Source organism: Trichlorobacter sp. (assembly GCF_034008105.1).
Lineage (GTDB): Bacteria > Desulfobacterota > Desulfuromonadia > Geobacterales > Pseudopelobacteraceae > Trichlorobacter.
Map to the genome: position 1 here is coordinate 1 of NZ_JAVEPN010000011.1, position 57,671 is coordinate 57,671.

General features: G+C 59.9%; 45 protein-coding genes and 1 tRNA gene (1 of these 46 running past the window's edge). 25 read left to right on the forward strand and 21 right to left on the reverse strand.

The window, feature by feature from the left end; translation table 11 throughout:
• Positions 1-75: 75 nt before the first annotated feature.
• From RBQ93_RS07890 to RBQ93_RS07935, 12 genes are all read left to right on the forward strand, one after another.
• Positions 76-861 carry a nuclease-related domain-containing protein gene (locus RBQ93_RS07890; RefSeq protein WP_320371560.1) on the forward strand — a complete coding sequence of 262 codons (786 nt, stop codon included), beginning with the start codon at positions 76-78 and terminating at the stop codon, positions 859-861.
• Between the two features lie 319 nt (positions 862-1,180).
• Positions 1,181-2,440: a site-specific integrase gene (locus RBQ93_RS07895; RefSeq protein WP_320371561.1), complete on the forward strand. Its 1,260-nt coding sequence runs from the start codon at positions 1,181-1,183 to the stop codon at positions 2,438-2,440.
• Positions 2,441-2,533: 93 nt separating this feature from the next.
• The gene (locus tag RBQ93_RS07900) at positions 2,534-3,196 is read left to right on the forward strand and encodes a hypothetical protein (RefSeq protein WP_320371562.1); all 663 of its coding nucleotides are present in this window, start codon (positions 2,534-2,536) and stop codon (positions 3,194-3,196) included.
• Between the two features lie 82 nt (positions 3,197-3,278).
• Positions 3,279-3,464, forward strand: coding sequence for a helix-turn-helix transcriptional regulator (locus RBQ93_RS07905; protein ID WP_320371563.1), 186 nt, complete (start codon positions 3,279-3,281; stop codon positions 3,462-3,464).
• A 29-nt stretch (positions 3,465-3,493) separates the two neighbouring features.
• Positions 3,494-3,730 carry a hypothetical protein gene (locus RBQ93_RS07910; protein WP_320371564.1) on the forward strand — a complete coding sequence of 79 codons (237 nt, stop codon included), beginning with the start codon at positions 3,494-3,496 and terminating at the stop codon, positions 3,728-3,730.
• Positions 3,731-3,739: 9 nt separating this feature from the next.
• Positions 3,740-3,964, forward strand: a complete 225-nt coding sequence (locus RBQ93_RS07915) for a hypothetical protein (protein WP_320371565.1) — start codon at positions 3,740-3,742, stop codon at positions 3,962-3,964.
• Between the two features lie 70 nt (positions 3,965-4,034).
• Positions 4,035-4,268, forward strand: a complete 234-nt coding sequence (locus RBQ93_RS12435; protein WP_413818367.1) for a DUF5659 domain-containing protein — start codon at positions 4,035-4,037, stop codon at positions 4,266-4,268.
• A 3-nt stretch (positions 4,269-4,271) separates the two neighbouring features.
• Positions 4,272-5,558: an AAA family ATPase gene (locus tag RBQ93_RS07920; protein WP_320371566.1), complete on the forward strand. Its 1,287-nt coding sequence runs from the start codon at positions 4,272-4,274 to the stop codon at positions 5,556-5,558.
• A gap of 399 nt (positions 5,559-5,957) precedes the next feature.
• The gene (locus RBQ93_RS07925) at positions 5,958-6,182 is read left to right on the forward strand and encodes a hypothetical protein (protein ID WP_320371567.1); all 225 of its coding nucleotides are present in this window, start codon (positions 5,958-5,960) and stop codon (positions 6,180-6,182) included.
• A complete protein-coding gene (locus RBQ93_RS12440) occupies positions 6,167-6,349 on the forward strand; it encodes a helix-turn-helix domain-containing protein (RefSeq protein ID WP_413818368.1) in 183 nt (60 codons plus the stop codon). The genes RBQ93_RS07925 and RBQ93_RS12440 overlap by 16 nt, the downstream gene beginning before the upstream one ends.
• A 76-nt stretch (positions 6,350-6,425) precedes the next feature.
• Positions 6,426-6,878 carry a hypothetical protein gene (locus tag RBQ93_RS07930; RefSeq protein ID WP_320371568.1) on the forward strand — a complete coding sequence of 151 codons (453 nt, stop codon included), beginning with the start codon at positions 6,426-6,428 and terminating at the stop codon, positions 6,876-6,878.
• Between the two features lie 126 nt (positions 6,879-7,004).
• Positions 7,005-8,093, forward strand: a complete 1,089-nt coding sequence (locus RBQ93_RS07935) for a phage major capsid protein (RefSeq protein ID WP_320371569.1) — start codon at positions 7,005-7,007, stop codon at positions 8,091-8,093.
• 610 nt (positions 8,094-8,703) lie between these two features.
• Here RBQ93_RS07935 and RBQ93_RS07940 read toward each other — a convergent pair.
• Together RBQ93_RS07940 and nspC are read right to left on the reverse strand one after the other, a co-directional pair.
• A tRNA-Arg gene (locus tag RBQ93_RS07940) sits at positions 8,704-8,780 on the reverse strand.
• Positions 8,781-8,844: 64 nt separating this feature from the next.
• Positions 8,845-9,993, reverse strand: coding sequence for a carboxynorspermidine decarboxylase (nspC, locus tag RBQ93_RS07945; RefSeq protein ID WP_320371570.1), 1,149 nt, complete (start codon positions 9,991-9,993; stop codon positions 8,845-8,847).
• A gap of 256 nt (positions 9,994-10,249) precedes the next feature.
• Here nspC and RBQ93_RS07950 point away from each other — a divergent pair, with 256 nt between their 5' ends.
• Both RBQ93_RS07950 and RBQ93_RS07955 read left to right on the forward strand, forming a co-directional pair.
• Positions 10,250-11,536 (forward strand): Glu/Leu/Phe/Val dehydrogenase, encoded by a 1,287-nt coding sequence (locus tag RBQ93_RS07950; RefSeq protein ID WP_320371571.1) that lies wholly within the window; start codon positions 10,250-10,252, stop codon positions 11,534-11,536.
• 36 nt (positions 11,537-11,572) lie between these two features.
• Complete coding sequence (locus tag RBQ93_RS07955) at positions 11,573-14,350, forward strand: PEP/pyruvate-binding domain-containing protein (RefSeq protein ID WP_320371572.1); 2,778 nt, start codon at positions 11,573-11,575, stop codon at positions 14,348-14,350.
• Positions 14,351-14,477: 127 nt separating this feature from the next.
• Here RBQ93_RS07955 and RBQ93_RS07960 read toward each other — a convergent pair whose 3' ends face one another.
• From RBQ93_RS07960 to rimP, 11 genes are all read right to left on the reverse strand, one after another.
• Positions 14,478-15,671: a saccharopine dehydrogenase family protein gene (locus tag RBQ93_RS07960; RefSeq protein ID WP_320371573.1), complete on the reverse strand. Its 1,194-nt coding sequence runs from the start codon at positions 15,669-15,671 to the stop codon at positions 14,478-14,480.
• 3 nt (positions 15,672-15,674) lie between these two features.
• Positions 15,675-17,582: a biosynthetic arginine decarboxylase gene (gene speA, locus RBQ93_RS07965; RefSeq protein ID WP_320371574.1), complete on the reverse strand. Its 1,908-nt coding sequence runs from the start codon at positions 17,580-17,582 to the stop codon at positions 15,675-15,677.
• Positions 17,583-17,687: 105 nt separating this feature from the next.
• Complete coding sequence (gene pnp, locus RBQ93_RS07970; RefSeq protein WP_320371653.1) at positions 17,688-19,796, reverse strand: polyribonucleotide nucleotidyltransferase; 2,109 nt, start codon at positions 19,794-19,796, stop codon at positions 17,688-17,690.
• A 180-nt stretch (positions 19,797-19,976) separates the two neighbouring features.
• Positions 19,977-20,243, reverse strand: a complete 267-nt coding sequence (rpsO, locus tag RBQ93_RS07975; RefSeq protein ID WP_320371575.1) for a 30S ribosomal protein S15 — start codon at positions 20,241-20,243, stop codon at positions 19,977-19,979.
• 103 nt (positions 20,244-20,346) lie between these two features.
• Positions 20,347-21,234, reverse strand: coding sequence for a tRNA pseudouridine(55) synthase TruB (truB, locus tag RBQ93_RS07980; RefSeq protein ID WP_320371576.1), 888 nt, complete (start codon positions 21,232-21,234; stop codon positions 20,347-20,349).
• Positions 21,228-22,193, reverse strand: coding sequence for a bifunctional oligoribonuclease/PAP phosphatase NrnA (locus RBQ93_RS07985; RefSeq protein ID WP_320371577.1), 966 nt, complete (start codon positions 22,191-22,193; stop codon positions 21,228-21,230). Before RBQ93_RS07985 ends, truB begins: the two co-directional genes overlap by 7 nt.
• A complete protein-coding gene (locus RBQ93_RS07990) occupies positions 22,165-22,533 on the reverse strand; it encodes a ribosome-binding factor A (protein WP_320371578.1) in 369 nt (122 codons plus the stop codon). Before RBQ93_RS07990 ends, RBQ93_RS07985 begins: the two co-directional genes overlap by 29 nt.
• Before the next feature lie 85 nt (positions 22,534-22,618).
• The gene (gene infB / locus RBQ93_RS07995; RefSeq protein WP_320371579.1) at positions 22,619-25,375 is read right to left on the reverse strand and encodes a translation initiation factor IF-2; all 2,757 of its coding nucleotides are present in this window, start codon (positions 25,373-25,375) and stop codon (positions 22,619-22,621) included.
• Positions 25,372-25,983 carry a DUF448 domain-containing protein gene (locus tag RBQ93_RS08000; RefSeq protein ID WP_320371580.1) on the reverse strand — a complete coding sequence of 204 codons (612 nt, stop codon included), beginning with the start codon at positions 25,981-25,983 and terminating at the stop codon, positions 25,372-25,374. Before RBQ93_RS08000 ends, infB begins: the two co-directional genes overlap by 4 nt.
• A gap of 3 nt (positions 25,984-25,986) precedes the next feature.
• Positions 25,987-27,159, reverse strand: a complete 1,173-nt coding sequence (gene nusA / locus RBQ93_RS08005; protein WP_320371581.1) for a transcription termination factor NusA — start codon at positions 27,157-27,159, stop codon at positions 25,987-25,989.
• Between the two features lie 51 nt (positions 27,160-27,210).
• Complete coding sequence (rimP, locus tag RBQ93_RS08010; protein ID WP_320371582.1) at positions 27,211-27,693, reverse strand: ribosome maturation factor RimP; 483 nt, start codon at positions 27,691-27,693, stop codon at positions 27,211-27,213.
• Between the two features lie 242 nt (positions 27,694-27,935).
• Here rimP and RBQ93_RS08015 point away from each other — a divergent pair, with 242 nt between their 5' ends.
• Genes RBQ93_RS08015 through RBQ93_RS08025 form a run of 3 tightly spaced genes read left to right on the forward strand, consistent with a single transcriptional unit; the run spans position 27,936 to position 31,898 of the window.
• On the forward strand, positions 27,936-29,207 hold the full coding sequence (locus tag RBQ93_RS08015; protein ID WP_320371583.1) for a TolC family protein: 1,272 nt from the start codon (positions 27,936-27,938) through the stop codon (positions 29,205-29,207).
• Positions 29,208-29,223: 16 nt separating this feature from the next.
• Positions 29,224-30,339, forward strand: a complete 1,116-nt coding sequence (locus tag RBQ93_RS08020) for an HlyD family secretion protein (RefSeq protein WP_320371584.1) — start codon at positions 29,224-29,226, stop codon at positions 30,337-30,339.
• Positions 30,339-31,898, forward strand: coding sequence for a DHA2 family efflux MFS transporter permease subunit (locus tag RBQ93_RS08025; protein WP_320371585.1), 1,560 nt, complete (start codon positions 30,339-30,341; stop codon positions 31,896-31,898). The genes RBQ93_RS08020 and RBQ93_RS08025 overlap by 1 nt, the downstream gene beginning before the upstream one ends.
• A 3-nt stretch (positions 31,899-31,901) precedes the next feature.
• Here the strand turns inward: RBQ93_RS08025 and trpE are convergent, their stop codons facing one another.
• Positions 31,902-33,380: an anthranilate synthase component I gene (gene trpE, locus RBQ93_RS08030; RefSeq protein ID WP_320371586.1), complete on the reverse strand. Its 1,479-nt coding sequence runs from the start codon at positions 33,378-33,380 to the stop codon at positions 31,902-31,904.
• Between the two features lie 147 nt (positions 33,381-33,527).
• Between trpE and RBQ93_RS08035 the strand changes: the two genes are divergently transcribed.
• Positions 33,528-34,472, forward strand: a complete 945-nt coding sequence (locus RBQ93_RS08035; RefSeq protein WP_413818369.1) for a chemotaxis protein CheV — start codon at positions 33,528-33,530, stop codon at positions 34,470-34,472.
• A 67-nt stretch (positions 34,473-34,539) separates the two neighbouring features.
• Here the strand turns inward: RBQ93_RS08035 and RBQ93_RS08040 are convergent, their stop codons facing one another.
• Positions 34,540-35,475: a YeiH family protein gene (locus RBQ93_RS08040; protein ID WP_320371587.1), complete on the reverse strand. Its 936-nt coding sequence runs from the start codon at positions 35,473-35,475 to the stop codon at positions 34,540-34,542.
• 280 nt (positions 35,476-35,755) lie between these two features.
• On the opposite strand from RBQ93_RS08040, the gene RBQ93_RS08045 reads away from it, so the two are divergent.
• From RBQ93_RS08045 to RBQ93_RS08055, 3 genes are all read left to right on the forward strand, one after another.
• Positions 35,756-39,205, forward strand: coding sequence for a pyruvate carboxylase (locus RBQ93_RS08045; protein ID WP_320371588.1), 3,450 nt, complete (start codon positions 35,756-35,758; stop codon positions 39,203-39,205).
• 139 nt (positions 39,206-39,344) lie between these two features.
• Positions 39,345-39,866, forward strand: coding sequence for a hypothetical protein (locus RBQ93_RS08050; RefSeq protein ID WP_320371589.1), 522 nt, complete (start codon positions 39,345-39,347; stop codon positions 39,864-39,866).
• Positions 39,863-41,392: a helicase HerA-like domain-containing protein gene (locus RBQ93_RS08055; protein ID WP_320371590.1), complete on the forward strand. Its 1,530-nt coding sequence runs from the start codon at positions 39,863-39,865 to the stop codon at positions 41,390-41,392. Before RBQ93_RS08050 ends, RBQ93_RS08055 begins: the two co-directional genes overlap by 4 nt.
• An 87-nt stretch (positions 41,393-41,479) precedes the next feature.
• Here RBQ93_RS08055 and RBQ93_RS08060 read toward each other — a convergent pair whose 3' ends face one another.
• Positions 41,480-42,745, reverse strand: a complete 1,266-nt coding sequence (locus RBQ93_RS08060; protein WP_320371591.1) for a DEAD/DEAH box helicase — start codon at positions 42,743-42,745, stop codon at positions 41,480-41,482.
• A gap of 396 nt (positions 42,746-43,141) precedes the next feature.
• On the opposite strand from RBQ93_RS08060, the gene RBQ93_RS08065 reads away from it, so the two are divergent.
• Positions 43,142-44,590 (forward strand): glyceraldehyde-3-phosphate dehydrogenase, encoded by a 1,449-nt coding sequence (locus tag RBQ93_RS08065; protein ID WP_413818370.1) that lies wholly within the window; start codon positions 43,142-43,144, stop codon positions 44,588-44,590.
• A gap of 52 nt (positions 44,591-44,642) precedes the next feature.
• Here the strand turns inward: RBQ93_RS08065 and RBQ93_RS08070 are convergent, their stop codons facing one another.
• The 3 genes from RBQ93_RS08070 to RBQ93_RS08080 all read right to left on the reverse strand — a co-directional run bounded on the left by RBQ93_RS08070 (position 44,643) and on the right by RBQ93_RS08080 (position 49,050).
• The gene (locus tag RBQ93_RS08070) at positions 44,643-47,321 is read right to left on the reverse strand and encodes a cation-translocating P-type ATPase (protein WP_320371593.1); all 2,679 of its coding nucleotides are present in this window, start codon (positions 47,319-47,321) and stop codon (positions 44,643-44,645) included.
• A 4-nt stretch (positions 47,322-47,325) separates the two neighbouring features.
• Positions 47,326-48,402, reverse strand: coding sequence for a hypothetical protein (locus tag RBQ93_RS08075; protein WP_320371594.1), 1,077 nt, complete (start codon positions 48,400-48,402; stop codon positions 47,326-47,328).
• Between the two features lie 69 nt (positions 48,403-48,471).
• Entirely contained in the window at positions 48,472-49,050 is a 579-nt protein-coding gene (locus tag RBQ93_RS08080; protein ID WP_320371595.1) for a flavodoxin family protein, read from the reverse strand.
• A gap of 139 nt (positions 49,051-49,189) precedes the next feature.
• Between RBQ93_RS08080 and RBQ93_RS08085 the strand changes: the two genes are divergently transcribed.
• The gene (locus RBQ93_RS08085) at positions 49,190-51,871 is read left to right on the forward strand and encodes an MMPL family transporter (protein ID WP_320371596.1); all 2,682 of its coding nucleotides are present in this window, start codon (positions 49,190-49,192) and stop codon (positions 51,869-51,871) included.
• Here RBQ93_RS08085 and lptG read toward each other — a convergent pair.
• Positions 51,833-52,912 carry an LPS export ABC transporter permease LptG gene (gene lptG / locus RBQ93_RS08090; RefSeq protein ID WP_320371597.1) on the reverse strand — a complete coding sequence of 360 codons (1,080 nt, stop codon included), beginning with the start codon at positions 52,910-52,912 and terminating at the stop codon, positions 51,833-51,835. The two genes, RBQ93_RS08085 and lptG, sit on opposite strands and share 39 nt — an antisense overlap.
• Complete coding sequence (gene lptF, locus RBQ93_RS08095; protein ID WP_320371598.1) at positions 52,912-54,045, reverse strand: LPS export ABC transporter permease LptF; 1,134 nt, start codon at positions 54,043-54,045, stop codon at positions 52,912-52,914. The genes lptG and lptF overlap by 1 nt, the downstream gene beginning before the upstream one ends.
• Before the next feature lie 234 nt (positions 54,046-54,279).
• Here lptF and RBQ93_RS08100 point away from each other — a divergent pair, with 234 nt between their 5' ends.
• Both RBQ93_RS08100 and RBQ93_RS08105 read left to right on the forward strand, forming a co-directional pair.
• Positions 54,280-56,244: an ATP-binding protein gene (locus RBQ93_RS08100; protein WP_320371599.1), complete on the forward strand. Its 1,965-nt coding sequence runs from the start codon at positions 54,280-54,282 to the stop codon at positions 56,242-56,244.
• Positions 56,237-57,671 carry the 5' portion of a putative bifunctional diguanylate cyclase/phosphodiesterase gene (locus RBQ93_RS08105; protein WP_320371600.1) on the forward strand. 299 nt of this gene lie beyond the right edge of the window, so the window shows 1,435 of its 1,734 coding nt (coding positions 1-1,435); it begins with the start codon at positions 56,237-56,239; its stop codon lies off the right edge, out of view. The genes RBQ93_RS08100 and RBQ93_RS08105 overlap by 8 nt, the downstream gene beginning before the upstream one ends.

Sequence of the window (57,671 nt, forward strand, 5' to 3'; positions counted from 1 at the left end):
TCAGCATCTCCTTTCATGCTCCTCTCTCTGGACTAATTCCAGAGAGCATGGAGGAAGTGCTGGGGTGGGTCAATTTTGGATGCCGATTACCCCCGAAAGTGGGTCAATATTGCACGCCGATTCACACTTGAGTCCAAAAACTACTATTACGGCATTAAGGTTACGCCGGAAGGTGAGTTTTTGGCATGGAACGGCAAAACCTACCAGGCAATTGAATCCCCCATAGAACAGAACAATCGCCATATTCAGGTATTGCAAATGGCTGTTGCAGATCGAAACCTTGGCCCCCGTCGCCTGGGCTTTGCCATACCGATTAACTATCGCAATATTGTGCTGCTCTCGCCGACGTCAAAAATTATCAGACCAGATACCGCCCCGTTTGATCTTTCTGCTATTCAGAAAGCAGATGCCTTCTCATCGTTTGCCGAGAAAGAGGTGGATAAAAAGACTATCATTGAGGCACCCAAAATTATTGGGAGCGACACCTTACAGGAGTTTGGCGAGAGGCTGGTTTGGCTGCATAAGCCGGGAGCATTTGACTATGCTGCCAAGTTTGGCATAGAGGCAACCGCTCCCGTGCAGCCTAGCCCATCTGCTGCACCGGATCTATCAATGGCTCCCGTATCCGCCACCCAATCGGAACAACCTGTCTGCCGTGGGTGCAAGGGTGCCAACGTATCTATTCAGTACGGTAAATTTGGCTACTACTTCAGGTGTGGCGACTGTGATGTCAACACGCCGATCAAGATCAGTTGTGGCAAAGATGGTCACAAGGAGCGGATCAGGAAGGATGGCCTGAAATTCTATCGTGAGTGTGCGGATTGCGGCAGCAGCAGCCTGTATTTTACGAACAAGAGCTAATACCCAGCGGACAGGCCAGAGGTTACACGAGAGGTTACACGCAGCCGAAAAAAGCAAAATGGCTTACAGAATTTATCTGTAAGCCATTGTTTTTATTGGCGTCCCCTGCAGGATTCGAACCTGCGACCTACGGCTTAGAAGTCTGGAAATATGACCATTTCTGGACATTTCACACAACTTCTAATCGGTTCAAAATCCCATCTTTAAGCGTTGACATTACTGCATTTTATCCTGTATTTTACTTTCAAGGTATTGCTTCACATTTCACCCTAGCACAAACTTTTATTACACCACTACTACACCACGAGGCGGTGGAGCCATGAAAAAGACGCTCTTCACTGACAAGATGATTAAGGCACTCAAACCAGAGTCGACCGACTATTCCCGAAGCGAAGGAAACGGGTTCACGGTACGCGTCATGCCTTCCGGAGTCAAGACCTGGCTCTACGTGTACGCCTTCGATGGAAAACGCCGTAAAATGAACCTGGGGCAGTATCCTGCCATTTCCCTGGAAGATGCCCGATCCCGTTTTGAAGCCGCCCGGCGCCAAGTGAAAAATGGAGTCGATCCGCTGGCAGCAGCAGAACAGGCCAAAGTGGAGCGGATTAAGTCTCCCACCGTTGCTGATTTGATCGACGAATACATTGAGAAACACGCCAAGCCCCACAAACGAGGCTGGGCAGAGGATAAACGAATACTCGAGCGTGACGCCCTCCCCGCCTGGGGAAAACGCAAGGCCGCTGACATAACAAAGCGTGATGTTGTGCTGCTGTTGGAAAAGATCGTGGAGCGTGGCTCCCCAGGATCCGCAAACAACAATTTCAAGATCATTCGCAAAATGTTCTCGTTCGCTGTTGAGCGGGATATTTTGCAAATATCGCCCTGCATCGGCGTCAAGATGCCCTCCCCGCTGGTTATAAAAGACCGGGCTTTGTCTGAACAGGAAATCAGCACCTTATGGAGAGCCCTCGATACCTGCCACGCGTCCGACGAAATCAAGCGAGCACTTAAGCTGATTCTCGTTACCGGCCAACGCCCTGGCGAAGTCATAGGGATGCACCCGCGAGAGATCGACGGCCATTGGTGGACCATTCCGGCTGAGCGATCAAAAAACAAGCGTTCTCACCGCGTATACCTGACCAAGACGGCTTTGGAGCTGATAGGCCCGGAATGCAATGGATATGTTTTTCCATCGCCTAGAACCGCCTTGAAGCCTATCGAAGTAAACGCCTTGGCGCATGTGGTCCGGCGGAACCTCAAATCACCAGTAAAGATCAACGGCCAAGAGGTATTTGGCAAGGACGGGCAGCCGGTCACAGAAAACAAGCTGGGGGTTGCCAGCTTCACGCCTCACGACCTGCGCCGGACTGCCAATACCCTGATGGCGTCCTGCAAAATAATCAAGGAGCACCGCGAACGGGTGCTTAACCACACGCTCGAAAGGCTTGACGGCACCTACAACCTACACGATTACGACGATGAAAAGCAGATGGCGCTTGAGACGCTCGAACGGAAAATCCTGCAGATTATCAACGGGAGTGCTGCCGGAAAGGTTGTGCCTATCAAGCGGGCCGCTTGAGGATCAGGTTTCCAGGGATAGTCCGGCCAGACGACAAGGCGGGATACTCCACCCGCTTTCCCTGGATGTTTTGGAGCCGCAAGGAGTGCGGATATGACTAACAAATGGATGCCTCAAAGCACCTTTGATCAAGTTATTTTAAACATCAAAGAACTATCTGATATTTTTTTCAAAAAAACTCAAGACAGCAAAGTAAAGTCCATTCTTTTGGACGAAATAAGAATGATTGAATCAGATGTTTTTATATATTTAGAAAATGCTTTTAGTAATAGAACATCTGCTTTTATCTCGTCAGAATTTAATACAGCGCTTGAACAAATAATATTTTCTATAGATATAAAACCTGATGAACTTAAATTTAAAATGCATTTTGATGTGTTGATTTTAGAAGCAACTAAAATAAGACTAGAAGCGTTAAGTACAATACTTGATACAAAAGAAGCTGCGTCTTCTAAAGGTGGACAGCACTGCAAGGCGCCTATAGCCCTCTGCGCTGCTGTTGGGGAACTTGCCAGAAACAACCCAAAAATTACAGCGCTTGAAGCATGGAGAACACTTAAAAAACTGAACTGGCGAGGTGAAATAAACAATCGGTCATACAGCCTGGCATATGATTCTTACGACGATGTTTTGATTCAAAGTGAATACATAGCCGGAAATCCATTAAAAGAGCTGCGTATTACTCAAACCGGGGTGCGAGATCACCTATCAAAGGCAAAGAAATTTTACAGAAAAAAGCACACTAAACAAAAATAGTTTCGGAGGAAGTGCTTTCTCCGAAATGTCATCTGCTAGGCTCCCTTTCAAGAAGCAACATGAAACGAAAGGGGGCCTTTTTATGTCCGTAGCAATCTACCGTCAAAAAACCCTTCTACAGAAAGTCCAGCTCAGCGATACCACCATTTGGCGGCTTGAAAAGGCCGGTAAATTCCCGAAGCGCCGGCAGCTATCGCCGGGGCGCGTTGGCTGGCTTGCGTCAGAAGTTGACGCCTGGATTGAATCCCGCGAAACAGCGGCGGCCTGATGCCGTCACAGACCAGAGAGGAGACAACAATGAGCCAGCTCGAAGAACTCAAGACCTACAAGACATTCCCGTATGTGATCAGTAACACCATTAAGGAACTCCGGAACGCGGAGCTTGTCCTTGGCCACGTCACAAAGCAGTTGCGTGGTACTGACCCTGAAAACCTCTTGAGTCACACCGAATTGATCACCTTCGCGGCTATTCTGGAACAGCAAGGGTTCGCTTTGGCTGAGCGTGCCGACCTACTTTTTGAGACGGAAAACTAGGAGGACAGGATGGCCACACCCGACCACAAAACAGCACTTCTGGCGATCAAGGCCAGGGCCTACAGCCAGCACCTCGAATCGGTCGTTCAGAACCTGCACCGGATGGCAGAGGGCCCATGGAGAGACTTTCTGACGCTCAGCGAACAGGAACAAGCGGCCCTCAGTTGGATGTTGAACGATATCTCCGAGGCGCTCGAAAAGATCATCCCTGCGCTTGAAGAGGCCGACCACTGACCCCTAAACCGCCCCGGTCCGCCGGGGCTATTTACCGCGCGTCGAGAGACGCCCGAAGGAGACCTTGACCATGAAAACACCTGACCGAAACCTTACCGCCTATCTGCTTTGCCAGGGCTTTACCTGCAAATTTATTCCCCGCGCTGGTTACCCCGACTTTGTGGACGCCACGTTTGACGACTCTGATGACCTGGAACGATCGGTGTCAGACTATCACTCAAATAGAGGCGTCCCAGTCCAAAGCTTTGTAGCAGCCTGCAAGCACATTGCTGACCAGATCCGGCAGCATCGGAACAGGGGGTGAGTCATGGCCGCAACAGCCGTTGTAGAGCCTGCCTCCTGTAGTTCGTGTGGGCTCACTGGAGAAAGGCTTATCCCCCACAAAGACCAGATTTACTGTTTCGATTGCTGTCTCCGAGAGTTCACAAAAGAGCGCCGTCTCTTCCTGAGCGGCAACGAGCTTTTATCTTCCGCGGAGTCAACAATTCTGTGGGTAGTCCGTGGCCTGATTGAAGCAGATTCGACTGGCCAGCTCTTTGGACCGTCTGGCGGTGGCAAAAGCTTTCTGGCGTTGGACTTGGTGCTGTCAGTAGCAACAGGCCAACCATGGAACGGCAGAGAAACCAAACGAGGCCAGGTGCTTTACCTTGCTGGCGAGGGACACACCGGCATGAAGCGCCGTGTCCGGGCGTGGTGGTTCGAGCATGGCAAGCCCGACCTAAGGTCTTTTCATCTCAGTCAGCACACAGTCCCATTCGATGAACCGGCAGTGAAGCAGATCGTTCAGGCCGGCAGGGACATTGAGGAGATCGGGGCGCCGGTGTCTGTCTTTGTGGTAGACACCCTCGCTCGGCACATGACAGGTGATGAAAACTCCACCCGCGACATGGGGGCGTTCCTGCTCACGTGCGAGACCATCCGGTCACAGTTCCCTGGCAGCGTCTTATTGATCGTCCACCACACCGGGAATGCTGATGATGCCAAACACCGCAGCAGGGGGAGTTCCGCACTCAAGGCCGCTATGGATTTTGAGCTTCACTGCGACAAAGGCCTGCTGTCAGTCACGAAACTCAAAGACGGAGATCCGCCCGAACCGATAGCCTTCAAGCTGCGACCTGTTGCAGTAGGCAGCGACGAAGACGGAAACCCTATCACCAGCTGTGTTGTTGACTACGGCGAACGTTCGCAGCGGCATGTAATGGCTGACCTGACCCCGAATGAAAAATTGCTTTTGGGGCTGATCAGAGACAATCAGGGCGTTCTAATCGGCGACTTGAGACAGCATTTTTACACCAAGCGCCGGGAGTCAGACCCCGATGCAAAACACGGCACGCTTAAAAAGGCTTTTTCAAGGGCATGGGAAGGTGTTTCGGCTAAAGGTTTCGCAGGCTTAGACGGGAACGTGGTCACAGTGGGACAGGCGACAAATGGGGGACATTGTACAATGTCTCCGTATGAGGGAGACAGGGCGACATTGGGGGACACCCCTACGGGGTGGTGTCCCCATGTCGCCGTATCCCGTCCCCCAGACTTACCCCAACCTGACCACCTGGCAGTCCTTGACGAGTTTATTGAACGGGAGGTGTCAACATGATCGGATCAGCTAGAAAAATGATCGGCACCTTTGGGCGGCTAGACCCAGGCAAAGGATGCTGGCAGTTCATCCGACAGCAACGCTCGGACTTATGGCGCGAACACTGCCGGTCGATCATTGCCAACGACCTTAGCGGAGCGGCTGCCACCTTCAAGGCCATGCTAAACGCTTGGGAGAATCGGCACAGCCAGACACAGGAGGTCTTGTTTTGAACCGACCTGAGAAGTGCCCACGCTGCAAGGGCCGGATGATACGCAAACGCTACCGGCACAACTTCGACCAAGCTGACGGAGCTACCTGCATCGTGTGCGGCTGCATCGTCTGGGAGCCGTCCGGCGGCCGCTGCATCCTGCTGCCAGCAAAGCTGGCGCCACTGAAACCGAACACTTGGGGGACCAAATGACTGAAATCATCCTACCGCAGAAGCACGGCGGTGCACTGACCTACGACCTGGACCGGATCAGAAGCCCCCGCGCCCTTTTGGCGTTGGTGTACGAGGCGCTGCACCGGGGAGCACGACGACTGGAGCTGCTGGAATTCATCAAAAGCGAGGAACGCCGCCTGGGCCTTGAGCTTGGTGGCGTGACGCTCGACAAGAGGGCGAGACGATGCGCGAGACGCTGACCATAGGCCCGGTAACAAAGCTACTCGGCTGTAGCCGGTCATTCGCTTACCGGCTGGCCAGGGAGGGTAAAATCGAACACCTGAAGCTGGGAGACCGGCAAGGGATCAGGTTTTACAAGGCCTCGGTGCTTGAATACCTACAAAGCCGTGATTGGTCCAACATCTGAAAAAACTGTGCACAGTGTGAACCGGGTTCGGGAAATGCCGTGCTACGGTAGCACCATCAAAACAGGAGGAAGTCCCATGATTTCTACTTCGACAGCAATCAAACACCTTGCCGGCCAGGGCGGTAACCCGGTCAAAATGACCATCGCAGCCGATGCCCTGGCAGCCGCCGGGCTGGTCCCGACTGATGATCGTCAACCGCTGAACGCTGAGCAGGCCGTCGCCCTGCTGCTGGGCTGCTGCAGTCCCATCCCTGAGGATGCGGCACAGTTCGCCCTTGAGCGCGGCGCTCTGCACTGCGACAACGTGTCCCTACGGGCGGTCATGGTCGGGCACCTGTCCGACGCTAGCAACCCGCCGGCCGCCGTCCACATACTCCACCAGCAGCCGCACGTTGTTATCTACTCGATGACCGATGAAGTTCCGGCTGAATTCGGATCAGCCTTCAGCTGCGGCGGCTTCCGAACGGAGACCATCATTTCCGGCGGCCTGTTGTCGCTCATGGCAATGAAACTGAAAGACCAATCCTGACCCCTGCGGGATGCAGGGCGACGGAACCTGACACCCGGCGGGATGCCGGTTGCTGACAGGGGCTTGAGATACACCGCGACACCCAAAACAATCAGCGCCGGGAGGCGCAACGAAAGGATTTTTACCATGTCAATTGCAGACGAATTTATAGCGATTTTTGAACAGTTCAAGGCCGCCCACGAGGGGCGCTACGACAAATTGGTTTCCGACATTGCCAACCTGGAACAGGCCATAGGAAAGGGCCAGGCCGCTGGGCTCATGGGTAGCTCGGCAACAACTGCCGGCAGAAAATTTGTAAACGTGGCGGGCCGGATGGTCCCCATTCTGGCACGTGATGAAAAACTGCAGGCCTTCACGCCTGCAGCAGAGGGCGAAGATCGGTTTACGCTTAGCGACTTCGTCAAGGCAAACCTCGGCCTGCCCTACCAGGGCGCTGTAACCAGCGGACCGGCCACCGTTCCGACCTATGTTGGTTCAGAAATCATCGACCTGGTACGCGCACAGGCAACGGTGGTACGCGCAGGATCCGGCACTATCAATCTTGATGGCCCGACCAATCTGGCCCGCGTCACAGCAGACCCTACCGTGTACCAGCACACCGAAGGCGCTGCTGACGTCTCCGAAAGCGACGTGACGGTTGAGGCCGTTGCGTGTAACCCGAAAGCGCTCGTTGCCCTGGTGCCACTGAGCGCTGAAATTGTGGCAGACTCAGCGAACCTTGATGCAGTGCTGAACACATCCCTTGCCGCTGCTTTTGCGCAGAAGCTGGACGCCCTGTGTCTTGCAACCCTACTTGCGGACGCAAACATTCCGGCGAGCTCAGTCGCTCACGCTACGGCAACCTGGGCAGGTACCCTTCTTGCCATTGCTGCAGCGATGAATGCAGACCAGGGCATTCCGGCAAGCTACATCATGAACGCTGGCGACTTCGTAACCCGTTCCGGCCTGCTGGCCTCGACTGCCGGTAGCTGGCTGGGCAAACCGCCCTTCCTGGCTGGCATGCAGGAGCTGCCCACTACCAAACTTACCGCTGGGCTTGCAATCTTCGGAAACTTTGCTGACGCCTTCGCAATCACCGTCCGGCAAGACGTCAAGCTTGAAGTGGTTCGCTACGCCAAACCCGGCAGCTACAGCCACCTGTTAGTTGCACATGCCCGTATGGACGGCGTTGTCCTGCAGCCGGACCTGCTGTTCAATCAGAAGCTCGTACCGTAACGGATAGCAGTCACCGTGAGGGTTCCAATTCAATCCTCATACCTGCTGGGCGTGTCCTGAGTTGGCCCGGAACAAACACCGAATAGAACTCAGCAAAGCCACAGGCCCGACCTTCCATCGAGGCGGTGTGACCATGAACAGAGCCGCTGCCGAACACAACGGCGGCGGCTTTTCCATTCACTGCAGCAGACAGGGCTAGGATCGAAGAGGCAAAGCCGAAGCTCGCCGGCGGGGTATGGGGGGTTTAATCTCTACAGGGCCTATATCGAAGACCGCGCAGGCACCTACATTTTCACGCTGTCAAAATGAAACTTTTGCCAAATCCCATCAGAACAGATGTACTCAAATTGAGGTTATTCAATGATTACGGCTTGTTTGCCCTATGCCTACAAAACAGAGGCGGTAGTGCATCCGCTGAAAATGAAAGTTTTGAAATTGACGGCGCGTGAATGTGGCTGCCTGCGCGGTCTCATATTGTGAGGTGTCAGAGATTGCAGGGGCATAGGGGGGTGCATCCGATGCACACCCTCTGAGAAAAATCTATTACACCATTTACTACACCACGAAGCAAAAAGGGCCTACAGTCAAAACTGTAAGCCCTTTATTTTATTGGCGTCCCCTGCAGGATTCGAACCTGCGACCTACGGCTTAGAAGGCCGTTGCTCTATCCAGCTGAGCTAAGGGGACAAAGGTAAATTGGGTGCACTATACCCCAGAGCGGGGAACGGACGCAAGCCAGGCAACCTCTTTTTTAGGAAAGACGGCTCTTGAAGTCAGGATAGCCGAAGCTGCGCACCACCGTGAGCTGACCGGTTTCCGGCTCGTAGGTGCACAGGTGGGGATGCTGGATGCCATTGAAAGTGGTGGTCTTGACCATGGTGTAGTGGGCCATATCCTCGAACACCAGCCGATCACCAGCCTTTAACGGTTCTTCAAAAGACCAGTCGCCGATCACGTCGCCGGCCAGACAAGAGGGGCCGCCCAGGCGGTAGCTGTACGGCTGCTCACCGGCATCATAGCCGCCGGTGATGGCAGGCCGGTAGGGCATCTCCAGCACATCCGGCATATGGCAGGTGGCCGAGACGTCCAGGATGGCGATCTGCATGCCGTTGTCCACCACGTCCAGCACCTCGGCCACCAGCAGGCCGGTACCGATGGCGATCGCCTCACCCGGCTCCAGATAGACCTCAACGTCATATTTTGCTCGTAAATAGTTTACAAGCTTTACCAGGCCGTCGATGTCGTAGCCTTCGCGGGTGATATGGTGGCCGCCCCCCAGGTTGAGCCACTTCATCCCCTGCAGGTAGCGGCCGAACTTCTCCTCAAAGACCCGAACCGTCCGCTCCAGCGGCTCGAACAACTGCTCACACAAGGTATGGAAGTGCAGCCCCTCTACCCCGGCCAGCGAACGGCCGATAAACTCGGCTGCCGGGATGCCCAGCCGCGAGTTGGGGGCGCAGGGGTCGTAGATGGCGGTGTGCCCCTCGGAGTGCTCCGGGTTGACCCGCAGGCCGATGGAGACGCCGCTCTGCTCCCACAGCGGCCGGAAGCGCTCCAGCTGGTTGAAGGAGTTGAAGACCAGGTGATTGGAGATGCCGAGCAGCTCCACCACGTCGCTTTCTTTAAAGGCGGCGGCAAAGGAGTGCACCTCGCGGCCAAACTCCTCACGGCCCAGCCGCGCTTCCCAGGGTGAGCTGGCGCAGACCCCCTGCAGGGTCTCGCGGATCAGCGGGAAGGTGGACCACATGGCAAAGGCCTTCAGCGCCATCAGGATCTTGGCCCCGCTACGCGTTTGCACCTGGTCCAGGATGGCCAGATTATGACGCAGCCGCCCCAGATCAACCACGTAGGCCGGGGATGGGGCTTTGGCAACAATGTCGGCTATGGCAATACCAGTCATGGGAAGACCTCGCATAGAGCAAATAAGGGCTTAGAGCCTAGCAGGGTACTACCGTTCAGGTCAACAACAGAGGCAGGCCGAACGTGTCGTGTCACAAAATATATCAAACGGTTCAGTAAACTTGTGGTAAAAGATATCGTTACCGTCAGGAAATCTGCTTGCATGGCCCAGCCAGATATTCAGGCCCGCCAGCTGCATCGAAACAAAACCAACGAGTTATAGCTACACAAAAACACCTGCATGAAGGAGTGCACGCATGACGCATGGCACGTACAATCCGTACACAATCGCCCAATACCAATTCGACAAAGTGGCTGACCTGCTGGAGCTCGACGACGGAGTCAGACAGTTGCTCAGACAGCCGATGCGTGAATATCACTTTTCCATCCCGGTGCGCATGGACGACGGAACCGTACGGGTGTTTAACGGCTTTCGCGTGCAGCACAACGACGCGCGCGGTCCGGCCAAAGGCGGTATCCGCTTCCACCCGATGGAGACTATCGACACGGTGCGCGCGCTTTCGATGTGGATGACCTGGAAGTGCGCTGTTGTCGATATCCCCCTAGGAGGCGGCAAAGGCGGGGTTATCTGCGATCCCCACCAGTTGAGTCTGCGTGAGCAGGAGCAGATCTGCCGCGGCTGGGTTCGACAGATCGCAAAAAACGTCGGCCCGTGGAGTGACGTGCCCGCTCCGGATGTGATGACCAATGGCCAGCACATGCTGTGGATGCTGGATGAATTCGAGACGATCCACGGAGGCCGCTTCCCTGGCTTTATTACCGGCAAGCCGCTGGGCAGCGGCGGGTCACAGGGGCGTACTGAAGCCACCGGGTATGGCGTGGTGTATGTCCTGGCCACGGCGCTTGATGAAATGGGGATTGCCATCGACAAGACCACCGCCAGCATACAGGGATTCGGCAATGTGGCGCAATATGCGGCCCGGCTCTACACCCAGCTCGGTGGTAAGGTGCTGGCTATATCCTGCTGGGACCAACACGACATGACCAGCTATACCTATCGCAAAAAGAGCGGGGTCAATGTGATTGAACTGCAGGACATCGCCGACAAGTTCGGCAGTATCGACAAAAAACGGGCCAGCGATCTGGGCTATGAACTGCTGCCGGGTGACGCCTGGCTGGAGCAGGATGTGGACATCCTGATCCCGGCGGCGATCGAAAGCCAGATACACCTGGATAATGTGGACAACATTGCGCCTGGCGTAAAGGTGATTGCCGAGGGGGCCAACGGGCCGACCACACCGGAGGCCGACGAGGTGCTTCAACAGCGGAACATCCTTACTCTGCCCGACTTTTTGACCAACGCCGGTGGTGTGACCTGCAGCTACTTCGAACAGGTACAGTGCAACACCAATTATTTCTGGGATAAGAACGAGGTGCTGCAGAAGCTGGAAAAATCCATGACCTCGTCCTACATTGCCGTGGGTGACGTTGCGCGGCGGCAGAAGATCAGCATGCGTGACGCGGCCTATGTGATTGCCATCAATCGTGTGGCAAAGGCTGTCCAGGCGCGGGGCTGGGCATAATACGGGCTGCCGCAGCCGACGCCCCGCTGAGCGGATATGAACCATACACCTGCCGACGAACAACCGCCTGAACTGCTTCAGACCCTGCGTGAGCGGGAAAAGGAGCTGAACTGCCTGTACCGGGTCGAGGAGTTGCTGGCCAGCAGCAACTCCTCACTCGACGGGCTATTCCGCGAGATCGTTGCAGCCGTCCCCTCGGGCTGGCGCTTTCCCGAATTATGTCAGGCCCGTATCATGTATGACGGCGTGGTGTACGCATCGCCCGATTTCAAATCAACCCGCTGGACAGAATCAGCCCCCATACCTGCCGGCGAACGGGTGGTCGGTTCGCTTGAAATATCCTACCTGAGCGAGGTGCCGCCCTCTCACGAGGGGGTCTTCCTTGAAAAAGAGCGTAAACTGCTCCGCACCATCGCCGATCGGATCGGCCAGACGCTGCTGCACCGCACGCTGGAGAAGCGGCTCGGCCAGCAGCAGGCGTCTACCCCCGAATGGCTGGCGCTTGTTGACGCGCTGCGACGTACCGATGAACGGCTGTACCTGTATTGCTCCCGCAAGATGCTCTATCTGCTGTGCCGTAACGACATCAAAGAGGCCCGCCAGTACCTTGATACGTTTGCCGTCACCTTTGCCGCGCACCATCCGGAAACCGCTTCAGAGATCAATTGTCCGAGCCGACACCACCCCTGCAACGATATCCTCGCTATGAGCGAACAGGTGTTCGCGCTCGCCGCGCGCCACCTGTCCGACAGCGAGCTGCTTTCTTCGCTGCACCGCTGGATTCAGGAAAACAGGCTCAGCTTCCTGATCAAGACCATAGATTCTGCAACCGTATCACTGGACAAGGTCATCGACGTCCTGCTGCAGTATCGCGCTCAGCACGGCGACGGGGCGCTCCTGGAGCAATCCACTGAAAAATGGCTGCGCGTATCGCTGATCCGCCGTTTCTTTTCCGACACCATCGACTTTATCAATTTTGCCAAACACCACCTGCAGGTGGCTGATTTTTTCGAGCTGGTGACCCGCATTATCCATCCTGCTGAAAGTAACGGCCGTTTGGGAGGCAAAAGTACCGGACTGTTCATCGCCTGGCGCATCCTGGCACGGGCAGCGGAAAAGGAAGAGTTGCTTGCCAAGGTCAGCATGCCGAAGACCTGGTATCTGACCGCCGATTGCCTGACATCGTTTTTGCACCACAACGACCTGGAGGATGTAAACGAGCTTAAGTACAAGGATATCGAACAGATCCGCTTTGAGTATCCCAACATCATCCAGCTGTTCAAGCACGCGCGCTTCCCTGCCGACCTGTACCGGGGCCTGTCCCATGCGCTGGACGATTTCGGCGAATGTCCGATCATCGTGCGCAGCTCAAGTCTGTTGGAGGACCGGGCCGGCACCGCTTTTTCCGGCAAATACAAGAGCCTTTTTCTGCACAATCAGGGTGACAAGCGCACCAGACTGCATGCACTGCTCGATGCGATAGCCGAGATTTATGCCTCGGTATTCGGACCAGACCCGATCGTCTACCGCTCAGAACGCGGTCTGCTCGATTTTCGTGAAGAGATGGGCATCCTGATTCAGGAGGTTGTGGGCAGGCGTGTCGGCCCGTACCATATGCCGCTGTTTTCCGGTGTGGCGATGAGTTCCAACGAGTTTCGCTGGTCGCCGCGCTTACGGCGCGAAGACGGCCTGTGCCGACTGGTGCCTGGCCTTGGTACCCGGGCGGTGGATCGCATCAGCAACGACTATCCGTTGCTGCTTTCCCCCGGACAGCCCGGCCTGCGGGTTAATGTCACCCCTGACGAAATACGGCGCTATGCCCCCACCAGGGTCGACCTGATCAACCTGCAGGAACGAAGCTTTGAAACGGTTCCGTTCGACCGCGTTCTCCGGGAGCACGGCGAAGCTATACCGCACCTGTCCCACCTGGTGTCAGCCTACCGCGATGGCGAGATCTGCCACATCCCGTCCTTTGAACTGCAGCTGAACCGTGACGAAACGGTGGCCACCTTTGAAGGGCTGGTAAAACGCACCCCGTTCATCAGGCAGATCAGGACCATCCTGCAGACCCTGCAGCAGGCGATGGGCCTGCCGGTGGAGATAGAGTTTGCCAACGACGGCAACCAGCTGTACCTGTTGCAATGCCGCCCACAGAGCATTGAGAGCGATACGGCGCCCGCCGTTATACAGCAGGACATCCCCGACAGCGCCATCCTTTTCACGGCGCATCGCTTTATCTCAAACGGGCGTATTCCGGAGATCACCCATATCGTCTACGTCCCGCCGGAGCAGTATGCGGCGCAGGCGAGCCTCGAGACGCTCCTGGACATCGGGCGGGCGGTGGGGCTGTTGAACGCCCTGCTGCCTAAACGCCGCTTCATCCTGATGGGACCTGGCCGCTGGGGCAGCAGAGGGGAGATCAGACAGGGGGTGCATGTCTCCTATGCCGATATCTGCAATACGGCGGTGCTGATCGAGATCGCCTACCGGGCCGGCTCCCACGAGCCTGATCTCTCCTTTGGCACGCACTTCTTCCAGGATATGGTGGAGGCCGGCATCCGCTACATACCCCTCTACCCGGAGGATGGCGGCAACCTCTTCAACCGCCAGTTTCTGATGGGCGCGCAAAATCAGCTGGCAACCCTGCTGCCGGGATACGCGCATCTGTGCGACGTGTTGCGGGTGATTGACGTCGCGCAGGAGCGTGACGGAGAACTGCTGAAGATTGTGATGAATGCCGACCAGGTGGCTGCCATGGGCTATTTTAGCGAACCATCGGCCAGCAGCGTAGAGGATCAGCTCTTGTCTCGCTGAGATAGCCATCCCCGGCGTAACAGACAAAAAAGGGACACTACCCGTAAACAGGAAGTGCCCCTACAGATCACACTGGTTATTGTAAAGCCGTTACACTGCCTTCCTTTGCAGTGACCGGATGGTACTGCTACAGTTCCGGCCACTCCCCTTCGACGACGACTTCCGGCAACCCCATCGGCCCCAACTCCTTCAGGAACAGCTCTGGATCAAACTGCTCCATGTTCCAGACGCCGGGGGCATGCCACTGTTTGGTCAGCATCATGATCGCCCCCACCACGGCCGGTACGCCAGTGGTGTAACTGATGGCCTGGGACTGCACCTCTTTGTAGCAGGCCTCGTGATCGCAGATGTTATAGATGTAAACCTGTTTACGCTTGCCATCCTTGATACCCCGCGCAATCACGCCGATGCAGGTCTTGCCCTTGGTGAGCGGCCCCAGGGAACCGGGGTCGGGCAGCAGGGCCTTCAGAAACTGGATCGGCACGATCTTCTGGCCGTTAAACTCCACCTCGTCGATGCGGGTCATGCCGACGTTCTGCAGCACCTCCAGGTGCTTCAGGTAATTATCTGAGAAGGTCATCCAGAACTGGGCCTTTTTGATGGTGGGGATATGCTTGACGATCGATTCCATCTCCTCGTGGTAGAGGCGGTAGATGTTCATCGGTCCGATGCCTTCAGGGAAGTCGAAGACCCGCTTGGTGGACAGGGCCGGGCTCTCCACGAACTGGCCGTTTTCCCAGTGGCGGCAGGTGGCGGTTACTTCCCGAATATTGATCTCCGGGTTGAAGTTGGTGGCAAAGGGCTGGCCATGGGAGCCGGCGTTGGCATCGATGATGTCCAGCTCTTCAATCACGTCCAGGTACTTCTTGGCGGCCAGGGCGGTGTAGACGTTGGTCACACCGGGATCGAAGCCGGAGCCCAACAGGGCCATCAGACCGGCCTGCTTGAACCGGTCCTGGTAGGCCCACTGCCAGGAGTACTCGAACTTGGCGGTGTCCAGCGGTTCGTAGTTGGCGGTATCCAGGTAATCGACGCCGGTCTCCAGGCAGGCATCCATGATATGCAGATCCTGGTACGGCAGCGCCACGTTGATCACCAGGCTCGGCTTGACCTGCTTGATCAGGGCCACCAGCTCGGGCACGTTGTCGGCATCCACCTGGGCGGTGGTGATGCTGTTGTTCAGTTGGGCGGCAATGGCGTCGCACTTGGCCTTGGTGCGGGAGGCCAGGGTGATGGTAGTGAAGATGTCGCGGCGCTGGGCGCATTTGTGGGCCACAACCTGGCCGACCCCGCCGGCGCCGATGATCAGTACGTTGCTCATGGTTTACTCTCCTAAGTAGGTGTACCCCAGCAGGGTCCGATCCAACAGTTCGATAAAATGGCTGCTCTCCTCAATGGAGACCTTGCGGCGGGCCACGTCCTTCTCCAGGTGCTCCCGCACCCGCTTCAGGATTTCCGGCCCCTTGTACTGGACGTACTTCAGGGTCTCCCAGGTGGCGTCGCCGTTGATGACCGTGTCGATCAGGTAGCCGGTCTTTTTGTTGAAGGTGATATGCACGGCGTTGGTGTCGCCGAACAGGTTGTGCAGGTCACCCAGAATCTCCTGATAGGCGCCGATCAGGAAGAAGCCGATGTAGTAATCCTCGTCCTTCTTGATCTTGTGTAGCGGCAAGAATTTGGCCCTGCCGTTCTCACCGACGAAGCTGGTGATCTCGCCATCGGAGTCGCAGGTAATATCGGCAATGGAGGCCATCACGTCCGGCCGCTGATTGAGGCGCTGCAGCGGCATGATCGGAAACAGCTGATCAATGGCCCAGGAGTCGGGGATCGACTGGAACAGGGAGAAGTTGGCAAAGTAGGTCTGGCGCAGGGCCAGCTGGAAGTTCTGCAACTCCTCGGGGATCGGCTTCATCTTCTCAACTATGCCGTTGATCTTCTTGATGATCTTGGCATACAGCCACTCGGCGATGGCCCGCTCCTGCAGGGTGAGGTAGCCCAGATTGAACAGACTGACCGCCTCGTTGATCAGCTGCAGGGTGTCGTGGTAGTCCTCCCGCAGCGAGTAGCGGTCGAGGCTCTTGTAGATGTCCAGCAGCTTCTTGACCGTCGGGGCCGGTTTTTCCATCTCCTCCAGCACCGCCTCGTAATCCGGCATCAGGCTCTGGGTGTTGGTGTTAAGCACGTTGGTCACCAGCACCGAGTAGTGGGCCACGGTGGCCCGGCCCGATTCGGAGATGATGTTGGGACAGTCCACCCCGGCTTCGTCGCAGATGTTCTTGATCTGGTAGATCACGTCGTTGGCGTACTCTTCCACCGTGTAGTTGACGCTGGAGAAGTAGCTGGACTTGGAACCGTCGTAATCGACCCCCAGGCCGCCGCCGATATCAAGATACTCGATATTCATCCCCAGCTTGCGCATCTCGGAATAGATGCGGGCCGCCTCGATCAGGGCGGTCTTGATCTTGTCGATCTTGGTGATCTGGCTGCCGATGTGGGAGTGCAACAGCACCACACAGTCCAGCATCCCCTCCTCTTCCAGCATCCGGATGGCGGCCATGATCTCCGACATCCGCAGGCCAAACTTGGCGTCCTCACCACCCGAGGTGGCCCACTTGCCAGTCCCCTTGGAGGAGAGCTTGACCCGGATCCCCAGCCGTGGCCGGATACCGGTCTTTTTGGCAAGCTCAATGATCTTTTCCAGCTCGAACAGCTTCTCCACCACGATGGTGATCTGATAGCCGATCTTGGTGGCGTAGAGCACGGTCTCGATATACTCGGCGTCTTTATAGCCGTTGCAGATGATCGGCAGGCCGTTGCCGGTGGAGATGGCGATGCCGGCCACCAGTTCCGGCTTGGAGCCGACTTCAAGGCCGATGTTGTAGCGTTTGCCGTAGGAGGCGATGGCCTCTACCACCTGGCGCTGCTGATTAACCTTGATCGGATAGAAGGTCTGATACTTGGCGGGGTAATCGTTAGCGGCGATGGCGTTGCGGAAGACCCGGTTGATGGAGGCGATCCGCCCCTGCAACACATCCATGAAGCGCAGCAGGATCGGCGGCTTGATCTTGCGCTTGATCAGGTCATCCACCAGCACCCGCAGGTCGATGGCGTTCTTGGAGTTGGACGACGGATGGACGCAGATGTTTCCCTTTTTGTTGATGGAAAACAGATCGTCGCCCCAGTTGTCGACATTGTAGATCTTGGTGGAATCCGCGATGGTCCAGCGCTCCATGAGCACCTCCTTAACCTGCGTTATATGCAGGAAGCAAACGGGTCACGTCAATAAAAAAGGGGACGGGACTCCAGTCCCGTCCCCCGTGTAACCAAGATGTTGCACTTAGTCTTTCTCTTCCAGACTCTGCCCCAGGGCAGCCTTTCTGGAGAGCTTGATCTTACCCTGCTTATCCACCCCGATGCACTTGACCAGCACCTTGTCACCCTCTTTGAGGATGTCGGTGACGTTCTTGACGCGGGTCTCGTCCAGCTCGGAGATATGCACTAGACCGTCGGTGCCGGGCATGATCTCAACAAAGGCGCCGAACTCCATGATCTTCTTGACGGTACCCATGTACAGCTTGCCCTCTTCGGCCTCGTCGGTCAGACCACGGATCAGCTCGATGGCGGCGTCGCAGGCAGCCTTGTCGGAGCTGGCGATGTTGATCTTGCCGCTGTCCTCGATGTCGATCGAGACGCCGGTGGCCTCGGTGATGCTGCGGATGGTCTTGCCGCCGGAACCGATTACGTCGCGGATACGGTCGGGCTTGATGAAGATGGTGGTGATGCGCGGCGCATAGGAGGACATCTCCTCACGCGGAGCGGTCAGGCATTCCGCCATCTTGCCCAGGATATACATCCGGCCGTCCTTGGCCTGCTTGAGGGCCTGGGCCATGATCTCCTTGCTGACGCCGCCGATCTTGATGTCCATCTGCAGGGCGGTCACGCCATCGGCGGAACCGGCCACCTTGAAGTCCATGTCGCCCAGGTGGTCTTCGTCACCCAGGATGTCGGTCAACACGGCAACCTTGTCGCCTTCCTTGATCAGACCCATGGCGATACCGGCCACCGGCGCCTTGACCGGCACGCCGGCGTCCATCAGCGACAGGCAGCCGCCGCAGACCGAGGCCATTGAGGAGGAGCCGTTGCTCTCCAGGGTCTCGCAGACGATCCGGATGGTGTAGGGGAACTGGTCGTGATCCGGCAGGATGGCGGCAATGGCCCGCTCGGCCAGCATGCCGTGGCCGATCTCGCGACGGCCGGGTCCCAGACGGAAGGAGGTCTCGCCCACCGAGAACGGCGGGAAGTTGTAGTGCAGCAGGAACCGCTTGCGGGTATCACGCTGGAACAGATTGTCGATCCGCTGCTCGTCCTGGGAGGTGCCCAGGGTTGTTGCGGCCATCACCTGGGTCTCGCCACGGCTGAACAGGGTTGAACCGTGTACGCGGGGCAGCAGACCGGCCTCAATGGCGATCGGACGGATGGTGGTGGTGTCGCGGCCATCAATCCGGATGCCGGTCTCCAGCACGTCGTTGCGCATCCGCTCGTATTCCAGATCGCCCAAAAAGCCCTTGATCTCTTTGGCGCGGCCTTCATAGTCGGCAGCCAGCGCTTCCAGCACATCGGCCTTGATCTGGGCCACCTCGGCGTAGCGCTCCTGCTTGGACTTGATCTTGAACGCCTGGGCGATCCGGTCGAAGGCCAGCTGCTTCACCTTGGCCTTGAGGGCCTCATCGATCTGCGGCGGCGGCACGTCGCGCTTGGCAACACCGGCCTTCTTCTGCAGCTCGTCCTGGGCGTCCAGAATGCCCTGTACGGCATCCTTGGCAAAGAAGATCGCCTCCAGCATATCCTCTTCGGTCACAAACTTTGATTCGCCCTCCACCATGAAGATGGCGTCGCGGCCGGCGGCCACCACGATCTCCATGTCGCTCTGCTCAAGCTCGGCTGCGGTCGGGTTGGCGATCAGCTTGCCAGCCACCCGGCCCACCTTGACGCCGGCAATCGGACCAAAAAACGGGATGTCGGAGATCCCTAAGGCAGCCGAGGCGCCGATCATGGCCAGGATGGCCGGATCGTGATCCTCTTCGGCCGACAGCACGGTGGCGATGATCTGAGTGTCGTTGAGGAAATTTTCCGGAAACAGCGGACGGATCGGACGATCGATCAGGCGGCAGATCAGGGTCTCGGCATCGGCCGGACGGGCCTCACGCTTGAAGAAGCCGCCAGGAATCCTGCCGCCGGCATAGGCCTTCTCGGTGTAGTTGACAGTCAGCGGGAAGAAGTCCTGCCCTTCCTTGGCCTCTTTGGCGGCCACGGCGGTCACCAGCACTATGGTGTCACCGGATTGGACCACCACTGCGCCGTTAGCCTGTTTGGCCATCTTGCCAGTGGAAATCTTGACCTGCATATTACCTACGGTTGCCTCAACGCATTGCTCATTAAACGTCATACTCATGGTTTCTCCTCCTGCTTGGTATGCGCTGGGGCCGTCGATGCACGGTCCGCTCTGGCGGACCGTCTATCCACGCCCCCAACACTGGTTAACGAAACAGCAAAAGGGCCTTGCAGCCCTTTTGCGATTATACATAAGCCGGGCACTCACCGGCTAAGCCGGATACGTGCCCGTCTCCTACCTGCGGATACCGAGACGCTCGATCACCACTTTGTAACGACCAAGGTCTTTTGATTTCAGATAATCAAGCATGCGACGACGCTGACCGACCAGCTTCAGCAGGCCACGGCGGCTGTGGTGATCCTTCTTGTGCATCTTGAAGTGTTCGGTCAGATAGGTGATCCGCTCACTCAGGATAGCGATCTGGACTTCAGGGGAACCGGTGTCACCTTCATGCTTCTTAAAATTGTTGATGATTTCCTGCTTCTTTTCAGTTGCCAGCACCTTTAAACTCCTCCTGTACCGCTGTGGGTAATATGTGTCGAACTACGGTAAAAACGTAAAAGGGATAACTATATAGCACAGCTTTACGGTTGATGTAAAGCATTTAACTTGCAACAAAGCCTCGTTGTAAAACCAGCCGTCCCTGCCGCTTGCGGGCCACCGCCAACAGAACGCCCTCAGCCACCAGGCAGCAGCAGCCCTCTTCAGGCAGTTCAGGCAGCAGGCAACGATAAGGCACCTGGCCGTTACGCACCAGGCGTACCTCATCAGCATCCAGCTCGATACGGGGCAGATGACTCAGCATGGCCAACGGTTGCAACAGGTACTGGTCGATAGCATCACCGGCAACGACCGCCTCCAGCTCCTCCAGGCTCAGGGCCTGCTCCAGTCGAAACGGGCCACTCATGGTGCGCCGCAGCTCGGTCAGACAGGCACCGCAGTTCAACATTCGGCCCAGGTCATCCGCCAAGGTGCGCACATAGGTGCCACGGGAGCAGTGGACTTCAGCCTGGGCCAGGGGCGGCTCAAAGGCCAGCAGCTCAAAGCGTTTGATCAGCACCCGGCGGGCTGTCCGCTCCACCTCAATACCCTTGCGTGCCAGCTTGTAGAGCGGCTGCCCCCCCTGCTTGATGGCCGAGAACATCGGCGGAACCTGATCGATCTCGCCGGTCAGGTCGGCCATGGCACGGAGCAGGTCGGCTTCACCCGCCTGGGTACTGTCAGCCTCGCGCAGCACCGTACCGGTGATATCCAGGGTATCGGTGGTGATCCCCAGTTGCAGGGTGGCCAGATAGCACTTTTCACCCTCATCCAGAAACGGGATTGCCTTGGTCCCCTCCCCCACCGCAATCGGCAACACGCCGGTGGCAAAGGGGTCCAGGGTGCCGGTGTGGCCCACCTTTTTGGTGGCCAGGATACGTCGCACCCGATTGACGACATCGTGGGAACTGCAACCGGCCGGTTTATCGATAATCAGAAAACCGTCTACCACGCGGCCTCATGCACCGCCTGATAGACGATCCGCTTGACCTCGTCCAGGGTGCCGTCCACGGTACCGCCGGCCGCATTGTGGTGACCGCCGCCGCCAAAGGCCTGGGCCAGAGCCGCCACATTAACCGCCCCCTTGGAGCGGAAGCCGACCTTATATTTTTTCTCTTCAAGCTGGCGGAAGAAGATCGCCACTTCAACACCGGCCACCGAGCGGGGGTAGTTGACAAAACCGTCGGTCAGCTCGGCGCTGGCGCCGCTTGTGGCGTACATATCCAGGGTTACCGTCAGCGAGGCGGCCTGACCGTCGCGGATAAACTCCAGGGTCGGCAGCGCCATGGACAGCAGCTCCAGCCGCTTGCGGGGCTGGCTTTCATACAACCGTTCCGAGACAAACCAGGCGTTCAGCCCCCCCTGCTCCAGCAGTTCACCGGCGGCCTCAAAGGCCTCACGATTGGCATTGGAGTAGCGGAAGGAACCGGTATCGGTCAGCACCGCCACGTACAGACAGAGGGCGGTATCATGATCGGCCCTGAAGCCGTAGGCCTTGGCTATCCGCCAGACCAGAAGCCCGGTGGCGGCGGCCTGCTCATCGATCAGGTTGTAGGCGCCGAAATGTTCACAGGTCAGGTGGTGGTCCAGGTTGACGGTCTGGCCGATCCGCTTGAAGTTGCCGAACTGCGTGCCGGCGCGACGGAACTCGCCCACATCCAGCACAAAGGCCAGATCGAAATCCTGATCGGGGATATCGCTGCGCACCTGCTCGGCACCGGGCAGAAAGCGGTACAGTTCCGGCACCGGATCGGCCAGGTGTACGGTCACCTCTTTGCCGATGGCCCGCAAAAAGGCCGCCATACCAAGCGAGGAGCCGACGGCATCGCCGTCAGGCCCCTCATGACTGGTAATCAACACACTCCGGCTACGCCGAATCGCCTCAACTATGTTCTGAATCGTCTCCATCATGGCCCTCGCCCACCTCACGGAGCAGTGCGTCGATCCGTTGTCCGTACTCCTGGGAATGGTCGTACTTGAAGAGAATATCAGGGGTGTAGCGCATCTTGAGCACCTTGCCAAGTTCACGACGGATATGACGCGCCGCGCTGTTCAGGCCAGCCTCGGTGCTCTTTTTCGCCGCCTCGTCGCCGATCACGGAAAAGAAGATCCGTGCCAGGTGCAGGTCATCGGTCACCTCCACCCCGGTGATGGTCACAAACCCGATGCGCGGGTCGTTCAGCCCACGCATCAGGATGGTGGATACGGTGGTATGGATGGTCTCGGCGACCTTGTCGGAACGTTTATGCATAGTAACCCAGGGTCAGGGGTCAGGGGTCACGGGTCAAGGGTACAAGATACGATCATTCTTGCCCCATGCCCCATGCCCCGTGCCCCTATAGTTTCGCTGCTGTTTTTTCCATCTCAAACGACTCTATAATATCCCCAACCTTGATGTCGTTGTAGTTCTCCAGCCCCATGCCGCACTCGTAGCCCGAGGCCACTTCCTTCACGTCGTCCTTGAAGCGGCGCAGGGTACCCAGCTTGCCTTCGTAGACCACCACGTTGTCGCGCAGCAGACGGACCTGCGAGTTGCGCAGGATCTTGCCGTCCTGGACGTAGCAGCCGGCCACGTTGCCAATCTTGGGCACCGAGAAGATTTCGCGGATCTCGGCACGGCCCAGATACTTCTCCTTGAAGACCGGATCCAGTAGACCTTCCATCGCCTTCTTGATGTCATCCACGGCGTCGTAGATCACGTTGTAGAGGCGGATGTCGACCCCTTCCTTCTCGGCCATGGCCTGGGCCTTGACCTCGGGACGGATGCTGAAGCCGATGATGATGGCGTTGGATGCCGTGGCCAGGTTGACGTCCGACTCGGTGATGGCGCCAACCGCGGTGTGGATCACGTTCAGACGGACCGCATCGGTGGACAGCTTGCGCAGGGTCTCCGCCACTGCCTCCACTGAGCCCTGTACGTCGGCCTTGACGATGACGTTGAGGTCCTTGACCTCTCCCCGCTGGATCTTCTCGTAGAGTTGTTCCAGCGACATCTTGGCATGCTTGGCCAGTTCGATCTCGCGCTGCTTGATCTGGCGCAGGGTGGCGATCTCTTTGGCCTGCTTCTCGTCGGTCATGGCCACAAAGATGTCACCGGCATCCGGCACGCCGGACAGACCGATCACCTCAACCGGCATGGCCGGACCTGCGGTAAGCACGCGTTCGCCGCGGTCGTTCTGCATGGCCCGCACACGACCGGAGTGGACACCGACCACGCAGTAGTCGCCGGTGCGCAGGGTGCCTTCCTGTACCAGCACGGTGGCAACCGGGCCGCGGCCCTTGTCCAGCTTGCCTTCCACGATGGTGCCCTTGGCCGCCTTGTCCGGGTTGGCCTTGAGATCCATCACGTCGGCCTGCAGCAGGATCATCTCCAGCAGCCCTTCCAGGTTGAGGCGCTGCTTGGCAGAGACCTCAACCATGGTGGTGTCGCCGCCCCACTCGGAGGCAACGATGCCATGCTCGGTCAGCTCCTGCTTGACCTTTTCCGGACGGGCCTCGGGCTTGTCGATCTTGTTGATGGCAACGATGATCGGCACGCCGGCCGCCTTGGCATGGTTGATCGCCTCTTTGGTCTGGGGCATCACGCCGTCATCGGCCGCCACCACCAGAATAACAATGTCGGTCACCTTGGCGCCGCGGGCCCGCATGGCGGTAAAGGCCTCGTGACCGGGCGTATCCAGGAAGGTGATCTTGCGTCCATGCAGCTCCACATCGTAGGCGCCGATATGCTGGGTAATGCCGCCAGCTTCGCCTGCAATCACGTTGGCCTGACGAATGGCATCCAAGAGCGAGGTCTTGCCGTGGTCGACGTGACCCATGATGGTCACCACCGGCGGACGCTCCTGCAGCAGTTCCGGCGCGTCAGGGGTAAACTCCAGGATCTCGTCCAGGTCCACCGCCACGTTTTCAACTTCATACCCATAGTCAGAGGCAAGGATCACGGCAGCATCATGATCCAGTACGTGGTTGATGGTCACCATGGTGCCCATCTTCATCATGGCCTTGATCACGTCGGTGGCCTTGATCCCCATCCGCTTGGCCAGCTCGCCGATGGTGATGGTCTCGGAGATCTTGATGATCCGCTTGATGGCCTTAGGGGTGGTCAGTTCGGTCTGACCGGGCAGTTCACGCTCCTTGCCACCTTTTTTACGCGACTTGTGGAACGGATCAAACTGACGCTCCTCGCGCTCAAGCAGCGTGGTCTTGGTGAACTGCTCACGGCCCTTACCTTTGCCCGGTGCCGCCTTTTTGGCCTTATCGGCATCTTTTGCCGGCCCACCAGGCTTGCGGCTTGGACCGCCAGGACCCTTGCGACGATCGTCGCCCTGGGGCGCCAGTTCCACCGGAGTCAACTGTACCGGACGAGGACCGGCGGGACGGGGAGCGCCACCGTCACGGGGCGGTCCTGCGGGACGGGGACCGCGGTCACCACCAGGACCACCTGCCGGGCGGGGACCACGGTCTGAACCCGGGCCTCGACCCGGCTCACGACGGGTGTTCCGATAGTCGGGTGTAATTGGTATCTCAACCCGGCCGGTGATCCTGGCCTGGTTGGCGCTGGCCCGTGCCGGTTGTGCGGGAACAGCATCTGGAGCAGCGGGAGCGGGAGTCGCGGCAGCGGGGGCAACCGGCTTTTCAGCTGCAACCGCAGGTGCCGGCTCGGCAGCCTTTTCCGCTACAACCGGAGCCGCAGGCTGCTCCTGAACGGCGGCAGCAGGAGCCGCCACCACCGGCTCGGCCTTGGTCTCAACCGGCTTTTTGGCAACAACCGTGGCTTCGACCGGTTTCGGCTCAGCCGGTGCTGCAGCTGCGGTGGCCTTTTTCGGAGCCTCCTCCACCGGTTCTGCAACCGGCTCTGGCTCGGTAACGGCGGCCGGCTTGGCCGCCCGGCGACGGACAACGGTGGAGGTAACCCGCACCTCGGCAGGGGCCGCCTCTGTCGGCTGAGGAGCCATGAGCTTGGCCACCGCTTCATCATCAACGGTGTTAGCCCCCGACTTGACGTCGTAGCCCAATGACTTCAGCCGGGCAATGACCTCTTTGGTCTCGACGCCCAGCTTTTCTGCCAGATTGCTCACCCGGGTCTTACTCATCTCCCGCTATCCTCCTCCAGGTAGTTCCTGTAACGCACCAATTCTCGTATCAGCGACTGACCAAACCCCGGCGACATGATCGCCACGGCGCTCCGGTCAGACTCCTTGCCCAACAACATGCCCAACGTTTCCTTCGTCAACGCCCGCATCACCGGCACACCTGCCCGCTGGGCAAGCCCGTCGAGCTTCTCGCCGATGGCGGGTGAAATATCCTCTGACAGCACCAGCAGATTTGGCCGGTTGCTGCCCTTCATGGTCCGCTCGACGGCTTCACCGCCGGAGGTGGCCACACCGGCCTTATTGGCCAGGGCCAGATACCCGCTGATGCGACGCTCCATCTGCTCCTGCAGCAGGCTGTCCAGGGCTGCGCCATCCACCGGCGCTGCGGCCCCTTTGAAGGAACGGCCGAACTGGCGTTTCTTGACCGCCTCCAGCAAGCAGCTGCGCGCCACACAGGTGTAAGCACCTCGTCCCGGCAGCTTTTCCTCTAGATCGGGGGTCACGCTGCCATCCGGCGCCAGCACAAACCGCAGAAAACTGGCCTTGTCACCTTCCCGGCGGCAAGCGATACAGCTGCGCTGGGGACCTGCCTGTGCCTCGCGGCCCATGGCTTACTCCTTGTCAGACTCCACCGGCTGCGCCTCGACCTCAGCCGCCTCAGCGGCGGCCTCCTGCTCTTCAAGCTCTTCCGGTTCATCCAGCTGAGTGCCGTCAAAGGAGGCAAACTCGTCCAGTTCGTCGGCCTCGGTATCCTTGCTCTCACTCTTGATATCGATCCGGCAGCCGGTCAGACGGGCCGCCAGACTGACGTTCTGGCCACGCTTGCCGATGGCCAGCGACAGTTGATCATCGGGTACGATCACTTCCAGGGTGCGCTGCTCCTCGTCCATGAACACCTTGGTGACCTGGGCCGGAGACAGGGCGTTGCAGACAAAGCGGGCCATATCGCCCGACCAGGGGATGATGTCGATCTTCTCACCCCGCAGTTCGGAGACCACGTTCTGCACACGGGAACCACGCATACCGACGCAGGCGCCCACCGGATCCACGTCGCGGTCATGGGAAGCCACGGCGATCTTGGCCCGGCTGCCCGGGTCACGCACCACGTTGACGATCTCTACGATCCCTTCGCTGATCTCCGGCACTTCGGCCTCGAACAGCTTGGCCAGCATCTGGCCATGGGTGCGGGACAGCACGATCTGAGGGCCTTTGGTAGTCATACCCACATCGATGATCATGGCACGAACACGATCGCCAGGACGATAGACCTCGCGGGGCATCTGCTCCTTGGAGGGCAGGATCGCCTCGGCGCGGCCCAGGTCGATCAACAGGTCGCCCCGCTCGAAACGGCGCACCTGACCGGTAACGATCTCCCACTGGCGGTCCTTGTACTCGTTATAAACGGTCTCGCGCTCGGCCTCGCGCACCTTCTGGATGATGACCTGCTTGGCGGTCTGGGCCGCGATCCGACCGAAGTCGCCGGAGTCGATCTTTTCACCCAGTTCGTCGCCGATCTCGCACTCGGGGTCCATCTCGCGGGCCTCTTCCAGCGAAATCTCGGTGTAGGAATCCTGCACCTCCTCCACCACCACCACATATTCAAACAGCTCCACCTCGCCGGTCTCCGAGTTGAAGTGAGCCTCCAGATTTCTGGTGTTGCGGTACTTCTTGTTGGCGGCAGACAGGACTGCCTGCTCCATCGCCTCTACGACCACCTGACGGTCGATCCCCTTTTCCTTGACGATCTGCTCGATGGCCTGCTTGAGGTTGACGTTGGTATCCACGGTACGAATCTCCTTACCTAATACTGATGAATAAATGAAAGCGTTATATAGTTAAAATTCGAAGGCCAGATGGGCCTTGGCGATCTTGTCCAGCGGGATGCGGGCCTGCTGGCCCTCTTTAAGCTGCAGCAGCACCAGCTCTCCCTCCACCCCTTGCAGGGTGCCCAAAAAGGTCTTGCGCTTGTTGCCCTGCTCGTCCTGAAGCAGCTCAGCGGTCTTGATCTGAGCCAGCCTGCCGCTAAAACGGACAAAGTCCTCCAGCCGTTTAAGTGGCCGTTCCAGCCCTGGGGAAGAGACTTCAAGGCTGTAGCGGTCAGGGATGCAGTCCTCCACATCCAGAACCAGCGACAACTCACGGCTGACCTCGGCGCAGTCGTCCAGGTTCACCCCGCCCGGCTTGTCGATGTAGAGACAGAGCACATGGCTGCGTCCGGCGGCCCTGAACTCAAGATCCACCAGCTCAAGGCCCAGGGAATCGAGGATCGGCTGCGCCAGCTCCGTGATTCGCTGTGGTATGTCTACAGATGCTGCCATACAGGCGTACCCCAATAAAAAAGTGGGCCTTGCGAGCCCACTTTGTTGAAAACGAACAAAATGTATCATTGCGAATAGCATAAATTATACGCTGCATGCAAGTCTTTTTTCCCTGTATGGACCAGCGGCTGACGTTGCGACACCACCCGTGCCGATGACGGATATTGACAGCCGGATAATTATCGGTAAAGTGCTGAATTTGCGTCACGGTACCAGGCCCGTGGCAACGAAAGGAGCACCACATGGCACGCTGGCTGGCCATAATCCTGCCCACATTCCTGCTTACCTGCAGCACAGTCCTGGCAACGCCCCTGACCTTGGAGGAGGCACTCCAGAAAGCAAAGCAGCAGCATCCGCTGTTGCAGACCGTGCAGTGGGACCAGGCCATTGCTCAGGCAAGCCGGCGCCAGGCCGACAGTGGCCGCTATCCGCAACTTGACGCCCAGGGAGGCTACACCGCCCAGCTGGACCCGCAGGCCATGCAGGTGGCCGGCCAGTCCATGGAAACCCAGCAGGCCAGCTACACCTTTGCCAGCCTGGCCCTCACGCAGACCCTCTACGACTTTGGTCGCCGCGATGCCCGTCAAAAGCAGGCTCAATACGGGCTCAAGGCGGTTCAGTCGGACATCCGCTCCCAGGAGCAGGAGGTCGTTCTGCAGGTCATCCAGACCTACTTCGGTCTGCTGGAAGGGGAAAAGCTGGTGCTGACTGCAGAGCAGGAACTGCGCTCGGTGGAGGAACACCGCCGGGTTGCCCAGACCCTCTACGAGCATGGCTCCGTCACCCGCAACGACCTGCTGCAGGCCGAGGTGCGCCACGCCTCGTCCCACCAGAAACTGTTGGCCAGCCGCAACCGGCTGGCAAATCTGCAACTGCAACTGAACTTCCTGATCGGATCTGCTCCGGATCAACGGTATCGACTTGCCGAACCGCCACTCCCCACCCAGCCATCAGCTACGCCGCCAGCACTGACAGAGACCCTTGAAAGCCGTCCCGATCTGGCCGCACTACGCAGCCAGCTGGAGACCAGTGAACAACAGGTACGTGCAAGCCGGGCCGCCTTCTACCCGGAACTGTATGCCCGGCTCTCGCTGGATTACCTGGAAAACGAACGGTTGCGTGAGCAGACCATCTATGCCGCCACAGTCGGGTTAAAGGTGAATCTGTTTGACGGCTTTGCCTCGTCGGCCGGCCAAGAAAAGGCGATTGCCTCGCGCTCCCGCGTCCAGCAACAGCTACGGATGGCCGAGCAGCAGGCCCGCCTGGAAATTGCTACGGCCCGTAACGACCTGCAGCTGGCCGACCAGCAGATCGCCGTCACCCGTGAAGCGATCCGCCAGGGCGAGGAAAACCTGCGCATCAACAAGGACCGCTATCAGGAGCGGGTCGGTACCGCCAGCGACGTGCTGGATGCCCAAAGCCTGCTGACCCAGGTCAAGACTGAGCATTACCGGGCCCTGTACGACTTCCAGGTGGCCCGCGCCCGACTGAACAAGGCCCTGGGCCTGTTGTGACAAGGAGTACGTCCCTATGGCAGATGAAACCATGACAACGCCAGCAAGCGAGCCACAGCCTGACGAAAACCGGCAACCGGATGCCGGCAAGCGCTTGAGCCCGCAACGCAAGGCAGCTTTGCTGCTGGTGGCACTGGTACTGATCGGGAGCTGGTTCGGCCTCCGCTGGCTGGTGCATAGCCGTACCAACCTGGAGACCGACAACGCCTTTGTGGAGGCGCGGGTGCATCCGGTTGCCAGCCGCGTGCCCGGCACCGTGGTTGCGGTGCAGGTGCGGGACAATCAGCTGGTGAAGACCGGCGACCTGCTGGTGGAACTGGACCCGGCCGACTACCGGCTGGCAACCGAGAAGGCCGAGGCCGCCGTGGGGCTGGCGATCAACGAGACCTCAAGCGACACCTCCCAGGTTTCGGCGGCCCGGGCAGCCGTACAATCGGCCCAGGCCCGTCGCGACCAGGCTTATCAGGACCTTCGGCGGGGCGAAGCACTCCACGCCCGGGAGGTGATTGCCAAGGAACAGCTTGAACGCCTGCAAACCGGCCAGCGGGTGGCCGAGGCCAGGCTGCGTGAGGCGCAGGAGCAGCTCAAGCGGGCAGAGGCCCAGGCAGGACTCAACGCCGGCCCCGGCGCCCAGGCCCGTATCCGGCTGCGGCAGGCCGAGCTGGCCGAATCGCGGCTACGGCTGAGCTACACCCGCATCACCGCCCCGGCCGACGGCTACATTACCCGCAAGGGGGTGGAACCGGGCGCCACCGTACAGGCCGGCCAACCGCTGATGGCGGTGGTGCCGCTGCAGGAGCCCTGGATCGTCGCCAACTACAAAGAGAGCCAACTGACCCATATCCGCCCCGGCCAGAAGGTCAGTTTCCGGGTGGACGCCTACCCCGGCCGCCGCTTCAGCGGTAACGTGGACAGCATCATGGCCGGCACCGGTGCCGCCTTTTCGCTGCTGCCGCCGGAAAACGCCACCGGCAACTACGTCAAGGTGGTGCAACGGATACCGGTCAAGATCCTGATCGACCCGGACAGCGACCCAGAGCATCTGCTGCGGATGGGGATGAGCGTGGTGCCGGTGATCCATACCGGGCGGGGCTTCGGCGATGTGCTGCGCGAGCTTAGCCCGCTGCGCTGATGTCGGAGGCGCAACGCAGCATCAATAAATGGCTGATCACCATCACCGTGATGCTGCCCACCATCATGGAGATCGTGGACACCTCGGTGGCCAACGTGGCCCTGCCCTACATGCAAGGCAGCCTCAACGCCGGCACTGAGGAGGTAACCTGGGTGCTGACCTCCTACCTGGTCAGCAACGCCGTGGTGCTGCCGATGACCGGCTGGCTGTCCCGCATGTTCGGCCGCAAGCGCTTCCTGATGACCTGCATCGTGCTGTTCACCCTGGCCTCCCTGGCCTGCGGCGCGGCCCCCAACCTGGCCTCGCTGATCTTTTTCCGCATCCTGCAGGGGGCGGCCGGCGGGGCGCTGATCCCGATCAGCCAGGCAATCCTGATGGAGACCTTCCCGCCGCAGCAGCAGGGGATGGCCATGGCGATCTTCGGGGTGGGCGCCATGTTCGGCCCGATCGTGGGACCGGCCCTGGGTGGCTGGATCACCGACCAGATGAACTGGCGCTGGATCTTCTACATCAACATCCCGATCGGCGCAATCGCCATCATCATGTGCAGCTTTTTCATCTTCGACCCGCCCCATCTGCGGGAGGGCAACGGCATCCGCAGCGTTGACTGGTGGGGCCTGGGACTGTTGACCGTCGGCATGGGGGCATTGCAGATCGTGCTGGACAAGGGCCAGTCCGAAGACTGGTTCAACTCCTCCTTCATCATCAGCCTGACCGTATTGACGGTGGTGGCGCTGGCAACCCTGATCTGGGTCGAGCTGACCCACGAACACCCGATCGTCAACCTGCGGCTGTTCAAGGACCTGTCCTTCTCGGCCGGCAACCTGATCATGTTTGTGGTGGGATTCTGCCTCTACAGCTCGATCATGCTGATCCCGCTGTTTCTGCAGACACTGATGGGCTATTCAGCCACCGACGCAGGGATGGTGATGGCGCCGGGCGGGGTGGCCACCCTGCTGACCATGCCGTTGGTGGGGGCGGCGCTGCAGAAGCGGGACGGCCGGAAGATCGTGCTGGCGGGTTTGCTGATCGGCGCTGCCTCGATGTTTCTGATGCAGCGCCTGAGTCTGGAGGCTTCCTACTGGGCCTTTGTCTGGCCCCGGATCGTGCTGGGCATCGGCCTGGCCATGACCTTCGTACCGCTGACCACCGTCACCCTCTCGGCCATACCCAAGCAGGAGATCGGCAACGCCACCGGCATGTTCAACCTGCTGCGCAATATCGGCGGCAGTGTGGGCATTGCGGTGGCAGCCACCATGCTGGGTCGTCTGTCGCAGTTTTACCAGACCGTGCTGGTGCCCCACATCAACCAGTACAACCCCGTGTTTCAGCTGCGCTTCGAGCAGCTCAAACAGGCCCTGATCACCAAAGGGCTGTCGGCCACCCAGGCCGACCAGGGCGCACTGACCATGCTCTACGGCATGGTACGCCAGCAGGCGGCCACCCTGGCCTACAACCGGATCTTCTTCATCGTTGGACTGGCCTTCCTGGCCATCATCCCGCTGTTGCTGCTGCTCAAGCGGCCCAAACACCAGACCGGGCCGCTGGAACTACACTAAGCGCTACTCCAGCCCCTGCTCCGCAATCTCGATTGCCCGTCTTACCGCCATGGCCTTGTTGACCGTCTCCTGCCATTCGGCGGTGGGGTCGGAATCGGCCACGATACCGGCCCCGGCCTGCAGATGCACCTTGCCGTCCCTGACCACCAGGGTGCGGATGGCAATGGCCAGATCCATATTGCCGGAATAGGAAATGTAGCCGACAGCCCCGCCGTAGACGCCACGTCGCAGCGGCTCCAGCTCGTCGATAATCTGCATGGCCCTAATCTTGGGGGCGCCGGACAGGGTGCCGGCCGGGAAGGTGGCCCGCACCAGATCGAAGGCGTCGCGGTCCGCAAGCAGTTCACCGCGCACGTTGGAGACGATATGCATCACGTGTGAGTAACGCTCGATCACCATCAGCTCACTCACCTCAACACTACCGCTCCTGCAGACCCGTCCCAAGTCGTTGCGTCCCAGGTCCACCAGCATGACATGCTCGGCCCGCTCCTTGGGATCGGCCAGCAGCTCCTCGGCCAGCTGGGCATCATCTTCCACCGTGGCACCACGGGGGCGCGTACCGGCGATGGGTCGCAGTTCCACCTTGCGCCCTTCCTTACGCACCATCACCTCCGGCGAGGCGCCCACCACGGTGGTGTCGTCGCAGCGCAGAAAAAACATATACGGGGAGGGGTTGGTGGTACGCAGCACACGATAGATATCAAAGGGGTCCACCGTCAGGTCGCCGCTGAAACGTTGCGACAGCACGATCTGGATGATATCCCCGGCCCGCACGTACTCCTTGCAGCGTTCCACCGCCGCCTCGAAGCCGGCCTGGGTCATGTTGGAGCTGAAGCCCACCGTGCTGCTGGCCGGTCGGGTGACAGGACTGACTGAAAGCGGGCTGCGCAGCTGGGCCACCAGCCCGTCGATCCGCGCCACGGCCTGTTGGTAGGCCTCTTCCAGCGACAGGCTGCCGTCCAGATGTGCGGTGGCCACCACCTGGATCTTCTGCTTGACGTTGTCGAAGATCAGCAGGCTATCGGTGATCATGAACAGCGAATCCCAGGCGCCAATGGTATCGGGAAGACCTGTGGGCAACTGCTCAAAGTGGCGCACCATGTCGTAGCCCAGGTAGCCCACGGCGCCGCCCACAAAGCGGGGCAGTCCCGCCACCTCAACCGGTTGGTACTGGCTTAAGATCTCCCGCACCACCGTGGTGGGATCGACCACCTCCCGTTGTTCGATAGCGCCGTTACGCACCAACTCGACACGCTGCCCCTTGGAGCGGACAATCAGCGACGGACTGGCACCCAGGAAGGAGTAGCGGGCCCATTTCTCGCCGCCCTCAATACTCTCCAGCAGAAACGAATAGCGACCATCGTCGATCTTGCGAAAAGCGGTCACCGGGGTGTCCATGTCGGCCATGATCTCGCGATAGACCGGCACCAGATTCCCCTGGCTGGCTAACTGGCAAAAGGTTGTAAAATCGGGCGTTATCATTGGATTCTCCAGAGCTTGTGGTCAGGCGCGACGCTAACACAGGGGTGTAGCGCTGTCAATGCCGCAACAGGGCTTAAATTGTCCTCTTTGCAATCCGCTAAGTTGTGGTATACTCCTGCACTATTCCAACCCAGTGGAGCGGCCCCTATGGCGATTAAACAGACCAATATCCTGCTTGAAAGTGACACCAACGAACTGGAAATCGTTGAATTCCGCGTGGATGAATACGATCACCACGGCAATCTGGTGCCCTGCCACTACGGGGTCAACGTGGCCAAGGTGCGCGAGATCATCCGCATGCCGGAGGTGACCAAATCCCTTAACTCAGTAGATGCCATCGAGGGGATGATCAAACTGCGGGAAAAGGTGATCACGGTCCTCAACCTGGCACGCATCCTCAACAAGGATACCGGCGACATGCAGGCCGACCGGGTGATCGTGCTGGAGTTCAACAACCTGATGGTGGGGGTGCTGGTCCACTCGGTCTCCCGCATCTACCGCATCTCCTGGAAAAACGTCGAGGCCCCCTCGATGAGCGCCCATTCCGATCAGGTGACCGGCCTGGTCAAGATGGACGACCGGATCATCCTGGTACTGGACTTTGAAAAGATCGTGGCCGAATTCTGCAGCTCCAGCGCCCTGAAACCGCTGGCGCCGGAACAGCTGGCCGAGGCGCCAACCCATGACCGCAACAGCAAGACCATCCTGGTGGCTGACGACTCACCCTTTATCCGCTCCACCATGTGCAGCGCCCTGCGAGGGGCGGGCTACAACGTGCTGGAGGCGGTCAACGGGGCCGAGGCCTGGGACAAGATCCGCGACCTGATGCAGCGTTGCGACACTGAGGGCGTTACACTACGCAGCAAGCTGCAGCTCCTGATCACCGACGTGGAGATGCCCCAGATGGACGGCCTGCACCTGACCTCCACCGTCCGCAAGGAGAAGAATCCGCAGGAACTGCCGATCATCATCTTCTCCTCGCTGGCCTCGGAGGACAACATCCGCAAATGGGAATCGCTGGGGGCGCAAAAAATCCTGACCAAGCCGGATCTACCCAACCTGGTCAAGTACGCCGACGAATATACCGCCTAGCCCTGCTGCACTGGCACGCCGCACTCGAACACCCTGCCCGCCCTGATGGCGCAGGGTGTTTTTTTGTTCACGATACCAGGCCGGCCATAATGGCCGCGGCAGATGCAAGCGAAACGACCACCCACAGCAGTGTGGCCTGCAGCAACGGACGCAGTCCGGTCTTGGCCAACACCTCACGGGTCAGGCCGCTGCCGATCAGAAACAGCGTCACCACCAGCGCCTGCTTGGCCACGGCCAAACCCGCCTGCCAGAACGGCAAGTACTGGGGCAGCAGACTGCGCAGCGCAGCAGCAGCCAGAAACCCGAGAATAAAATAGGGGAACGCAACCCTGCCCTCAGAACGGGTCACCAACGCCACCCCCAGCGCCACCGGCATGATCCAGAGCATGCGGGTCAGCTTGACGGTGGTGGCGATGGTCAATGCCGTACCGCCAAAGGCCGCCGCCGCCCCCACCACGCTGCTGGTATCGTGAATTGCAAGCGCCGACCAAAGACCGAACTGTCCTTCCCCCATCCCCATCAGATGGCCCAACGGTGGAAAGACCAGCAACGCCAGCGCATTGAGGGTAAAGACCGTGGCCAGCGCCACCCCTGTCTCTTCCGGCTCGGCCCTGATCACCGGGGCCATGGCGGCAATGGCGCTGCCGCCGCAAATGGCGGTGCCGAACGAGATCAGGGTTGAGGTGCGGGAGGCAGTGCCGAACAGCCTGCCCAGCGCAAGGCCCAGCAGCATGGTCAGGCCGATACTGACTGCCGTATAGACAAAGGCATCCCGACCGGTGATGATGACGTTCTGAATCGGCACACCGAAACCGAGACCCATCACAGCCCCCTGCAGCAACAGTCGGCTCCAGCGGGAGGTCTGCACCTTCCAGGGATTGCCCAACAGCAGCCCGAACACGATGCCTGCCCCCAAGGCCATTGGCGCCGTTACCACCGGCAGGACGGCTCCAACCGCCAAGGCGATAAAAAGATACGGTCGTAACTTCACGATTAGTTGCACAAAGGCCTCCTCGATCACAGCTCTGTCGCAGCTCACGATAACAAAAAAAATGCAGGGGCGACACGCTGAATACATAGCGTATACATGAAGGCGCATACAGCGGAGCCAGGCAAGCAGCATCCGCAAAAGCGCACATTTATCTATTGACATCACCCCTTGTTTCTGGTTAAGTGCCGCCACCATAAGCTTCATAACTATACAAAATAACTAAATTTTTTCAGCTTCGCTAAAAATTTTCAATCTTACTTTCGATCTGATCGAACTCTCAGGAGGCAGTCACATGAAAAAAGTCAACAAGTTCAGAAAGGTAATGGCCGCCAACCGTGGCGAGATCGCCATCCGCATCTTCCGGGCCTGCACCGAACTGGGTATCAGCACCGTTGCCCTCTACTCGGAAGAAGACAAGCTCTCCCTGCACCGCTACAAGGCCGATGAGGCCTACCAGATCGGCAAGGGCAAGGCCCCGATCGACGCCTACCTGGGGATCGACGAGATCATCGCCCTGGCACTGAAGGCCGACGTGGATGCGATCCACCCCGGTTACGGTTTCCTGGCTGAGAACGCCGAGTTTGCCGAGAAGTGCGAGGCCGCCGGTATCACCTTCATCGGCCCCACCGCCGAGATGCAACGCGCCCTGGGTGACAAGGTGGCCGGCCGCAAGGCAGCCATGGCCGCCGGTGTACCGGTGGTGCCCGGTACCGAGGACCCGATCGGGAAGGAAGAGGAAGCCCTCAAGTTTGCCAAGGAGCACGGCTATCCGATCATCATCAAGGCGGCTGCCGGCGGTGGTGGCCGCGGTATGCGGGTGGCCCGCAACAAAAAGGAGCTGACCGAAGGTCTGGTGGCGGCCCGCAGCGAGGCCAAGGCGGCCTTCGGCAACCCCACGGTCTTTCTGGAGCGCTACATTGAGAACCCCAAGCATATCGAGGTACAGGTACTGGGTGACAACTACGGCAACCTGGTACACTTCTTCGAGCGGGATTGCTCGATCCAGCGCCGCCACCAGAAGGTGGTAGAGTTTGCGCCGTCGCTCTGCCTGACCCAGCAGCAGCGTGAGGAGATCTGCACCGCGGCCCTGAAGATCTCCGGGCTGGTCAAGTACCGCAACGCCGGCACCGTTGAATTCCTGGTGGACCAGGAGGGTGCTTTCTACTTTATTGAGATGAACCCCCGCATCCAGGTTGAACATACCGTCACCGAAATGATCACCGGCCGCAACCTGGTGCAGAACCAGATCCTGATCGCCCAGGGCTACAAGATGTCCGACCCGGAGATCAACATCCCCTCCCAGTCGGCCATCGACATGCGCGGTTATGCCATCCAGTGCCGGATCACCACCGAGGACCCGGCCAACAACTTCGCCCCGGATTTCGGCACCCTGACCACCTACCGCTCTGCTGCCGGGGCCGGTATCCGTCTCGATGCCGGCAACGCCTTCACCGGCGCCAAGATCACCCCCCACTATGACTCGCTGCTGGTCAAGGTCAGCTCCTGGGGCCTGACCTTCAAGGATGCCGCTGCGATCATGGACCGCGCCCTGCAGGAGTTCCGGGTACGGGGGGTCAAGACCAACATCGGTTTCCTGGAGAACGTGATCACCCACCCGGTGTTCCTGCACGGCAAGTGTGACACCTCCTTCATCGACAAACACCCCGAACTGCTGCAGTTCCGCGAGAAGAAGGACCGCGCCAGCAAGGTACTCTCCTTCCTGGGGGATGTGGTGGTCAACGGCTCCCCTGGTATCACCAAGCCGCTCAAGTCGGCCGAGCTGATCGAGGCACGGGTGCCGGAGATCGACTACACCCAACGCCGTCCGGCCGGCTCAAAAGACCTGTTCATGAAGCTGGGGGCCGAGGGGCTCTCCAAGTGGATCCTGGAGCAGAAGAAACTCCTGATCACCGACACCACCATGCGGGACGCCCACCAGTCGCTGCTGGCCACCCGGGTCCGTTCCCATGACATCCTAAAGATCGCCGAGCCCACCTCCTACCTGGGGGCCGATCTGTTCTCGCTGGAGTGCTGGGGGGGCGCCACCTTCGACGTCTCGATGCGCTTCCTGAAGGAGTGTCCCTGGCAGCGTCTGCACAAACTGTCCGAGGCGATCCCCAACATCCTGTTCCAGATGCTGCTGCGCGGTTCCAACGCTGTGGGCTACACCAACTACCCGGACAACGTGGTGCAGAAGTTTGTGGAAGAGGCCGCCAACTCCGGCGTGGATATCTTCCGGGTCTTTGACTCGCTGAACTGGACCACCGGCATGCAGGTGGCCATGGAGGCGGTGCGCAAATCCGGCAAGATCTGCGAGGCCACCATCTGCTACACCGGCGACATCACCGACCCCAAGCGGGACAAGTATCCGCTGGAATACTACGTGAACATGGCCAAGGAGCTGGAGAAGATGGGGGCCCATATCCTGGCCATCAAGGATATGGCCGGTCTCCTGAAGCCGATGGCCGGCTACAAGCTGGTCAAGGCTCTGAAAGAGAACATCGGCATCCCGGTGCACCTGCACACCCACGACACCTCCAGCAACGCCGGCGCCATGCTGCTGATGGCCAGCGAGGCCGGGGTGGACATCGTCGATGCCTCACTCTCCTCCCTGTCCGGCCTGACCGCCCAGCCCAACCTGAACGCCCTGGTGGCGGCGCTGGAGCGTACTGAACGCGACCCGCAGCTGAATGCCGCCGGCCTGCAACAGCTGGCCAACTACTGGGAGACCGTGCGGGATTACTACGCACCCTTCGAGTCAGGCCTGAAAAGCGGCACTGCCGAGGTCTATCACCACGAGATTCCCGGTGGCCAGTACTCCAACTACAAGCCGCAGGTGGCAGGCTTAGGGCTTTTGGACCGCTGGGAAGAGTGCAAGGAGATGTACCATCAGGTCAACCTGATGTTCGGCGACATCGTCAAGGTGACCCCCTCCTCCAAGGTGGTGGGCGACATGGCCATGTTCCTGGTCAAGAACAACCTGCAGCCGGCTGATGTCTTCACCACCAAAGAAGACCTGGCCTTCCCGGAATCAGTGGTGGGTATGTTTAAGGGGATGTTGGGCCAACCGTACCAGGGCTGGCCGGAAGAGTTGCAGAAGATCGTCCTCAAGGGCCAGCAGCCGATCACCTGCCGCCCCGGCGAACTGCTGGAGCCGGTGGACTTTGATGAGGAGCGCCTCAAGCTGGAGGAGAAGCTGGGCCACAAGGTGGATGACAAGGCCTTGATCTCATCGATCCTCTACCCCAACGTCTACCCGGAATTCGACAAGCATCGCCAGGACTTCTCCGACACCTCGGTCATCCCGACCCCAATCTTCTTCTACGGGCTGGAGCCGGGCCAGGAGACCTCGCTGGACATCGAGGCCGGCAAGACCCTGATCATCAAACTGAACGCCGTGGGCAAGCTGCAGGAAGACGGCACCCGCGAGGTCTACTTCGAGCTGAACGGCAACAACCGGGCCGTGGTGGTGCGTGACCAATCGGTGCAGAACAGCGACGCCTTCCGCGAAAAAGCCGACAAGGGCAACCCCAGCCATATCGGCGCCCCGATGCCGGGCAAGGTCTTCAAGGTCAACGTCAAGGCCGGCGATCAGGTCAAGGCCGGCGACGTGCTGCTGGTGACCGAAGCCATGAAGATGGAGACCAACATCAAGGCCAAGGCCGACGGCACGATTGCCGAGGTGAAGTTCAAAGAGGGCGATAAGGTGGAGAAAGAGGACCTGGTCATCGTAATGGGTTAATCCTCGCCTTACTGCAACAAAAGCAACGCCCTGCTCCGGTTTTCCGGGGCGGGGCGTTTGCTTACAGGCTTGCCGATGCTGCCAGGTGTGGTACAGTAAGCGCACACCTGGCACCAACCAGCAGCATGAGAAACAAGCAATGACACCTGAACAACAGCTGCTGAAGCTGCAGCGCACCGACAACGAAGCGCTGCGAATCCTGGGACGTTCGTTACTGACCCTGGCAGCCGTACTGCTCTGTGCTGCCGCCTATCACTACCATGAGGCGATGTTTGCGATGGCCGGCGTCTTTCTGGCAGTTGTGGCCCTTTCGATCTGGAAGAGTGCACCGCACCGCAGACATGCGGTACGGGCATCCCGCCAGGGCATCCCGTACAGCAGCACTCTGACCATAACGGTTACGGAATCGTCTGATGCAAGCGCGTACCAAGCGACCGTTCGCGACCGTTTTGGCACCAGTTGGGAGTTCGAGTTCCTGCCGCAGGGCTGGCAGCCAACTGCCGGTCAAACGAAGGCACAGCTGTTCAGCATCGCTGATGTTGCCTGGCCGGTGCTGATCCGCACCGAACACGGTATTCTGTACCCCCGCTATACCCCCAAACGTCTGGAGCCGCCATCACCCGGCCTTCGCGCACAGCCGTCCACAAAGGAGCACCCATGAGCACACCGATCCTGATTGCCAAAAACGAGACCACCGAACTACATCTGCTGCCGCGCATGGCCAACCGCCACGGCCTGATCACCGGCGCCACCGGCACTGGCAAGACCGTAACCCTGCAGACCCTGGCCGAGCAATTCTCCAGCATCGGCGTGCCCTGCTTCATGTCCGATGTGAAGGGCGACCTGTCCGGTCTGGCGCTGCCCGGCGGCAGCAACCAGAAGGTGGCGGAACGGGTGACCCAGCTGCAACTGGGCGATCATCAGTATCAGGGGTTCCCGGTGACCTTGTGGGATCCGTTCGGCCAAAGCGGCCATCCGGTGCGGGCCACCATCTCCGACATGGGGCCGCTGCTGCTGGCCCGCATGTTGGAGCTGAACAATACCCAGGCCGGCGTCTTGAACCTTGTCTTCAAGGTGGCCGATGATAACGGCCTGCTGTTGCTTGATCTGAAAGACCTGCGGACCATGTTGCAATACGTGGGGGATAACGCCAAGGAGTTCACCACCGAATACGGTAACATCTCGTCCGCCAGCGTAGGGGCCATTCAACGCAGCCTGTTGACCCTGGAAAGCCAGGGCGGCGAACAGATCTTCGGTGAGCCGATGCTGAACATCAACGACCTGCTGCAATCCGACCGCGGCAAGGGGGTGATCAACATCCTCTCGGCCGATAAACTGATGCAGGCACCCAAGCTGTATGCCACCCTGCTGCTCTGGCTGCTGTCGGAACTGTTCGAGAATCTGCCCGAGGCCGGTGATCTGGACAAACCCAAGCTGGTCTTTTTCTTTGACGAGGCCCACCTGTTGTTCAACGATGCCCCGCCGGCCCTGGTGGACAAGATCGAACAGGTGGTGCGCCTGATCCGCTCCAAGGGGGTCGGTGTCTACTTTGTCACACAGAACCCGGCCGATATCCCGGACAAGGTGCTCTCCCAGCTGGGCAACCGGGTGCAGCACGCCCTGCGGGCCTTCAGCCCCCGCGACCAGAAGGCGGTCAGGGCGGCAGCCGAGACCATGCGGGATAACCCGGCACTTGATGAGGAAACGGTGATTACCGAACTGGGGGTTGGCGAGGCGCTGGTCTCCTGCCTGGATGAGAAGGGGCGCCCCGGCATGGTGGAACGGGCCCTGATCGTGCCGCCCCGGGGCCAGATCGGCCCGATCGACCCCCAGGAGCGCCAGCGTCTGATGCAATCGTCACTGGTGGCCGGGGTCTACGACCGGGCCGTTGACCGCGAATCGGCCTACGAACTACTCAAGGCCCGGGCCGAGCAGGCAGCGGCACAAGCGGCGGCGTCCACTCCCCAACCGGCAGCGCAGCAACCTGCTGCAGGGGCTGGCCTGGGCGGCTTGGGCGGCTTGGGCGGCATGCTGGGTGATCTGCTGGGCGGTGGTGGTGGCGGCGGCCGGCAACGCCAGGGGGTGGTGGAGGCGATGGCCAAAAGCGCGGCCCGTACGGTGGGCAATCAGTTGGGCCGGGCCATCATCCGGGGGGTAATGGGTTCTATCCTGGGGGGTAGACGCTAGGCGACACACTGACCGATAGCCGAAAACAAACGCCCCGCCTTGGGTTGCCAAGGCGGGGCGTTCATGCGTAATAGCAGTAACTAACGGCTAGCGTTGTGTGCGGCTGCGCTGCTGATAGCCGCCCGCTGTTTTGGGGGCACCGCCCTGGCGGCGTTGGCCACCCGGCACAAAGGGACGCCGACCCTTGCCAGCCGCACCACGGTTGCCGGAAGGCATCGAGCTGGAAGGCTCCAAGCCGGGGATGGTATGGACCGGCACCTTCTGACCGGTGTAACGCTCGATCCGCTGCAGATAGGCAGCCTCGGCCGGCGAGACAAAGGAGATGGCGATGCCGGTGGCGCCGGCCCGGCCGGTGCGGCCGATACGGTGCACGTAGTCTTCGGCTGCCTTGGGCAGGTCGAAGTTGATCACATGGCTGATGCCGTTGATATCGAGACCGCGGGCAGCCACGTCGGTGGCCACCAGCAGCTTGACACGGCCACGGCGCAGGTTGGTCAGGGTGCGGGTACGGGCCCCCTGGGTCATATCGCCATGCAGGGCTGCAGCGGCATGTCCCTGCTGGTACAGCTCCTGGGCCAGGCTGTCGGCATCCCGCTTGGTGGCGGAGAAGATGATCGCCTGGGTGATGCTGGGGTCCTCCAGTAGATGGTGCAGCAAACGGTACTTGTGGCCCAGATTGTCGGTCACATGCAGCCGTTGCTCGATCTGCAGGTTGGTGGTCTTGGGGGTGGCAATGGCGATCCGCTCCGGCTCGGTTAGCAGCCGTTGGGCCAGCCTCGCCATCGGGTCGTCCATGGTGGCGGTAAACAACAGGGTCTGACGGCCTTTGGGGGTGGCGGCGGCGATCTGGTCAACGGCGTCGGTGAAGCCCATGTCCAGCATCCGGTCGGCCTCGTCCAGCACCAGCAGTTCCACGCGGGACAGGTCCAGCCGTCCCCGCTCCAGGTGATCGATCAACCGGCCCGGGGTGGCCACGATCAGGTCAATCGGCTGGCGCAGCATCCGCAACTGCTCAGGATAGGGTACGCCACCCATGATAGTGCCGTAGCGAAAACGGAGCATACGGCCATAACGGGCCACGGAATCGGCCACCTGTACGGCCAGTTCGCGGGTGGGGGTCAGCACCAGCACCCGGGGGCCGTGACCGGCAGGGCCGGGCTTGGCCAGGCGCTCCAGGGCCGGCAGGATGAAGGCGGCGGTCTTGCCGGTGCCGGTCTGGGCCGAGGCGATCAGGTCACGGCCGGCCTGGGCCAACGGAATGGCCTCAGCCTGGATCGGGGTGACCTCGGTGTAACCGCAGGCAGTGATCGCCTTCTGGATGGACGGGTGCAGATTGAGTTCAGTAAACAGCATGCAATTCTCCTGATTCGGCGCGAGCGGAAACCTGCCGGGTCGCACTCCGGTATGCCAAATCGAGTTAGAGGGTGTGTGAATGGGCGCGTCGGGACAACCACTGTCCCTGAAAGGGGTAGCGACACCACCACGAATGGCCGGCAGTACTCAGGTACCGATCTTGAATCACATTGATGGGTACCACTTCGTCGCAAACCAAACGCGGTGCTGCACAAATCGGGGAATTAACCGGGATGCAGAAGGGGGTCGGGCAGCGAAGAATTGAGGCGAAAACAATTTTGTGACTTTATTGGATGTTTCGATGAATAGCAAGCAAATAATATAAAAAAAGCATAGGCGCCCCTTGACAGGCCCCTGATAATCGTGAAATGTAGCAGTCTAACTTCTGGAGGAGGAATGACCATGAAGAACAAACAGGAAACCCATCTCAAGGAATGGCAAGGTCTGGAAGAGGCTGCTGAACAGATGCTGCCGCTCTTGGGCCAGCTCTACCGTGAACGCAACATCGTCTGCACCGTCTATGGCCGCTCGGTGGTGCACAGCACCACCATCGACATCCTCAAGGCCCACCGTTTCGCCCGCCTGATCATCGACACAGAGCTTTCCGCCCACAAGACCCTGCCGGTGGTGGAGGCGCTCTGCCAGCTGGACCTGGCTCCAGCCCGGATCGACATCGGCAAGCTGGCGGTCGGCTTTCAGAACCAGTCTGCCTGCAGCTCGCTGATCGACTACCTGCGCAGCGAACTGGGCCAGGTCAACACCGGCCGCCAGGCGATCATCAACGAGCCCCAGGATATCGTGCTTTACGGCTTTGGACGGATCGGTCGTCTGTTGGCCCGCCTGCTGGTAGAAAAATCCGGCAGCGGCGACAAGCTGCGCCTGCGGGCCGCCGTGGTGCGCAAAGGCAGCGCCGACGACCTGATGAAACGGGCCAGCCTGTTGCGGCGCGATTCGATCCACGGTCAGTTCAACGGCATCATCACCGTGGATGAAGAGGAAAACGCCATCATCGCCAACGGCAACATGATCCGGATCATCTACGCCGATGCCCCGGAACAGGTGGATTACACCGCCTACGGCATCAGCAACGCCATCCTGATCGACAACACCGGCAAATGGCGCGACCGTGAAGGGCTCTCCCGCCATCTGCAGGCTAAGGGTGTCGCCAAGGTAATCCTGACCGCACCGGGCAAGGGCGACATCCCCAACGTGGTGGCCGGGGTAAACAACGAGCTGATCAGCGCCAGTGAAACCATCTTCTCGGCTGCCAGTTGCACCACCAACGCCATCGTACCGGTGCTGAAGGCGGTCTACGACCGCTTCGGCATCCAGCATGGCCATGTGGAGACCTGCCACTCCTATACCAACGACCAGAACCTGATCGACAACTACCACAAGGGTGCCCGTCGCGGCCGCAGCGCGGCGCTGAACATGGTGATCACCGAGACCGGCGCAGCCAAGGCGGTGGCCAAGGTGATTCCCGAGCTGGCCGGCAAACTGACCGGCAACGCCATCCGGGTACCGACCCCCAACGTCTCGCTGGCGATCCTAAACCTTGAACTGGGCCAGGAAACCAGCGTCAAGGAACTGAACCGCTACCTGCGGGACTGTTCGCTCAACTCGCCGCTGCAGAACCAGATCGAGTATGTGGTTTCCCCCGAGGTGGTCTCCAGCGACTTTGTCGGTTCACGGGCAGCCGGCGTGGTTGACTCCCTGGCCACCATCGTGCAGGGCAACCGCTGCGTACTCTACGTCTGGTATGACAACGAGTTCGGCTACAGCTGCCAGGTGGTGCGGATGGTGCAGAAGATGGCCGGCATCGAGCTGCCGGCGCTGCCCAACTAAACCCACCCTTAAACAGAGCGGGCGCCCTGCTGGGCGCCCGCTCACACACTTCTCACACAACAGCCTTTTCCCGCCGACGCCGCCCCCACTTTTCCAGCTCCAACAGCACAAACACCGCCACTGCCGGCAGCAGCACCAGCCACAGCAGGTTGCCGGTCAACGCCGTGGTTGCGAAGAAGCCCTGCAAGGGTGACCAATAGACGACCGCTGCCTGCAGCACTGCGACGCTGGCCGCCATCAGCAGCAGCCACCGATTGGTGAACAGGCCCATGCTGACAAACGAGTTCCTGAAGGAACGCAAGGCCATGGCCTGGGCCACCTGGGCCAGGGACAGCGAGACGAACAGCACGGTCTGCCAGGGGCCGCCAGCCCGCCAGGTGAACCAGGCCACCGCCATACAGCAACCGCCGATCAAGCTGCCGGTAAGCAGTACATACTGCAGTGCGCTGCGATCGAATATCTGGCTGTCGGAGCGGATCGGCGGACGCTGCATCACATCCGGCTCCGGCCGCTCAACCCCCATGCCCAGCCCCAGCAGGCCGTCGGTCAACAGATTCAGCCACAACAACTGCAGCGGCGTCAGCGGCATCGACATGCCGATGAATGGCAGCAGCAGCACCGCCAGGATCTTGCCGGTATTGCCGGCCACGGAGAAGATCACAAACTTGCGGATGTTGTCGTAGATGGTGCGGCCTTCCTCCACCGCCGCCACGATGGTGGCGAAATTGTCATCCAGCAGCACCATGTCAGAGGCCTCGCGAGCAACGTCCGTGCCCACCTTGCCCATGGCCACCCCCACATTGGCCTTTTTAAGGGCCGGCGCGTCGTTGACCCCGTCGCCGGTCATGGCCGCCACACCGCCCTGACGCTGGATGGCATCCACGATCCGCAGCTTGTGCTCCGGCGCCACCCGGGCATAGACCGAGACCCGATTCACCGCGGCATCAAACTCCTCGTCACTCAACCGATCAAGTTCCTGACCGGTAAGCGCCCCCGAAGCGCCGTCGACACCCACCTGACGGGCAATGGCCCGTGCGGTCAACGGATGATCGCCGGTGATCATTACCGGTCGAATACCAGCCGACAGGCAGTGCGCCACCGCATTCGCCGCCTCCTGGCGGGGGGGGTCGCTCATCACGCTCAAGCCCACCAGGCAGAAATGCTGCTGCAGCGCTTCCAGCCGGTCATCATCACCCGGCTGCATCAACCGCACCGCCAGTGCCAGCACCCGCTGCCCCTGGTCGGCATACCGGTCAGCAGCCTGCTGCAGCGCCTGGCGATGCTGCTCGCTGATCGGCGTCATGCCATCCAGCAACAGGTCGGTACAGAGTGGCAACATACTATCGATGGCCCCCTTGGCCGCCAGCAGCCTACCGCCGACCACCAGGGGCAATGTCGGCAGATACGCGCCTGCCCCCTCTGACAAGCGGTGGACCGTAATCATCCGCTTGCTGACCGAATCAAAGGGGATCTCGGCGATACGCGGCAGGGCCAGTTCCAGTTGCTGGCGCAACAGGCCGCTTTTCGCCGCCGCAACCACCAGCGCACCTTCGGTGGGATCCCCCAGAACCTCCTGCCGACCATCGCTACCGAGCGTGAGCTGCGCATCATTGCAGAGAGTTCCCAGGGCCAGCAGCAGCTGCGCCTGTTCCGTGGTGGCGGTCGCGTTGCGCCGCACCACCGCTGCAGCAGACACCAGTTCGGTGACGGTCATCCGGTTTTCGGTCAGGGTACCGGTCTTGTCGCTGCAGATCACCGTCACTGAACCGAGTGTCTCCACCGCCGGCAGACGCCTGATCAGGGCACGGCGTTGCAGCATCCGCTGGGCCCCCAGGGCCAGGGTGATGGTAACCACCGCCGGCAAGCCCTCGGGTATGGCCGCCACCGCCACGCTGACCGCCAGCATCAGCATCTCCCTGATCCCCTCACCCCGCAGCAGGCCGACACCGAAGATCACCGCCGCCACGACAACCGCTACCAGCGCCAGCACCTTGCCCAGCCGATCCAGCCGTTTCTGCAGCGGGGTCCACTCCTGCCCCACCTGCTGCAGCAGGATGGCGATCCGCCCCAACTCCGTTGCCATACCGGTGGTGGTGACCACCGCCTCGGCCCGGCCCGCCGACACCAGAGTGCCCATGTAGAGCAGGTTGCGACGGTCACCGGCCGGCAGATCCGGTTCCATGAACGGGTCAGTTTGTTTTTCTACCGCCTCTGACTCGCCGGTGAGGAGTGACTCCTGCACCCGCAGGGCGTGGGCCTCGTACAGGCGGCAATCAGCCGGCACCACGCTGCCGGCCTCCAGCAAGACGATGTCACCCGGCACCAATTCCATGGCCGGCAGTTCCAGCACCTGGCCGTCCCGCCGCACCCGCACCAGTGGCACAGCCAAACGCTTCAACGCTGCCATGGCCCGTTCGGCCCGGTAATCCTGCACAAACCCCAGCAGGGCAAACAGCGCCACAATCGCCAGGATGGTGACGGCATCCTTGAAGGAGCCGACCAGCCCGGAAAGCAGCGCCGCTGCGGTCAGGATCAAGGCCATGGTGGAGGTGACCTGTTCCCACAGGATCGACCAGGCCGAGCGACCGCCTCGTTCCTGCAGGGCGTTAGGGCCATACTGATGCAGCCGTTCCTGCGCGGTGGCTGCGGCAAGCCCTTGTCCAGGTGTAACTCCAAGCTGTTGCAGCACTTCTTCGGACGTAAGGGTATGCCAGAGTGTTTGTGTGGTCATCGTTTCACCGTTGCAATAAAAATGGAGACGTGCGGTCGGCATCAAAATCGGTCACGTAATAGTAGCCGTAGCGGTCCTGAGAATCTTTGCTGACCCCGCTGGGCCGCTGCAGCGAGGCCCGCAACGCCATCGGCCGATTACTGCTGAAGACAATATACAGCGCATTGGAACTGCTGTGCGGATCAACGGTAAACAGAAATTTTTTCTGATCTTCCCGGCGCGGCCCGCTGCCGGTTCCGGTGCCGATCCCGGTGAAATGCCGGTAGCTACTGCTCAAGGGGCTGCCATCTCCCCAGGAGTGGCCATACCCGATATTGGCGCCGAAATCGAAGCTGAAGGTAACCTCATAGCGCTGCCCTGGCACCAGTCCCACCAACTTGAAAAGGGTATAAAAATAGTCGCTCGGGCCGAAGAAGTTTGGCAGGCCTGCTGGACGCGGCCCGGTGGTGACCGAGGCGTTACCGTTGACCGGCACCTCCACAAAACCGGACGAAAGGGAACTGCTTGGTGTGCCGGCGTTGGCAGTGCAGCGTTTGAGCAGGAACGGCGCGCTGCGATCCAGATCAAAATCGGTCACGTAATAATAGCCATAGCGATCCTGCGAATCCTTGGTGACCCCGCTGGGGCGCTGCAACGAGACCCGCAACGCCATCGGCCGGCTGCTCTTCAGCACCAGATACAACTCGCCACAGCTACTGGCAGGATCGATTGTGAACAGGAATTTCTGCTGGCTTTCCCGGCGCGGTCCGCTGCCGGTGCCGGTCCCGATGCCGGTAAAGGATCGGTAGTCCGTGCCAAAGGGTGTGCCGTCCACCCAGGAATGGCCGTAGCCGATATCGGTGCCGGACTCATAGCTGATGGTGGCCTCGTAGCGCTGTCCCGGAGTCAGACCGGTGAATCTGAAGATCGCATAGGAGTAGTCGCTGGGACCAAAAAACGAGGGCAACCCGGCCGGATGTGCCCCGGTGGTTACCGAAGCGGTTGCATTCAGCGGCACCTCGACCACCTCGGCAGCCCAGGCGCCACCTGTCAGACAGCAGCTCAGCAGCAGGCCCACCAGACCGATCAAGAACGTTTGCATGGCTCTTCCTCCTTTGCAGTGTACGGCTCAACGCACGCACTGCAACCATACCACCGATTGCGCCAAGTGCTACTGACCAGTCACCAGCTGCTCGGCGATCCGCTCGGACCCCTCCATCAGGTAGTCCCGTTTGGTGACGTCGCTGCGCTCCGAGATGCCGATACCGCGCAGCAGGTGACCGGGACGGTAGCCGTACCAGTTGAAAAAGAAATTATAGCGCTCAAAGATGTCCGCAAAACTGTTCTCATCCGGATGGCCCTGGATCAGGATCATGGCCAGACCCTTGCCCGGCTCCAGCCGGCTGCAGTCAGGTCGGGCGTAATATTCGGGCTTGAGGAAACAGAAGGTGCGGTCGATAAATGCCTTGAGCTGGGCGCTGACGTCACCATAGTAGACCGCAGAGGCCAGCACCAGGGCATCGGCCGTCCGCACCGCCTCCAGCACCGGGGCCAGATCGTCCTTCAGCACACAGACCTCCGAGCCGTTCTTGCAGGCGTAACAGGCCTGGCAACCCCGGTAATTGAGGCCGTTCAGGTAGATGGTCTCCACCTCGGCCCCCAACGTCTGGGCCTTTTTTGTCAGACGGGCCACCACGGTGGCGCTGTTACCCTCTTTGCGGGGCGATCCCAACAGACAGACGATCTTCATCTCATACCTCCCCTTGTTTCAAAAACTAGGTGCTCAGCTTACCCCATGCCCTGCCCTTTGTGAAGCGCCCCGTACGATTGACTTTTACCTCCCGGCACGGTAAGCACAACAGGCTATCCGAGCCCGAGGAGTCCCCCGCATGCCTGCACCAACCGTCACCAACCGCCTGTTCAGCGCCATTATCCGTCACCCCTGGCAGGTGCTTGCAATAGCCCTGCTGCTGTCGATCATGGCAGTGGCCTACACGGCAACCAATCTGAAATTTCTGACCGGCCGCGACGACCTGATGCCGAAGCATGCCCCGTTCCAGCAGGATTACCAGGCCTATCGGGCCAGCTTTGGCGACCAGGAGGAGATCGCCATTGTGGTGGAATCAGACGATCCGGCCCTGACCAGCCGCTTCAGTGACCGGCTCTACGCGCGGCTGTCCCAGGAGCCGCGCCTGTTTCTGGAGCTGCTCTATCCGGGCGGGATGCCCTACTTCCGCCAGAACGGCCTGTTGTTCATGCCGCTGGAGGAGTTGCAGCAGCTGGCGCAGACCATCGAACTGGCTGCACCGGTCCTGCAACAGCTGGCGGGCGATCCGTCGATCAAGACCCTGTTCAGCAGCCTCAGCGATCAGATCGACGACTACCTTCTCAATCCCACCCCGGCCAAGCTGCAACGGCTGTCCTTCATGCTCACCACCCTCGACAAGGGCCTGGGCGGATTTGACGGCACCAACGCCACGCTCTCCATGGATGCACTGCTCTCAGGCAGCGTTGACGGCACGCCATCGGCCCTGGAAAACAGCGGCAGGCAGCAGGTAATCACCATCCGCCCCCTTAAACAACCGGGCAGCTTTGTACCGGCCGAACAGGCGATCACAACGGTACGGGCTGAACTGGAGCTGCTGCGCAATGATACGGCATTCAGGGGCGTGACTGCCGGCATCACCGGCGTGCCGGTGCTGGAATATGAGGAGATGGCCACCAGCATGCAGGATATGAAGCTGGCCTCGATCCTGTCGCTGCTGCTGACCGCCTTGCTGCTGCTGTTCGCCTTCCGGGGGATGCGCACGATGCTGGCCGCCATGGTGGCCCTTCTGTGCGCCATTGCAGTGGCCTTTGGCCTGGCCACCCTGCTGGTGGGGCACCTCAACATCCTCTCGATGGCCTTTGCGGTGATGCTGCTGGGGTTGGGGGTGGAGTACGGCATTCAGCTTGTGCTGCGCCACCAGGAACTGCTGCAGCAACAGCCCTTTGAAGAGGCGTTACTGGAAAGCCTGCGCTCAAACCTGCGGCCGATCCTGCTGGCCTTTGCCACCACCGCCCTGGCCTTCCTGACCTTTCTTCTCACCGACTTCCGGGGGATTGCCGAACTGGGGCTGATCGCCGCCGTCGGCGTGGGGGTCTGCTTCCTGGCCACCTTCACCGTGCTGCCGGCCATGTTGGTGCTGGTACACAAGGGTCAAGTGGCAGGGGGCACGGGACACAAAACAGAGCGGCACGGGGCACCAGGTACGTGGCACGGAATTGCGCACTTATTCGCACGTCCCCGCCTGATTGTGGCAGCCACCTCCCTGTTGGCACTGGCCGGCGCTGTTGCCCTGCCCCGCGTACCATTCGACTTCAACCTGCTCAACCTGCAGGCCAAGGGGCTGGAATCGGTGCACTACGCCTACCAGCTGATGCGGAGCAAGGAAAACTCCGGCTACTTCGGGGTCTCCATAGCCAATGACCGTGATGAGGCGCTCAGACTGACCAAGCGGTTTGAGGCGCTGCCCAGTGTTGATCACGTCGTCAGTCTGCCAGCCCTGGTGCCGAACCAACAACCGGCGAAACTGGCTGAGTTGCAACGAATCAAGCAGGTCATGGCCACCGTCCAGCCAGCCCCCTATCAGGAGAACCTGCAGCTGCTGGAACTGCCGGGGGTCTTTGAGCGGTTCCACGAGCGGGTGGCGTTTCTTGTCAAACGGCTGGAGCAACAGAAACTGCCGGAGGCCGGTCCTGCAAACGCCTTTTTGACGACGTTGGACCGGTTTTTCAGCGGACTGGAAAAAGAGAAGGACGGCAACGCCCTGGCCATGTTGCGGGAAACCCAGCAGCGGATGTTTGCCCCGCTGCCGGAAAAACTGGCCCTCTTGAAGGAGAGTCTGAACGCACGCCAGGTAACGGAAGCGGATATTCCGGCTATCCTGAAGCAACGCTTCATCGGCAAGGACGGCCGGCTGCTGCTGCAGATCGCCCCCAAGGAGGAGATCTTTAACGAACAGCCGCTGGCCGCATTCGTCACCCAGATCAAGAGCGTTGATCCCCACGCCACCGGTGAGCCGGTCAGCGTCTACGAATCGTTCAAGATCCTCAAGCAATCCTACCTGCAGGCCTTTCTGTACGCCTTGGGCGGGGTACTGCTGATCATGCTGCTGGCCTTCCGCAGCCTGCGCTCGACCCTGCTGGGGATGACGCCGCTGGTGGTCGGTCTGCTGTTGATGGTGGGGGGCATGTGGCTGTGCGGGCTGCGGTTCAACGTGGCCAACATCATCGTCATGCCGCTCTTGCTGGGGGTGGGAATCGACTCGGCGATCTACATCATCAGCCGTCACCGGCGGGGTGAGGAGTCGCCGGTGCAGGTGGCGACCAGCAGCGCCGGCAGGGGCGTCTTGCTGAATGCACTCACGATCCTGTTCAGTTTCGGCGCCCTGATGGTGGCCCGCCACCAGGGGGTGTTCAGCATCGGCGCGGTGATGTCGCTGGGGATGACCGCCATCGTGCTGGCCTTCCTGCTGTTTCTGCCGGCCTTGCTACTGCTGCTTGACCGTCATCGCCAGCCAGATGCCTGACAACACGAAGATCAGGTTGGCGCCCCAGGCCGCCACCAGCGGCGGCAGCACACCGCTGCGGCCGTAGGACTGCACGGCGGTGTTGATAATGAAGTAGGCAAATCCCAGGGCAACGCCGATGGCAATGCCCTTCGCCACCCCGGCGGTACGGCCGGTCTTCAGCGCAAACGGGATGCCCAGCACCACCATCACCAACGCCCCAAAGGGCAATGCCAGCTTGGCGTGCATCATGGTCAGGTACCGGTCGGCCTTGTAGCCGCCGCTCTGCAGGCTGGTGGCATACTCGCGCAGCTCACGAAAACTCAGGTTATCAGCCTTGTTGTCCAGTATCCGCAGGTCCTCCACCTTCAGGTTCAGCTCCAGCGGCAGACGCTCCACCCGCTGTACCTGTCGGGAACCGTTGCCAAAGGGACGGATCTTGACCTGCTCCAGCTGCCAGCCGGCCTGGCCATACACCGCCCGCTCGGCATCCAGCCGCCGCACCGGCTCCATCAGCCGCGACACCTCCCAGACCGTGACCCCCTTCAGCACCACCGCCGTAGGATCGAACACCTTGGCCTGCAGCAGCAGATTGTTGGAACGGAACCAGATGTTGTTCAGCCTGAAAACGGTGGTGCGATCCTTCTTTCTGATCAGTACCTTGTCGACGTACTCCATCCGTTTGTAACCATGGGGCACCAGCAGCTCGGAATTGATCAGCAGCAGCGCACTACAGCCCAGCCCCAACAGCAGCAAGGGCAAAACAATACGTGGCAGGCTCATGCCGCAGCTGCGCAGCGCAGTCAGCTCACTGCTGCGGGACAGCATCCCCATGGTCAGCAGGGTGGCCATCAGCACGGCAAACGGCATACTCTGACCGATCATTTCCGGCAGCTTGAACAAAAAAAACTGTCCGATAGCCCAGAACGACGCACCATAACGCATAAAGCGGCCGAACTTTTCCATAAAATCAAGGATCAGGTAGATCGCCAGAAAACCGGCCTGACAGAGCAGCAGCATCCGCAGCCAGGCGACGGCAATGTAACGGCTGACGATATTCATCAGGCAGTCCTCCTGGCTGGCAGCAGCAGATCACGCAGCGACCGCTCCTGCACTGCAAGACGAAACAGTCCCAGTCCGCCAACCAAAAACAGCAGGTTGGGCAGCCAGAGCGCCAGAGCCGGTGGAAAACTGCCTTTTTCAGCCAGGGTGCGCAGGAAGGAAAGCAGCACGTAGTAGACCAGCAACACCAGGATGCTGGCCGTAAAACCGGCCCCTTTACCGGAACGGCGGTTAGAAATACCAAGCGGGAGCGCCAGGATGGCAAATACCAGGGCCGCCGCCGGGAAGGCAAAACGGCTGTGCAGCTCAGACAACGCCTTGTTGCGACGCTGGGCTGTACTCTCCGGCGAACGGGCTGCCTGCAGCAGTTCCCCCACCCCCAGATCCTGCTCAGAGCGTACCAATGGGCCGGTCTTGGTCAGTTCGGTGGTCAGCAGATAGTCGCCAAAGGCGATCAGACGATAGCCCCCCTTGTTATCCTGGGTGTGGATACTGCCGTTACGCAGCAGTATGCGCATACTGCCGGTCTTTTCATCGCTATCAACAACACCGTTGCGGGCGAAGATCGTCAAGGGGCGTGCCGGGTCCCGCTCATCCTGGATCATGACCCGGCTCATCTGATGGGTCTGTTCATCGTACTGATCCACATACATCACGATGCCGGGCAGGTCGTCGCGAAAGATCCGCTCCTTAATGGCGGCAGCGGAGTAGGTGCGGGCGATTTCCAGTGAAAACTGCTTGAAGCCGGTGTTACCCCACGGCACCGCCACCAGGCTGACAAACAGGGTCAACAGACAGGCAGCCACGGCACAGGTCAGCACCGGCGGCAGCAGGGCCGACAGACTGAGTCCGCTGGACTTGAAGATCGTGATCTCGTTATCGGACGACAGTCGCCCAAAGGCCAGCAGTACGGCCAAAAGCAACGCCATCGGGATGGTCAGCACCAGAAAGGAGGGCAACAGATAGCCGATCAGCCGCAGCACATCGGGCAACGGTACCCCGTTGGCCACCACCATCTCCATCAGCTTCACCATCCGTCCCATCAGCAGCACCAAGGTGAAGATGGTCAGCCCCAGCAGAAAGATGCCGGCTATTTCCCGTATCAGATAGAGCCTGATGATTCGGTTTTTCATGGGCGGCATGATACATGAGTGCGCCAGCCCTGTAAAGGCGGCGGATGGCTTCCACACCATGTTTCCGCTTGCCTTGCCGCACCATTGCGCCGTATATTTTACACTTCTGCCCCGTACAAATAGCCCTTGGAAGGAATTCCCATACGCCGCCAACCACTGATCATACTCGCCTGCCTGTTCTGGCTCCTCGTCAGCGTTACAGATCGTGCAACGTGTGATCCGCTTACCCTGCGGATGGGACTGGAACAAAACCCGCCACTGGCAAGCGTTTCCTCCGACGGCAGGCCGGAGGGGCTGTTTGTCGATCTGATGAACGAGATTGCACGGCTGGAGGGATGGCAGGTCGAGTATGTCTCCTGCCCTCAGGCCAGATGCCTGGAGATGCTCGGCAACCATCAGATCGATCTGATGGCGCCACTGGCCTGGCTACCCGAGCGGGCCAGACAGTACGTATTTTCGGCTGACGACGTCATCACCAACTGGGGCGTGGTGTACTCTCAACCCGACGCCCACATCCACTCCTTTCTGGAGTTGCATCAACGCCGCATCGGCGTTGTTCCCAACAATGTGCAGACCATCTACCTGCGCAACCACCTGGACGAGTTCGGCATCAATGTCACGCTGGTCAACTACCCAACCTTTGACGATGTCTTCAAGGCCCTTGATCAGGGCGAGGTGGATGTGGCGGTGGTGGGACGCCTGTTCGCCATGCGGCGGGCAGCGGCCTACCGGGTACAGGCAACGCCGATCATCTTCAACCCGATCCGTGTCCACTTCGCCTTTGCACAGCAGACCGACCCGCAGGTGGTGGCCACCATCAACAGGCACCTGGAACGCTTCAAGGGCCAACCCGATTCCTACTATTTCCGCTCCATCACCCACTGGCTACGTCCCGCAGACCGTTTTAGCATCCCGTTCTGGCTGAGGCTGTTGTTTGCATCGCTGGTTGCCAGCTCGCTGCTGCTGGTAGGTTTCACCCTGCTTTTACGTCGCACGGTCGAACGCAAGACCAGCGAACTCAGGAACGCCGAAGCCACCTTCCGTGGTATCTTCGACAACGCGCCGATCGGTATCTTCCAGTCAACGCCCGACGGTCGGCTGATCAGCATCAACAATGCCTTTGCCACCATCTTCGGCTACGCCTCTCCCCTGGTGATGCTGCAAGAAGTTCAGGATATCACCAACCAGCTCTATGCCGATCCCGACCAACGGCGACGGATAGTCCGCCAACTACAGACCACCGAAACGCTGATCGCTGATGATCTGGAATTGCTGCGCTGCGACGGGACCCATTTCTTCGGTACCATTTATATCCGCGCCGTCCGGGGAGACAGCGACCGCGAAAAACTGCTTTTTGACGGTTTTTTGGTTGATTCCACCGAACGGCGCCGGACCCAGGAAATCCTGCTGCAGCATGAAAAGATGCTGATGATCGGCGGGCTGGCAGCCGGCATGGCCCATGAGATCAATAATCCGCTGGGGATCATTGCTCAGGACCTGCAGAACCTACAGCGCAGATTGACACCCGGCCTGTCGGCCAACCGTCAGGTTGCGGAGCGTTTGGGGCTTGATCTTGACACCCTGCAGACCTATCTGGCAGAGCGCGAGATCACCGGCTATCTGCACAGCATCAGCGAGGCTGTCCGACGCACCTCTCGCATCATCGACAACATGCTGCAGTTCAGCCGCCAGAACAGTGGCAACCATCAGCTTGCACCGCTGCACGAAGTGATTGAGCACTCACTGGAGCTGGCCGGCGGGGATTACGAGCTACGCAAGCTGCACAGGTTTCAAGAACTGCGTATCGAGCGCAGCTACGCCCCTGACCTGCCGCTGGTGCCGATCAACGTGACCGAGATTGAACAAGTGCTGATCAACCTGTTCAAGAACGCTGCCCAAGCCATGACAGACTGGTCCGGCGAGCGTGTCATCCGTATCAGCACCCGACGTGACGGCAACTACGCCCTGCTGACGCTGTGTGACAGCGGACCAGGCATGGGTGAAGAGACCCGTCTGCGCGTCTTTGAACCATTTTTCACCACCAAACCGGTGGGGTCAGGCACCGGCCTGGGACTGGCGGTCTCCCACGCCATCATCACTAAAAACCACAAGGGGCTGATCAGCGTCACATCATCACCCGGAAAGGGCTGTTGCTTCATGATCCGACTTCCGCTCACCCAGGACGGAAACCATGCCTAAACCAGCCAGTCAGTCGGTCCTGATCATCGATGACGACGCTGCTCTGCGTCGCAGCATTGTGGCCTACCTGCAGGACTCAGGCTACCAGGTGCATGAGGCCGCGAGCGGCCGCGAAGGCCTGCAGCTGTTTGCGAAGATCAAGCCCGACCTGGTACTAACCGACCTGATGATGCCCGAACTTGACGGTCTGGGGGTGGTGACTGCCATCCGACAAACCTCCCCCGACACACCCGTGGTGATCATCTCGGGCAACGGCTCGGTCAGTTATGCCATCGAAACGGTACGCCAGGGGGCCTGGGACTACATTACCAAACCGATTCATGACTTTACCACACTGGAACAGGTGATCGACAAGGTGAACGAACGGGTCACCGAGATCAATGCCCAACGGAACCGCGAGGCAGAACTTGAACGCAGTGTGACCGACAGTGCCCTCAAGCTGCAACAACTGCGTTCCTGCGACCCGCTGACCGGGCTGCCGATGCGCCAACAGCTGCGTGAGCTGTTCGATGCCTTTGTCAGGCGGGGTGACCTGCCCCATGACCTGTTCGTGATCCTGCTGGACCTGGACAACCTGAAATCGATCAACAAGACCTTTGGCCATGAATACGGCGACCTGTTGCTGGTGGACACCGCCCATCGGCTACGGCAACATGAATCTGCGACCGTCACCGTCGGACGCCTGGGAGCTGACCAGTTTGTGATTTTGCTGACCGGTTGCAGCGAGGTGCATGGCTGCATTCAGGAGCTGCGTCAGGTGCTGGCACGCCCCTTCAGACTGCTTGATGAAGAGGTGTTCATTACGGCCTGTCTGGGCATCGCCGCTTTTCCCCACGACGGCGAATCGCTGGACAGTCTGCTGCAACACGCCAACGCCGCCTTATCACAGGCCAAACTTCTGGGCAGCGACAAGTACGCCTTTTACTCAAGCGGGCTCAGCGAGCGCCTGCGCGAACGGATGTCTCGCGAAACCAGCCTGCACCGCGCACTGGAACGCAATGAATTTTTTTTGGACTATCAGCCGAAAGTCACTGCCGGCAGTTGGCGCATATGCGGGGTGGAAGCCCTGCTGCGCTGGAAGCCGCACCACCAGCAGGCGGTGGTGCAGCCGAACGACTTCATCCCGATCCTGGAAGAGTCCGGCCTGATCATCGAGGTGGGCCGTTGGGTGTTGGAAACCGCTTGCAGACAATTGATGGCCTGGCAGCAGCCGAACGACGCACCACTGCAACTATCGGTCAACATCTCTGCTGTCCAGTTCCATGCCGGCGACCTGCCGGAACTTGTGGAGTCAGTTATCGTTGCCACCGGTATCGAGCCCGAGCGGCTCTGCCTGGAGCTGACCGAAAGCGTCGTCATGCAGGACAGCGAGCTGGCCATGGCAACACTGCAACGGCTCCGCCAGCTGGGTGTCATGCTCTCGATTG

Bases quoted from the DNA above. Each gene is read 5' to 3' on its own strand.
- RBQ93_RS07930 (WP_320371568.1), top strand. From the start codon at position 6,426: ATGATTTCTACTTCGACAGCAATCAAACACCTTGCCGGCCAGGGCGGT.
- rimP (WP_320371582.1), bottom strand. From the start codon at position 27,693: ATGGCAGCATCTGTAGACATACCACAGCGAATCACGGAGCTGGCGCAG.
- RBQ93_RS12435 (WP_413818367.1), top strand. From the start codon at position 4,035: ATGAAAACACCTGACCGAAACCTTACCGCCTATCTGCTTTGCCAGGGC.
- RBQ93_RS07910 (WP_320371564.1), top strand. From the start codon at position 3,494: ATGAGCCAGCTCGAAGAACTCAAGACCTACAAGACATTCCCGTATGTG.
- RBQ93_RS07960 (WP_320371573.1), bottom strand. From the start codon at position 15,671: ATGAGCAACGTACTGATCATCGGCGCCGGCGGGGTCGGCCAGGTTGTG.
- lptF (WP_320371598.1), bottom strand. From the start codon at position 54,045: ATGAAAAACCGAATCATCAGGCTCTATCTGATACGGGAAATAGCCGGC.
- RBQ93_RS07915 (WP_320371565.1), top strand. From the start codon at position 3,740: ATGGCCACACCCGACCACAAAACAGCACTTCTGGCGATCAAGGCCAGG.
- RBQ93_RS08050 (WP_320371589.1), top strand. From the start codon at position 39,345: ATGACACCTGAACAACAGCTGCTGAAGCTGCAGCGCACCGACAACGAA.
- RBQ93_RS07905 (WP_320371563.1), top strand. From the start codon at position 3,279: ATGTCCGTAGCAATCTACCGTCAAAAAACCCTTCTACAGAAAGTCCAG.
- RBQ93_RS07990 (WP_320371578.1), bottom strand. From the start codon at position 22,533: ATGCATAAACGTTCCGACAAGGTCGCCGAGACCATCCATACCACCGTA.
- infB (WP_320371579.1), bottom strand. From the start codon at position 25,375: ATGAGTAAGACCCGGGTGAGCAATCTGGCAGAAAAGCTGGGCGTCGAG.
- RBQ93_RS08065 (WP_413818370.1), top strand. From the start codon at position 43,142: ATGACCATGAAGAACAAACAGGAAACCCATCTCAAGGAATGGCAAGGT.
- RBQ93_RS07925 (WP_320371567.1), top strand. From the start codon at position 5,958: ATGACTGAAATCATCCTACCGCAGAAGCACGGCGGTGCACTGACCTAC.
- trpE (WP_320371586.1), bottom strand. From the start codon at position 33,380: ATGATAACGCCCGATTTTACAACCTTTTGCCAGTTAGCCAGCCAGGGG.
- RBQ93_RS08025 (WP_320371585.1), top strand. From the start codon at position 30,339: ATGTCGGAGGCGCAACGCAGCATCAATAAATGGCTGATCACCATCACC.
- RBQ93_RS08085 (WP_320371596.1), top strand. From the start codon at position 49,190: ATGCCTGCACCAACCGTCACCAACCGCCTGTTCAGCGCCATTATCCGT.
- RBQ93_RS07895 (WP_320371561.1), top strand. From the start codon at position 1,181: ATGAAAAAGACGCTCTTCACTGACAAGATGATTAAGGCACTCAAACCA.
- RBQ93_RS08015 (WP_320371583.1), top strand. From the start codon at position 27,936: ATGGCACGCTGGCTGGCCATAATCCTGCCCACATTCCTGCTTACCTGC.
- nspC (WP_320371570.1), bottom strand. From the start codon at position 9,993: ATGACTGGTATTGCCATAGCCGACATTGTTGCCAAAGCCCCATCCCCG.
- RBQ93_RS08045 (WP_320371588.1), top strand. From the start codon at position 35,756: ATGAAAAAAGTCAACAAGTTCAGAAAGGTAATGGCCGCCAACCGTGGC.
- RBQ93_RS08000 (WP_320371580.1), bottom strand. From the start codon at position 25,983: ATGGGCCGCGAGGCACAGGCAGGTCCCCAGCGCAGCTGTATCGCTTGC.
- RBQ93_RS08080 (WP_320371595.1), bottom strand. From the start codon at position 49,050: ATGAAGATCGTCTGTCTGTTGGGATCGCCCCGCAAAGAGGGTAACAGC.
- lptG (WP_320371597.1), bottom strand. From the start codon at position 52,912: ATGAATATCGTCAGCCGTTACATTGCCGTCGCCTGGCTGCGGATGCTG.
- RBQ93_RS08060 (WP_320371591.1), bottom strand. From the start codon at position 42,745: ATGCTGTTTACTGAACTCAATCTGCACCCGTCCATCCAGAAGGCGATC.
- RBQ93_RS07900 (WP_320371562.1), top strand. From the start codon at position 2,534: ATGACTAACAAATGGATGCCTCAAAGCACCTTTGATCAAGTTATTTTA.
- speA (WP_320371574.1), bottom strand. From the start codon at position 17,582: ATGGAGCGCTGGACCATCGCGGATTCCACCAAGATCTACAATGTCGAC.
- RBQ93_RS08055 (WP_320371590.1), top strand. From the start codon at position 39,863: ATGAGCACACCGATCCTGATTGCCAAAAACGAGACCACCGAACTACAT.
- RBQ93_RS08035 (WP_413818369.1), top strand. From the start codon at position 33,528: ATGGCGATTAAACAGACCAATATCCTGCTTGAAAGTGACACCAACGAA.
- RBQ93_RS08070 (WP_320371593.1), bottom strand. From the start codon at position 47,321: ATGACCACACAAACACTCTGGCATACCCTTACGTCCGAAGAAGTGCTG.
- RBQ93_RS07950 (WP_320371571.1), top strand. From the start codon at position 10,250: ATGACGCATGGCACGTACAATCCGTACACAATCGCCCAATACCAATTC.
- RBQ93_RS07920 (WP_320371566.1), top strand. From the start codon at position 4,272: ATGGCCGCAACAGCCGTTGTAGAGCCTGCCTCCTGTAGTTCGTGTGGG.
- pnp (WP_320371653.1), bottom strand. From the start codon at position 19,796: ATGACGTTTAATGAGCAATGCGTTGAGGCAACCGTAGGTAATATGCAG.
- RBQ93_RS08075 (WP_320371594.1), bottom strand. From the start codon at position 48,402: ATGCAAACGTTCTTGATCGGTCTGGTGGGCCTGCTGCTGAGCTGCTGT.
- RBQ93_RS12440 (WP_413818368.1), top strand. From the start codon at position 6,167: ATGCGCGAGACGCTGACCATAGGCCCGGTAACAAAGCTACTCGGCTGT.
- RBQ93_RS08100 (WP_320371599.1), top strand. From the start codon at position 54,280: ATGGGACTGGAACAAAACCCGCCACTGGCAAGCGTTTCCTCCGACGGC.
- RBQ93_RS08020 (WP_320371584.1), top strand. From the start codon at position 29,224: ATGGCAGATGAAACCATGACAACGCCAGCAAGCGAGCCACAGCCTGAC.
- RBQ93_RS07985 (WP_320371577.1), bottom strand. From the start codon at position 22,193: ATGATGGAGACGATTCAGAACATAGTTGAGGCGATTCGGCGTAGCCGG.
- RBQ93_RS07935 (WP_320371569.1), top strand. From the start codon at position 7,005: ATGTCAATTGCAGACGAATTTATAGCGATTTTTGAACAGTTCAAGGCC.
- RBQ93_RS07955 (WP_320371572.1), top strand. From the start codon at position 11,573: ATGAACCATACACCTGCCGACGAACAACCGCCTGAACTGCTTCAGACC.